Here is a 57671-nt window from a genome sequence, read left to right as displayed (position 1 = left end):
GACGATCTGGTCGGCGAGGCCGGGGGTGGCGGCGGAGATGAGGTCCTCGGCGCCGGGGAAGTACGGCAGCAGGTTGGTCAGTCCGCCGAGGTCGGTGCCGTGGTTGTCGGGCGCGATGCCGACGAGGGCGTTCACCTTGGCGGCTCCGCCGAGGAACTTCAGGTAGTAGCGGGGCATCATGCCGCCCTGCGAGTGGCCGACGAGGTCGGCCTTGGCGGCTCCGGTGGCGGCGAGCACCTTGTCGACGAAGGCGGACAGCTGCGCGGCCGACTGGTCGATGGGGCCGAGGCCGTAGAAGACCGGGACGCCGCGCAGTTGTCCGTAGTCCAGGGAGAAGACGCAGTACCCGCGGTTCTTCAGGTACGGCGCGAGGCCGAGCCAGTTGTCGACGGAGTTGCCGAGGGTGCCGTGGACGAGGACGACGGGGCGGGGGTGGGCGGCGGAGGGCTTGCAGTCGTAGTCGTTCCAGCCGCTGCTGGGCGCGCCGGCGGCGGTCGTTGCGGCGGTGGCGGTCGTGGCGGCGGCGGTCGTGGCGGCGCCGGCGGTGGCGGCGGGGACGGTGGCGACCGCGGCGGCCAGCAGCAGGGCGGCCAGTGGTCTGAGGGCGCGCTTGAAGGGCAGCATCGTGTGATCTCCTTGCGGCTCAAGGGAGGTGCGACGGCACTGCGCCCTGTGATCCGGATCACGAGGATGCGTTCACTCGCCAAGTTACGGACGAGTAGTGGAAGTGTGAAGTTACGCGTCAGTAAAAACTTCCAGTGGTAACCCGGGATTTGTGATAGTGCCCCTGACGAACCGTCACCAGGCGGGCCGGATGGGGCCATACGGCGCGATCCGCGCCAACTGCTGCCACAACTCAACGAGTTGACCCTCGCCGATGACATCGGCCCAGGCCCGCACGGCCTCCGCGGCCGCCTGCTCGGCCGCCCTCGTGCACTGCCGGCCCCGCTCGGTCAGCACGACCAGCCGGGCCCGCGCGTCCTCGGGGTGCGGCCGCCGCTCGGCGTACCCCTTGCGCACGATCTCGTCGACGAGCTGGCTCGCCGCCTGCTTGGTGACGCCCAGATGGGCGGCGAGCTCGGTGACGGTGGCGCCACCCGGGGCCAGCCGCGCGAAGGCGAAGCCGTGGGCGGGCCGCAGCCCCTCGAATCCCCGGGCGAGCACCCCCTCGTGGATGCGCTGGGTGAGCTCACCGGCGACGGCGAGCAGGGTGGCGGACAGGGCCATGGCCTCGGAGTTCTGCACGCAGGCATTGAAACACCCTTGACGAAATGGTCAAGCAGCTTGACCATAAGGGACGAGCAGAACAGTCAAGCAGCTTGACCATCGCCCTTCGAGGAGAACCATGCCCGTCGTCCACCCGTCCGATGCCGTGACCCACGAACTGCACGGCGCCCGCTTCGTCTCGTACGCCTCCCCGCGCACGGGAGCGCGGGAACTGGCCGCGTGGCGCGGCGAGATCCCCGGGGGCACCCGGGCCCCCGCGCACCGCGTCGACCGCGAGGAGATACTCCACCTGCTCGAGGGCGAGCTGCTGATCACCCTCGACGGCGGCACCGAGCGCGTCACCGCGGGCGACACGGTGATCGTCCACCGCGGCGCCACCCTCGCCGTCGAGAACCCCACGGACCGCACCGCCGTCACCTGGGTGACCACGTCCACCGGCCTTCGGGCGCGCCTGGCCGACGGCACCGTCCTCACCCCGCCGTGGGCCAACTGACCCGCCGGCAGGGGAGGTCACGCGGCCGGCGGGGACGGGGGCGTACGCGCGGCCGGCGGGGACAGGGGCGTACGCGCGGCCGGCGGGGACGGGGGCGTACGCGCGGAGCGTCAGCCCGCGCTCCCCGGGCTCTGGTGCCACAGCTTCCGTCCGCTCGCGGACCCCTCGCCCGCGGGCCGCAGATCCGCCCAGGGGTGCATCTCGTAGCCGGTGGACATGCGGATGCTGCGGCCGCGGGCGGCCTCCATCGGGTCCCGCGCCGCGGAGCCGGCCGGCGCCGGCAGGCCGTCCGACCCGGCGAGCCGGGCCCGCCGCGCGGCCTCGCCCTCACCGTCCGGCGCTCCGTCCGGCGCTCCGTCCGGCTCCCCGGGGGGCCCGCCGGGGCGGGCCAGCCGGGCCGCGACCTCCTCCAGGCCGCCCTCGGCGCGCAGTTCGGCCAGTTCGGCGAGGTTCCAGACGGCGGAGCCGACCACGCTGAAGCTGCGCGGGCCGCGCCGCTGCACCACTCCGCGCACCAGCAGCAGCCAGGAGTGGAAGACGGTGTGCGCGCAGGCGTCGTGGGAGTCGTCGAAGAAGGCGAGGTCGACCAGGCCGGTGCCGTCGTCCAGGGTGGAGAAGATGACCCGTCTGCCGGAGCGGATCGGCGGGGTCTGGGTGGCCGCCTTGGCGCCCGCGACGAGCACCGTCTCGCCGTGCCGCACCTCACGCAGCCGGCGCGCGGAGACCACGCCCAGCTCGTCGAGGAACGCCCGGTGGTCGTCCATCAGATTGCGCGAGGCGTCCATGGACAGCACCCCCAGTTCGGCGCTGAGCCGCTCAGCCTCGGACAGGTCGGGCAGCCCGGCGGCGGCCGTCCTCCTTCCGCCGGCCAGCGGCAGCTGCCCCCCGCCGCCCCGGCCGCCCCGGCTCCCCCGGTGCAGCTCGGTCAGGTGCAGTTGCAGATCGCGGCGGTTGGCGCCGAACGCGTCCAGCGCGCCCACCTGGGCCAGGCGCGCGGCGACGGGACGGCTCGGCCGCGCCCGCTCCCAGAAGTCCAGCAGCGAGGCGTAGGGCTGCCCGTCCGCGATCCGCGCCGCCTCGGCCTCGTTGATGCCGTGCACGTCACAAAGGGCCAGCCGCAGTCCCCAGGTGCCGGGCGGAACGGACTCCGCGTCACCTTCCCCTGACTCCGAATCAGACACCAGTTCGATACGATGGGTGACCCCCGACCGGTTCACGTCCAGCGGCAGGATCGGCACCCCGCGCCGCCGCGCGTCCGCCAGCAGCAGCCGCTTGGGGTACATCCCCGGGTCGTGCGTGAGCAGCCCCGCGTAGAAGGCGGCCGGGTGATGGGCCTTCAGCCACGCCGACTGGTACGTCGGCACCGCGAAGGCCACCGCGTGCGCCTTGCAGAAGCCGTACGAACCGAACGCCTCGACGATCTCCCAGGTCCGCTGAATCGTTTCCGCGTCGTACCCCCTCGCCGCCGCGTGCTGGGCGAACCACACCTTGATCCGCCCCTGCGACTCCGGGTCGGACAGCCCGCGCCGCACCCGGTCGGCCTCGTCGCGCCCGCAGCCGGTCATGATGTGCACGATGTGGATGATCTGCTCGTGGAAGACGACGACCCCGTACGTCTCCTTCAGCGGCTCCTCCAGGTCCGGGTGCGGATAGCGCACCGGCGCCCGCCCGTGCCGGGCCTCGATGAACGGCCGCACCATGTCGGCGGCCACCGGCCCGGGCCGGAACAGGGAGATGTCGACCACCAGGTCGTGGAAGGTCCCCGGCTGCAGCCGCCCCACCAGGTCCCGCTGTCCCGGCGACTCGATCTGGAAGCAGCCGAGCGTCTCGGTGGAGCGGATGAGCCCGTACGTCGCCGGGTCGCCGTCGGGCACCGCGTCCAGGTCGATCCGCTCCCCCGTCGCCCGCTCCACCTCCGCGACCGCGTGCGCCATCGCCGACTGCATCCGCACGCCCAGCACGTCCAGCTTGAGCAGCCCGAGGTCCTCCACGTCGTCCTTGTCGAACTGGGACATGGGCAGGCCCTCGCCGCTGGTGGGCACGACCGGCGTACGGGAGAGCAGGGAGGCGTCGGACAGCAGCACCCCGCACGGGTGCATGGCGACCCCGCGCGGAAGGGCGTCGAGCGCCTCGACCAGTTCCCAGAGCCTGCCGTACCGCTCCTTCCGTCCCGCCAGCGCCCTCAGCTCGGGCAGTTCCTCGAGGGCCGCGCGGGCGTCGCGGGCGCGGATGTGCGGGAAGGACTTGGCGACCCGGTCGATCTCGGCGGGGTCCATGGACAGGGCGGCGCCCACGTCGCGGATCGCGTGCCGCACCCGGTACGTCTCCGGCATGGCGACCGTGGCGACCCGCTCGGCGCCGAACCGGTCGATAATCGCGCGGTAGACCTCCAGCCGGCGCGCGGACTCCACGTCGATGTCGATGTCGGGCAGGACCATGCGCCGCTTGGACAGGAAGCGCTCCATCAGCAGCCCGTGCGCGACCGGGTCGGCGTGGGCGATGCCGAGGAGGTGGTTGACGAGGGAGCCGGCGCCCGAGCCGCGGGCCGCCACCCGGATGCCCATGTCCCGTACGTCGTCCACCACCTGGGCCACGGTGAGGAAGTAGGAGGCGAAGCCGTGGTGGGCGATGATGTCCAGCTCCTGGTGCATCCGCTCCCAGTAGTCGCGCCGGCCGGCGTAGCCGCGCAGCACCATGCCCGCCGCCGCCCGGGAGGCGAGCGTGCGCTGGGCGGTGCGGCGGCCGGCGCCCACCAGGTGCGGCTCGGGGAAGTGGACGGTGCCCATGCCGAGGTCGTCCTCGGGGTCCACCAGGCACTCGGCGGCCGTGGCCTGCGTCTGCTCCAGCAGGCGGTGGGCCGCCTCGGGCCGGAAGCCCGCGGCCCGGACGATCCGCTCGGCCGCGTGCAGCATGGCGCCCGGGTCCTTCAGCCAGGCCTCGCCGGAGTCCAGCTCCCCGCCCGCGCCGACGGGCACCAGCCGGCGGGCGGCGTCCAGGACGTCGGCGACCGGGCCCTGGCCGGGGTCGGCGTAGCGGACGGCGTTGCTGAGCACGGGCCGGATCCCCTGTTCGGCGGCGAAACCGACGGTGCGGGCGGCCAGCCGCAGGGAGCCGGGGCCGGTGCCCTCGCGGCCGTGCCAGACGGCCTCCAGGCGCAGGGCGTCGCCGTAGACCTCGCGCCAGGGGACGAGCAGCCGCGCGGCCCGGTCCGGGCGGCCCGCGGCCAGCGCCCGGCCCACGTCGGAGCCGGGGCCGAGCAGCACGGTCAGACCGTCGGCGTGGTTGTCGGCCCAGGCGAGCAGCGGGGTGCCCGGGGACGGGGGTCCCCCCTGCCCGAGCGGGGACGAGAGCCCCGAGTGCGCGGCGCTGATCAGGCGGCACAGATCGGCCCAGCCCCGGGCGCCGTCACGGGCGAGGAAGGTGACGCGCGGGGCCGACTCGTCGACGAAGGCGCCACCGCGCACCGGCGTCCGGCGACGCTCCGCCCGCGCGGAGGCGTCGTTCCGTGCGGAGGCGTCGTACGGTCCGGACAAGCCGTACGGTCCGGGCAGGCCGTGCCGCCCGGGCGGGCCGTGCCGTACGGGTTCGGGTCCGGCCACGGCCAGTTCCGTGCCGAACAGGGGGCGCACACCCGCCGCCGCACAGGCCTTGGCGAAGCGGACCGCGCCGGCGACGGTGTCGCGGTCGGTGAGCGCGAGGGCGTCCATGCCCCGCTCCGCGGCACGCTCGGCCAGCCGCTCCGGGTGGGAGGCGCCGTACCGCGGGGAGAACCCGGAAACGGTGTGCAGATGCGTGAAACCCGGCACCCGCACCTCCCGTACTCGTGAGCCCGCACCAGACTCTCGAACATCAGTTCCCTACCCCCTCCTCCCCACCATACCCCCATCCCCGAACACGTGTACGACATCCGTTCGGGCGTGTCCCACCTGCGCAAACATCCGGCGCCACGCAGCGTGAGGGCATGACGCACCCCCACGCCCGCCGTCGTCGCCCCAGTCCGTTCCGCGAGGAGGTGAGGGACGCCGTCACGCCGCGTGCCACGCTGCTCGTCCTCGGGGTGATCGCACTCCAGCTGCTGTTCGTGGCCTCCTACGTGGGCGCCCTGCACAAGCCCCGGCCCCGGGACGTGCCCTTCGGCGTGGCCGCCCCCGAGGCGGTGGCCGCGCGGACGGTGGCCCGGCTGGAGGGGCTGCCCGGCTCGCCCCTGGCCCCGCGGAGGGTGACCGATGAGGCGGCGGCCCGCGCCAGGATCCTGCGCCGCGAGCTCGACGGCGCCCTGGTCGTCGGGCCGGCCGGTACCACCGACACACTCCTGGTGGCCTCCGGCGGCGGCGCCGCCCTCGCCACCACCCTGGAGAGGCTCCTCACCACCGTGGACCGGGGCGAGGGGCGGTCGGTACGGACCGTGGACGTGGCCCCGGCCTCCGCCGGCGACCTCAACGCGCTGTCGTCCTTCTACCTGGTCGTGGGCTGGAGCATCGGCGGGTACCTGTGCGCCTCGATCCTCGCGATCAGCGCCGGCGCCCGGCCCGCCAACCCGCGCCGCGCGGCGATCCGGCTGGGCGCCATGGCACTGGTCGCACTCCTCGGCGGGCTGGGCGGCGCGCTGATCGTGGGCCCGGCCCTGGACGCGCTGCCGGGCCATGTCCTGGCCCTGTGGGGACTGGGCGCGCTGGTCACCTTCGCCGTCGGCGCGGCCACGCTCGCCCTCCAGGGCATCTTCGGCATCGGCGGCGTCGGCCTGATGATCCTGCTGGTGGTGATCGCGGGCAATCCGAGCGCGGGCGGGGCGTTGCCGTGGCCGATGCTGCCGCCGTTCTGGCGCGCGATCGGTCCCGCGCTGCCGCCGGGCGCGGGCACCTGGGCGGCTCGCTCGATCGCGTACTTCCGCGGCAGGGCCCTGACGGACGCGCTGCTGGTGCTCGGCGCGTGGGCGTTCGCCGGTGTCGTCCTGGCCCTGCTCGCGGCGGGTCTGCGCGGAAGGCGGGCGGCCGCGGGCGCCGCCCCGGCGAGCCGGGCCGGCGGGAACGGCACCGCTGCGGGCGGGTCCGGAAAGTCCGGCGTCTCCGAGTCCGGCGTCTCCGAGTCCGGCGCCTTCGAGTCCGGGGTCGCGGAGGCCGGTGCCGGCGGGGCCGGCGCCGGAAGCGGCACCTCCGACGGCACCGACGCCGGCACTACGGGCAGTGCGGGCAGCGCAGGCAGTACGGAAGGTACGGGCAACACGGCCACCACGGGCGGCGCGGGCACCCCGGGCAGTACGGGCACGGGCGCCCCCGGTTCCGGGCGCGGCGGTACGACGGCGCGCTCCGGGGCGCCGCGGAACGACACCTTCACCGAACCGCCCGGCCGGGCGGACACCCCGCCGGAGTGATCGCGGCCGCCGGGACCGCCCGCGGGCAAGGGCGAGCCCCCGTACGCCGGTTGCGTACGGGGGCTCGCCTGCCGCCGGTGCGGGCAGTGGGCGCCGGGCCGCCGCGGTCGGCCCGGCGGGCGGGGAGGACGTCAGTAGACGTGGACCCCGTAGGCGCTCAGTGCCTCGGTGACCGGCTGGAAGAACGTCGTGCCGCCGGAGGAGCAGTTGCCGCTGCCGCCGGAGGTCAGGCCGTAGGCGACACCGCTGTTGGAGTAGAGCGGGCCGCCGGAGTCGCCGGGCTCGGCGCAGACCGTGGTCTGGATCAGGCCGTAGACGACGTCGCCGCCACCGTAGTTGACCGTCGCGTTGAGCGCGGTGACCCGGCCGCTGTGGATGCCCGTGGTGGAGCCGCGGCGGTAGACGGTGGTGCCGACGGACGGCGTGGCCGCGCTCTTGATGTCCACGCTGCCCACGGCGCCCGACTTGGTGACCGAGCCGTTGGTGTAGCGCACGATGCCGTAGTCGTTGCCCGGGAAGGACGAGCCGGCGGTGGTGCCCAGCGTGGTGGAGTGCGACGAGTTCGACCACCAGGTGCCCGCGCCGTCGGTGCAGTGACCGGCGGTCAGGAAGTAGTAGTTGCCGCTGGAGTCCTGGACGTTGAAGCCGAGCGAGCAGCGCCAGCTACTCGCATAGATGGCGTCGCCGCCGGAGATCAGCTTGTTGAATTTGCCCGGCGTGCGCTTGATGGTCAGGGCACCGGAGTTGGATCCCGCCTGCTGCTTGATCCTGGCGATCTCGGCCTGGGAGACCGTGCTGTCGACGGTGACGACGACACGGTTCGTCCTGCTGTCGACAGCCCAGGCGGTACCGGGGATGTCGGCCTTGAGCACCGAGTCGCTCGCCTTGGTGAGCTGGGCGGCGCTGAAGGTGCCGGTGTCGGACGCGTTCGCGCTGGGGACCGCGAACGCGGCGGCGGCCACGAGCCCGGAGGCGATGGCGATCAGCCGGGTCCGTCTCGTGATACCGCTGCGTGGGGTGGTGCGCTTGATCCTCACTTTTCGTTCCTCCACAAAGGAAGTCGGGGGGCCCGCGTGGGGTCGGGGCCCGTGAGGCGCAGCCAGGAGCACCTGTCCGGATTCCGGACAAGCCGTGCCCCTGACAAGCGCTGTGGGGGAGTATTCGGCCGAACGGCCGGTCGGCGCAAGGGTGCCTTTAGGCCGTGCGACTCTGTGCGTTCCAAGTGGGCTGTGTGCGGTCTCGACCGGTATGCGCGCCCGGTTGACGCACCGTCAGTGGCCGGGGGCGCCTCGGAGCACGGTCCGCTCCCCCGCCGGTATCGCGGGACCGCGTTCGCGCCCGCCCGCGTCCGGCACGCGCACGGTACGGCTCGCGGCGTACCGGGTGAAGCGCCCCGGCACCGGCCGGCCCAGGGCGTGGGCCCGGGCCGCCGTGGCGGCGGTGAGCACGACCGCGTCGCCGTCCGCCCTCCCGGTCCCGGGGTTGTCCGGAATTCGACCATCCGGATGGCTCTCGGGCCAGTGCGGGCAGGCCGGTGCGAGCGGCCCGTGGGGCGCCGGCACCGCGTCGGTGCGGTCCTCGTGCCCCTGCTGCCGGCGGGCGGGTGCGTCCGTCATGCGTTCAACCCTTCCATGTGCGGCGGGGCGGCCAAACCGGGGTGCGGGCGCACAGCGGCGCCCCGGTGCCGCGCGGAACGCGCCGCCGTCCCGGAGCGGTGGCGCCGTACGGTCCATGAAGTCGTCGGGTCCGCCCGGCGCCGGGAGAAGGTGCGGGAGCACGGCGGGGGGAGAGCCGCCGGTGGCCTTCCGCCGTATGCGGGGCGGGAGTTGAGCGGCGACCGCCTCCCACGAATCCCCCGCCCGGACGACGACCGGTTGGCCCTGGAACGGCCCCGGCACCCCTGCCCCACCCCTGACCGACAGGCCGACGGGCCGAGCGGCCGACAGGCCAGGGCAGCCCCAGGTGCGCCCGCGCCCCGCTAGCAGTCGCAGCCGCAGTCGCAGCAGTCGCAACTGCAGCAGTTGTCGCCGCAGCACCCGCACATGTCCCCGCAGTCGCTGCAGTCGCAGCAGTCGCAGTTGCTGCACACGCCCTCGCGCCGCCGCCTCGACCACGGGCCCTCGAACTCGTCGGCGCAGCACACCTGGCAGGTGCAGCACACGGCGAGGGCCGCGGCGCACCCGGCCCAGAAGCCGCGCGGGCCCGGGGCGGGAGGCTGCGGGGTGTGCGGGTCCTGCGGCAGGTACGGCGTGCGCGGGGGGCCGAAGGCGCCCTCGGGCGCGCCCTCCGGTGCGTCCTGGGAGGGGTGCCCGTGCCCGCAGGACGCGGTGCCGAACGCCCGGTCGACGGAGCGGCCGAGTTCGTGTGCGAGCAGCAGATGGGCGAGCCGGCCGTCCTCGAACTCGACCTCCTTCAGGGCGAGCCGGATGCCGTGCACCGCGTCGTCGGCGAGCCGGCGGGCCTCGGTGAGCGGGGTGCCGGTGGCGGTGAGCGGGTTCCACGCGCCCGAGGCGGCGTCGGCCTCGCGGTCCTCCACGGCGTCCAGCAGATGCGCGAGCCGCCCGAACAGGCGCCCGGCCTCGGCGAGCGGCGCGGCGTTGCCGGGGCGGCCCGCGAGCACCGCGGTGTGCGCGAAGGCCGCGGCGGTCGCGGTCTCGGTCGGCTCGGTCACGGCGAGGATCGGTGTGCCGGGCCCGGCGAGCGCCTCGATGCCGGTCTGCCGGTCCACCGCGTCGACGAGCACCGCGGTGTCGAACCCGACGTAGGCCCCGGTGCGGGCGCCCGCGCGGCCCCAGCCGTCGGCGACCCGGCGGGCGGCGAGCGCCACCGGCCGGCGGGCCAGCAGCCCGTCGCCGTCGGCGACGTGGTCGCGCACCTTGGCCGAGGCGAGCACCAGGGAGACGGCCGCCGCGAGCCGGGCGCCCTCGCCCCGGGCGACGGACGCCGTGCGCATGCCGCGCAGCGGACAGGGGCCGGCCGTGCGCCGACGGCCCCTGGACTCCCCCGCGCCCTGCGACTGGGCCTCGGTCAGCACGGATATGAGAAGTCCGTCATAATTCGTCGCTATGCGTGCGAACTGTCCGTGATCGCTGCGCAGGGCCAGGCACAGTCCGCACAGATGGGCCATCCACTGGGTGGCGAGGTTCTTCCCGAGCCGGTGGCGGCAGGGTCTGACGATTCCGAACATGGCGATCCCCCGTGACGCGTACGACGTTGAGCCGCCGCATCGTATCGACCACTTCGTTCACCCGTACGCACCGACGGTCACCCAAGTGCCGGGGACAATCATATTTCACTCACAGTCAGCAGCCGTGTAGCGCACGAGCCTTGGGGCATACGGGCTCTCGACGGATTCGCTGTGCACCAGTACCGTCACAAACCCCCCGTGCGGCGTCTATTCACTTGGCGCGCCGTCCGCATCATGGATGACCATAGGGATGCGGAAAGCAGGAGAGACCGCTGTGAGAGGAGGCGTCCATGGGATCGGTACGCAAGGCGAGTGCGTGGCTCGGCCTCGTCGACGACAACGAAGACGAGCGCTACTACGACGACGACTACTCCGAGGGCACCGAGTCCGGGGACGCCTGGGTCACCGACCCCCGGGTGAAGGTGGCCACGGACACGGCCGAGGAGAAGGGCCGCCGGATCGGCACGGTGACGCCGGACAGCTTCCGGGACGCCCGCGCCATCGGCGAGCTGTTCCGGGAGGGCGTGCCCGTCATCGTGAACCTGACGGCGATGGAGTCGGCCGACGCCAAGCGCGTCGTGGACTTCGCGGCCGGGCTCGTCTTCGGCCTGCGCGGCTCCATCGACCGGGTCTCCACCCGGGTGTTCCTGCTGTCCCCCGCCGACACGGAGATCGTGAGCGGCGACCCGGCCGCGCACCGGTCGGACGGGTTCTTCAACCAGAGCTGAGGCAGGGCCGTACGCCGGCCCTGCCCCGCCCGGGGCTCACCGGAAGGCGTCGAGCCCGGTGAGCGCCTTGCCCAGCACGAGCTGGTGCATCTCGACGGTGCCCTCGTAGGTGAGCACCGACTCGAGGTTGGTGGCGTGCCGCATCACGGGGTACTCCAGCGAGATCCCGTTGGCGCCGAGGATCGTCCGCGCCGTGCGGCAGATCTCGATCGCCTCCCGCACGTTGTTGAGCTTGCCGAAGCTGACCTGCTCGGGACGCAGGCGGCCGGCGTCCATGCGCCGCCCCAGGTGGTGGGCGAGCAGCAGCCCCTTGTGCAGTTCGACCGCCATGTCGGCGAGCTTGGCCTGGGTGAGCTGGAAACCGCCGATGGGCCTGCCGAACTGCTCGCGCGTCCTGGCGTAGTCGACCGCGGCCTCGAAGCAGGAGCGGGCCGCGCCCATGGCGCCCCAGACGATGCCGTAGCGGGCGTGGGAGAGACAGCTGAGCGGTCCGCGCAGCCCGGTGACCTCCGGCAGTACGGCGTCGGCGGGCAGCCGTACGTCGTCGAGGACGAGCTCGCTGGTGACCGAGGCCCGCAGGGACCACTTGTGCTTGATCTCCGGCGCGGAGAAGCCGGGCGTGCCGGCCGGCACGGCGAACCCGCGGATGCCCTCGTCGGTCTGCGCCCAGACGACGGCGACCCCGGCCACGGATCCGTTGGTGATCCACATCTTGCGGCCGTTGAGGACCCAGTCGCCGCCGTCCTTCTTGGCGTACGTCCGCATGGCGGCGGGGTCGGAGCCGTGGTCGGGCTCGGTGAGCCCGAAGCAGCCGATCACCTCCCCCGCGGCCATCCGGGGCAGCCACCGCTGCTTCTGCTCCTCGCTGCCGAAGCGGTGGATGGCGTACATGGCGAGGGAGCCCTGTACGGAGACCAGGGAGCGGATGCCGGAGTCGGCGGCCTCCAGCTCCAGGCAGGCGAGGCCGTACTGCACGGCCGTCGCGCCGGCGCAGCCGTATCCGCTGAGGGACATCCCGAGCGCGCCGAGGGAGCCGAGCTCCCGGGCCAGTTCCCGGATGCCGGGCAGCTCGCCGCTCTCGTACCACTCGGCGACGTGCGGCAGGACGCGGTCGGCGGCCCAGCGGCGCACGGTGTCGCGGACGGCCAGGTCCTCCGGCTCCAGCAGATCGTCGAGCCCGAGGGGATCGGTGGGGTCGAACGGGGGCAACGACGACGGCATGGGCACCTCCGGCTCAACAAAACTAGCACCGCTAGTTACGCGACTCGGCCCCGACGTTACGACGTGCCGGGCCCGGCGTCCAGCACCCGTGGCCGCCGCCCGCGCCCCCGGGACGCACGCCGCGCGGGCGCTCCTCAGGCGGACACCCGGTCCCGCTCGACCTCCCGCTGGGCGGGCAGTCCGACCGCCTCGTCGTCCGCCGCCTCCTCGCACTGCATCACCCGCGGCAGCCGCAGCGCCATCACCGCGCCGAGCAGCAGCAGTCCCGCGCTCACCAGCAGGGTCACATGCAGACCGTGCACGAAGGAGTCCCGGGCGGCCCGCCGCAGGGCGCCCCCGGCCGCGCCGCCGAGCCGGCCGGCCACCTCGTAGGCCTCCCCCAGCGAGTGCGAGGCCGCCCCCGACGCCGGCGCCGGCACACCGGGCACGTCCGCGAGCCCGGGCGCGTACGCCGCGTTCATCACCGTCCCCAGCAGGGCGATGCCGATGCCCGCACCGAGCTGGTAGGACGTCTCGCCGATGGCCGCGGCCCCGCCCGCCTGAGCCGGCGGCGCCTCGTTCAGCATCGACTCGTACGCCCCGAACAGCGTGGTCTCCAGCCCGAAGCCGAGCAGCACGAAGCCGGCCAGCAGCAGCCAGGCGTCGTCCTGCGCGCCCATCGCGGTCAGCAGCACCACCGCCGCCGCGGTCGCGCAGAACCCGGCGCACACCATCCGCCGGGGCCCGAACCGGCGCAGCATCCGCGCGCCCAGCAGCCCGGCCGCCATCGCGGCGAACGTCAGCGGCAGCAGCCGCAGCCCCGTCTGCAGCGGGGACAGTCCGAGCACGAGCTGCAGATACTGGGCCGCGATCAGCTCCAGACCGACCAGCGCCAGCATCGCCAGCACGATGCAGCCCACCGAGGTGCTGAAGGCCGGCCGGGCGAACATCCCGAGGTCCACCAGCGGATGCCGGCGCCGCCGCTGCCGGCGGACGAACGTCACCAGCAGCGCCGCGCCCACCACCAGCGGGCCGAGGGTCAGCGCGCTCACCGCCGGCTCCCCGCCGCCGAGCCGCTTGACGCCCAGCACCACGCCGAACAGGCCGGCCGCCGCCATCAGCGCCCCGGCCACGTCCCACGGGCCGTCCCGGTCGCCGGTCGACTCCGGCAGCAGCAGCCGGCCCACCGGCAGGCTGACCAGCATCAGCGGGATGTTGACGAGGAAGACCGACCCCCACCAGAAGTGCTCCAGCAGAAAGCCGCCGAGCAGGGGCCCCACCGCCGCGCCCACCGCGGCGACCGCGCTCCACACCCCGATGGCCAGCGCCCGCTCGCGCCGGTCGGGGAAGACGGCCCGCAGGATCGACAGCGTGGCCGGCATGATCATGGCGCCGCCGACGCCGAGCAGCGCCCGCGCGAGGATCAGGGTCCGCGGGTCGTGCGCGAACGCGGCCACGGCGGAGGAGACCCCGAACAGGCCGTAGCCGAGCAGCAGGATCCGTCTGCGGCCGACCCGGTCGCCCAGCGTGCCGAAGAGGATCAGCAGCGAGGCGCAGACGAGGGGATAGGTGTCGACGATCCAGAGCAGTTCGATGGCGCCCGGCCGGAGGTCCTCGGTGACGGCGGGGACCGCCACGTGCAGGACGGTCGCGTCCACCGCGACCAGCAGCAGGCTGACGCAGAGCACGACCAGGACGACCCAGCGATCGGCACCGGCCCCGGCCGCCCGACGGCGCGGCCGGGCGGCGGCCGCGGTCGTCCCGGACATGTACGTACCTCCCAGATGAACCCTCGCGTCCGGCGGGCGCGGGGTGGGGAACCCCGCTGCTCGGCCGGGGAGGAGCGGAGGTCCCCGGCCCGCGCGGCGACTGCGAGTGACACGTCAGCGTACGCGCATTCGGCCCGGTGGCACGTGGCCCACCTCTCAGACCCCGCGCGAACCGGTGTGGCGTACGCCACTGCCCCGCCCGTCATCACGCACCCGCCGGTACGGACGGTTCCGGTCGGTGCGGATAATCGGGCCGGTGACCGATCTCGCGATGCCTATGACGGCGGCCCGGCCCGGGGCCCTGCGCCGGGCCGCCCCGGCGCTCCTCGGGTACGCGGCCGTGCGCGCGCTGGGCCTGCTGGTCCTGGCCGCCTGGAGTGCCGCGCGGGGCAAGAGCGCGTACACCTTGCTGACCGCCCGCTGGGACGCCCTGTGGTACGAGCGGGTGGCCGGGCCCGGGTACGGCTACGAGGTGCGCCTGCCGAACGGCGACGTGCACTCCAGCCTGGCCTTCTTTCCGCTGCTGCCCTGGCTGGAGCGGCTGGGCGCCGCGGTGACGCCGCTGTCGTACGCCGACGCCGGCTTCGTCGTCGCCCTGCTCGCCTCGCTCGCCGCCGCCTGGGGGATCTTCGCGGTCGCCGACCATGTGCACGGCCGCCGGGCCGGGGTGTGCGCGGTGCTGGTGTGGGCGGTGCTGCCGGTCGGGATCGTGCAGTCGATGGCGTACAGCGAGTCGCTGTTCACCGCGCTCGCCGCCTGGTCGCTGTACGCCGTGCTGACCGGCCGCTGGGTGAGCGCGGGGGTCCTGGCGCTGGCGGCGGGGCTGACCCGGCCGGTCGGGCTCGCCGTGGCCGCGGCGGTGTGGACGGGGGCGATCACCTCGTTCGTGCGGTCCCGTGGCACCGGTGACGGCGGGGGCGCGTGGCGGGCGGCGCGCGCCCCTGGCGCCACGGGGCGCGACGCGTGCGCTCCGGCCGTCACCGGGCGCGACGAGGGCGCCCCGGCCGGCCCGTCCCGCGCCGCGCTCTCCCGCACCGTTGCCGGCATGCTGCTCGCGCCGCTCGGCGCGGCCGGGTACGTCCTGTGGGTCGGGCACCGCACCGGCGGGGGCCCGCTGGGCTACCTCGACGTGCAGGCCGGCTGGCACAACGGCTTCGACGGCGGCTACGCCTTCGCCCGCTTCGCCGCCGGGAAGCTGACCTCCTTCCCCTCGGCCCTGGCCGGGCTCGCGCTGATCGCCGGGGTCGGCCTGGTGATCCGGCTGTACGTCACCGGTGTGCGCCAGGGCCAGCCGCTGCCGCTGCTGGTGTACTCGGGCGTGATCACCGCGCTCGCCCTGTGTGCGTCGGGCTACTTCGGCTCCAAGCCGCGGCTGCTGCTGCCCGCCTTCCCACTGCTGCTGCCGCTCGCCCTGGGCCTCGCCCGGCTGCGCCCGCCGCGGCAGGCCCAGGTGCTGGGCGCCGTCGCGGTGGCCTCGGCCCTCTACGGGGCGTTCTGGCTGAACGGCTCCGGCCCCCCGTGAGCGGACCGGCCCGGTGACGGGCCGGTCGTGACGGACCGTCCGACGATCACACGGGTAATTACATCCGAGCATCCGGTCAACGCATTCATAAGCGCCGCATAAGCAAGTACCGGAATGATCAAAGGAAATGCGGCGCGGAGACCGGACGGGATTACGGATTCCGGGGAATTAAAGGGCCGTTGAGAGCAATCCCACATCACATCGTCATCACAAACCCCGCGATTCGTCCGGGAACAGTCCTCACTCGCTGTAACGTCGATTAGGTGCGTACCGAAGGAACCCTCACCACCCGCCTGGACCGGGTGTTCGCCAGGCTGGACCGTGAGCCTCAGCGGCCGGCGCACATCGACGTGCCGAGAATGAGCCGCCACCGGGTGGTTCTCTTCTCGGCGACCCTGGCCTTCTACCTGTCCATCGTCTGGGCCGTGGTGACCACCTCCTGGCTGGTCCGGCTCGACTGGCAGGTCATGTTCTTCCGGCCGTACCAGCAGTGGCCCGAGATCCACGCGTTCCTCGACTACTACGTGGTGCTGGGCCAGCGCGGCCCGACCGCCGTGATGGTCGCGTCCTGGCTGGGCTGGCGCTCCTGGCGGCAGCACACGCTGCGCCCGCTGCTCACGCTCGCCGCGTCACTGCTGCTGCTGAACATCACGGTGGGCGCCGCCAAGCTCGGCATGGGGCGCCTCGGACCGCACTACGCGACCGTCATCGGCTCCAACGAGATGGGCATGGGCGGCGATATATTTCCCAGCGGGCACACGGCCAACGCCGTGGTGACCTGGGGGATCCTGGCCTATCTGGCCTCCACCCCGAGAGCCCGCCGCTGGCTGTCGGCGCTGTCCGCGGTCACCTCGCTCGGCGTCGGCCTCACCACCGTCTACCTGGGTACGCACTGGCTCAGCGACGTGCTGCTCGGCTGGGCCGCGGGGCTGCTGATCCTGCTCGCGCTGCCCTGGTGCGAGCCGCTGATCGCCCGGTCCGAGACCGCGGTCCTCGATCTGCGCGACCGCCTGCGCTCCCGCCGCGGCCGCCGTACGCCGGTGCCCGTGCCGGTCGTGCCCGTCGGCGCGCCCGTGGCCCTGGGACCGCGCGTGCCCGCCAGGGACGAGGCTCCGGTGGCCCGCGAGACGGTCGGCGCCGGCCGTGCCTCCCGGACGCCGGTCCACCTGGCGTCCGGTCCGCACGCCGTCCGCTCGGAGCGCACGCCGGTCACCCCGGCCGGCAGCCGCCGGCCCCCGCACCCCGACCGCGCCCACCCCGACCGCCTTCCGCGCGGCACGGCCTCGGCGCCCCGCCCCCTCGCCGGCGGCTGAAGCGGGCAGGCGGGTGCCCGCGCCGTCCGTGCGCCGGGCACCCGCCTCCGCCGTGCCGGGCCCACCGCCCGCCGGGCGGCCGGGTCAGCCGTCCAGGCGGTCGCCCCAGCCCTTCCAGTCAGCCCTTCCAGTCAGCTCTTCCAGTCAGCCCTTCCAGGCGCGCGCCACGCGGCCGTCGGCGACCTCGAAGTTCAGCCGCCCGTACCGGTACTCCATGGTGATGATCGCGCCGGGCGGCAGCGACCGGACCGTGGTCCAGCCGCGCTCGCGCGCGAGCCGTTCGGCGTGCTCGGGCTCGAGGCCCACATAGCCGTCCGGACTGTCCTCTGGCTCCGCGGGCGGAGGGGGGATCGATGCCATACGGCCACGCTAGGCCCTGGCGGGGAACCGCGGAAGAACACCCGGCCCCCGGGCCACTTCTCTCCCCGCTGTCACGCTTCTGTCACAGGACGCCGACGCGCGACCGGATGAACCGCGCCCCCGCAGGCGGGCGTTCGTGTTCCTCTCCCGCGGCCATTCGCGGGCAATTCCCGCCCCCGGTGACGGCACCCGGAAAAGGCCCGCGGAAAGCACCCGCGCGAGCCGTACGGGGGCCGCGGGGAAGGCCGCCGCATTCCGGTCCCGCGATTGATCCGCGCATGATCAGCGCACCCTCCGCCGCACAGGAAATTCACCGGCCCGGCACAAAACCCCCTCCCGGGCCGGACGGCGGGCGGCGCCGCACGCGGCCGTACGACCCCGCCCGGGGTGCCCGCGCGCAGCCGCAGGACCGCCCGCCCGGGGTGCCCGGGCCGAGCCGCGGGGCCGCCCGCCCGGGGCGGCCGCACCGGGCCGCGGGACGCGCCGGCGCGGTCCCGGACGACGGCAGGCCCCGCCCGGTCGGCGGACGGGGCGGGGCCAGGTGCCCGGCAGAGGGGGGAGCGCTCAGAGAGCGAGGCGCTGCCCGGGCACGATCAGGTCGGGATCACCGCCGATGACCGGCTTGTTGGCGGCGTAGATCCGCTGCCAGGTGGTCCCGTGCCGGGCGGCGATGCCGCTCAGCGTGTCGCCCGCGCGGACGGTGTACTCGCCGCGGGAGCCGCCGCGGCCGGTGTGGCCCGTCTCGTGGGCCGGCGCCTTCGACGGCCGCTGCGCGGGCTGCTGGGTGTTCTGGTGGCCCGTGCCGTGCGCCTCGGACCGGCCCGACTTGTGCGTGGACTTGTGGGACTCGTACGACGACCCGGTCGCGCCCCCGCCCGAGCCGGACGCGGGTGCGCCGCCGGACGCGCCGGCCCGGGCCGAGCAGACCGGCCAGGCGCCCCAGCCCTGGGCCCGCTGGACCCGGGTGGCGACGGCGATCTGCTGGGACCGGGAGGCCTGGTCGGCGCGGGGCGCGTAGGCCGTGCCGCCGTAGGCGCGCCAGGTGCTCGCGGCGAACTGGAGTCCGCCGTAGTAGCCGTTTCCGGTGTTGATGTGCCAGTTGCCGCCGCTCTCGCACCGGGCGATGCGGTCCCACACGCCGCCGTCCGCCGCGTGGGCGTTGCCGGTCGCGGCCAGCACGCCCAGCGGGGCGAGCAGGATCGCTCCGGCGAGAGCCGCCGTGGTGCGCGTCCTGCGGGTGGTCTCACGCGTGGTGTCGGCGTTCCTATCGGCACATTCGGACATGTGAATCCCTTTCGGACAACCCGGGGTCCCCCAAGGCGGTGCGCGCCCGCCGCGCTTGGACGCGGCCGGCGCGCCCGCCCCGTCCGCCTGGTGAGGTCGTGCTCGGTGGTGCGGGCTCGGTGCGGTCGGCGGACGTACCCGGGCGGTGCTCGGTGCACACGGCGGAGGAATGTAGGGAGCATGCCGAGCCGGGATCAACCAACGGCCCGTCGGGCCAGGCCAGTTGCCGGTTACCGAAGGTATCGGCGATTTCCGGACACCCACTTCATTCGCTGATTTCCGGATTTTTCGACCCTCGCCACCGGCGGTCTGTGACCCACTTCACCGCGTCAAGGCCCTTGACCCGTCCGGGAGTTGACGATGAGTGCCCGATTCCGCACCCGGTGTGACCCTGTGCGGTGGATGGTTCGATTCCGTTCGGCGGAGGGCGTGACTCCCGCCACAGATCGTCCGTTGTCTTCTTCATGAGCCGGGGGCCCTCCCGGCCCATGGGCCGGGAGCCACCCGGTCCCGCCACGCACCGCATCCCGAGGGAGCCACCCGTGCCGCGCATGCTCGACGTCAGCGACGCCGTACGCGCCGAGATCGGCGACGAAGAAGCCGACCGGCTGCTCGCCGGAGAGAACGCCCCGGGCAGTTACGACTGCACGTCCTGCCGCACCCCCGGCGACTCCGCCCAGGAGCGCACCAGCACCGTCCTGTTCGTCGGGGACGAGACCGCCGTCCTCGCCTTCGCCCACGCCACCTGCCTGCCCTCGCAGGTCGTCCAGGTCACCGAGGAGCAGCTGCGCGGCGCGGTCCGCTCCATCAACGCCGACGCGGCCGCCGGCCGGGTGCCCGGGCAGGCCGTCCCCGGCCAGGCGGGACCCGGCCAGGCGGGACCCGGCCAGGCGGGACCCGGCCAGGCGGGACCCGGGCAGGCGGGACCCGGGCAGGCGGGGTCCGAGCGCCCGGCACCCGAGCAGGCCGTGCTCGGAGTGACCAGCGGGCTCGTGCTGATCAACGGTGAGCTGCACCCGGCGCTGGTCGTCGAGCCGACCGCGCCGATCGTGCGCCCGGGCACGACGGGCGCGGGCGACGACTTCCTGCCGCTCCTCATCGAGCAGGGCTTCATGCCGCTGACCGAGATCACCGCCGTGCCGCCGGTGCTGCACGGCTGGTCGGTGCTGCTCGCCATGGGCCAGCTGCACGCCGTCCTGCAGCCCGGCGCCGACGGGGCCCGGCCGGTCGCCTGGTGGCAGGCGCACCAGCCGCTGCAGGTCACCGAGGGCTGGCGGGCGGCCGCCAACAAGCACCAGCAGGTGATCATGTTCGCGGCCCCGGTGGGCTCCATCGGCCGCCAGCCGCGCGAGGACCTGCTGCGCGACGCCCTGGACCGGGCGGCCGCGACCGGGAAGCTGGTCGCGGCGGCGCTCCCGCTGGCCGGTACCTGAGCCGCATCCCTTCAGGTCCGGGGTCGTTTGCACATACGTGCACGCATACGACGTTCCCCGCCGCCAGTCCTACCCGCCGATCCCGTCCGCGCGGCGGGCCCAGGACCCGCAGGGCGGCCCATCGGCCACGCCGATCTACGACGCGCTCTGCGCCGAGTACGTCAAGGCCTACCGAGCCCTGCCGGGTGACCGCAGCGGCGAGGAGGACCTGGGCTTCGTCGCGTTCGGAAACCTCTCCCACGGCACGGGCCAGAACGGGTACAGCGCCTACGGCGCGGGCTCCTACAGCACCCGGCACGGCACCGGTCACCAGCAGGCCCAATGGCAGCGGGTCGGCACGATCGGGCGGCAGGACCCGGGAATGCACCACGTCCCGGCGGCCCTACCACCCGCACCGCGCCGGGGTCTGTGACACGGCGGGAAGAACGCCGAAGGGGCGGCCCTCCGTCTCGGAGGGCCGCCCCTGACGCATACCTGCACGCCGCGCGCGCCTGCGCACCACGCGCTTCCTGGCGCGCGCTCCCGCGCGCCTGCGCTCGGTCAGCCGCGCGCGCCTTCGCGCCGCGCGCTTCCGCCGCCGCGCGACCAGGCGCGCGGTCCTACTTCCGCTTGGCGCCCCGCTTCTCGCGCACGCGCACCGAGATGTGGATCGGCGTCCCTTCAAACCCGAACTCCTCGCGCAGCCGGCGCTCGATGAAGCGCCGGTAGCCCGCCTCGATGAACCCGGAGGCGAAGAGCACGAACCGCGGCGGCTTGGTGCCCGCCTGGGTGCCGAACAGGATGCGCGGCTGCTTGCCGCCCCGGATGGGGTGCGGGTGGGCGGAGACCAGCTCGCCGAGGAAGGCGTTCAGGCGGCCGGTCGGCACCCGGGTCTCCCAGCCGGCCAGCGCCGTCTCGATCGCCGGGACCAGCTTCTCCATGTGCCGCCCGGTGCGCGCCGAGACGTTCACCCGCGGCGCCCAGGAGATCTGCGCGAGGTCGGTCTCGATCTCCCGCTCGAGGTAGAAGCGGCGCTCCTCGTCGAGGGTGTCCCACTTGTTGTAGGCGACGACGAGGGCGCGGCCCGCCTCCACGGCCATGGTGATGATCCGCTGGTCCTGCACCGAGACGCTCTCGGACGCGTCGATCAGCACGACGGCCACCTCCGCCTTCTCGACGGCGGCCGCGGTGCGCAGGGAGGCGTAGTAGTCGGCGCCCTGCTGGAGGTGGACGCGCTTGCGGATGCCGGCGGTGTCGACGAACTTCCAGGTCTTGCCGCCGAGTTCGATCAGCTCGTCGACCGGGTCCCGGGTGGTGCCCGCCAGTTCGTTGACGACGACGCGCTCCTCGCCGGCCACCTTGTTCAGCAGCGAGGACTTGCCGACGTTCGGGCGGCCGATGAGGGCCACCCGGCGCGGGCCGCCGGCGCCGGCCGCGCCGAACGTCTCGCGCGGCGCCTCGGGCAGCACCTCCAGCACGCGGTCCAGCATGTCGCCGGTGCCGCGGCCGTGCAGGGCCGAGACCGGGTGCGGCTCACCGAGGCCGAGCGACCACAGATAGGCGGCGTCGGCCTCGCCGCTGGGGCCGTCCACCTTGTTGGCGCACAGCACCACGGGCTTGCCGGCCTTGCGCAGCAGCCGGACCACCGCCTCGTCGGTGTCCGTCGCGCCGACCTTGGCGTCCACCACGAACACCACCGCGTCGGCGGCCTCGATGGCGTACTCGGCCTGGGCGGCCACGGAGGCGTCGATGCCGAGGACGTCCTGCTCCCAGCCGCCGGTGTCGACGACCTTGAAGCGGCGGCCCGCCCACTCGGCCTCGTAGGTGACGCGGTCGCGGGTGACGCCCGGCTTGTCCTCGACGACCGCCTCACGGCGGCCGATGATGCGGTTCACCAGAGTCGACTTGCCGACATTGGGCCGGCCGACGACGGCGAGCACGGGCAGCGGGCCGTGTCCGGCCTCCTCGATGGCGCCCTCGACGTCCTCGAGGTCGAAGCCCTCCCCCGCGGCGAGCTCCATGAACTCCGCGTACTCGGCGTCGCCGAGCGCCCCGTGCTCGTACTCGTGCGCGGCCGAGCCGTCGGGCTGGTTGTCCTCGTTCATGAAGTCCGTACCTCGTAGTTCATCGTGGTGGTCGGTGGAGCACCGCTTCGGTTCGCGGTGATCCACTACTCAAGTGTTGCTCAGCGCCCGGTGAGGCGCCTGGCGTTTTCCAGGTGGGCGGTGAGCTGCTTCTGGATGCGCTCGGTCGCCTCGTCCAGCGCCCTGCGGGTGCGCCGTCCGCCGGCGTCGCCCGCCTCGAAGGGGTCGCCGAAGACGACGTCGACGCGGGAGCGCAGCGGAGGCAGTCCCTTTATCAACCGCCCGCGCCGCTCGGAACTTCCCAGCACCGCCACCGGCACGATCGGCGCCCCGCCGCGCACCGCGAAGTAGGCGAGCCCGGCGCGCAGGGAGGCGAAGTCTCCCTCGCCGCGGGTGCCCTCGGGGAAGATGCCGAGCACACCGCCCTGCTTCAGGACACCGAGGGCGCGGCTGATCGCCGTGCGGTCGGTGCTGTCGCGGTCCACCTTCAGCTGTCCGATGCCGGTCAGGAAGGGGTCCAGCGGGCCGACGAACGCCTCCTTCTTGATCAGGAAGTGCACCGGCCTGGGCGCCACGCCCATCACCATCGGGCCGTCGATGTTGTGCGAGTGGTTGACGGCGAGGATCACCGGCCCGCTCGCGGGCACCCGCCAGGCGCCCAGCACGCGCGGGCGCCACAGCCCGTACATCAGCCCCACGCCGATCCGGCGCCCGACGTCCGCGCCGCGCTCCGACGGCGGGCCCGGCGCGCGCTCCGGCGCACGGCGGGCCGTGCGCTGAGACGGAAGGCTCACTTCGCGGCTCTCTTCTCCTCGACGAGCGTGACGACACACTCGATGACCTGCTTCAGCGTCAGGTCGGTGGTGTCCACCTCGACCGCGTCGGCGGCCTTGGCCAGCGGGGAGGTCGTACGGCTGGAGTCGGCCGCGTCCCGCTTGATCAGGGCCTCCCGGGTGGCGTGGACGTCCGCGCCCTTCAGTTCGCCGCTGCGGCGGGCGGCGCGGGCCTCCGGGGAGGCGGTGAGGAAGATCTTCAGGTCGGCGTCCGGCAGCACGGTGGTGCCGATGTCGCGGCCCTCGACGACTATGCCGGTCGCGGCGGAGGACGCCAGCGAGCGCTGCAGCTCGGTGATCCGGGCCCGCACCTCCGGTACCGCGCTGACCGCGCTGACCTTGGAGGTGACCTCCTGGGTGCGGATCGGGCCGGCCACGTCCACACCGTCGACGGTGATCGTCGGGTGGGCGGGGTCGGTGCCGGAGACGATCTCCGGCTTGCCGGCCACGGCGGCGATCGCCGTCGGGTCGTCGATGTCGATCCCGTTGGTCACCATCCACCAGGTGATCGCCCGGTACTGGGCGCCGGTGTCCAGGTAGCTCAGGCCGAGCTGCGCGGCGACGGCCTTGGACGTGCTCGACTTGCCCGTGCCGGAGGGGCCGTCGATGGCGACAATCACGGGCTTGACGGTCCGGGCGGCGCCGTTTTCCACAGCGGGGCACCTTCCTGGTGAAGGGGGGTGATCGGGTGGGCGGGACGCGAGTGCGCCCCGCACAAGGTTACTGGCATCCCGGGTGCCCTCTTACTGCCGGATGGCCCAGCCCCGCTCGCGCAGCGCCGCCGTCAGCACCGGCGCCGCCTTCGGCTCGACCATCAGCTGCACCAGGCCCGCCTGCTGCCCGGTGGCGTGCTCGATCCGTACGTCCTCGATGTTGACCCCGGCCAGGCCGGCGTCCGCGAAGATGCGGGCCAGCTGTCCGGGCTGGTCGTCGATGAGCACGGCGACGACCTCGTAGACGCGCGGCGCGGAGCCGTGCTTGCCGGGGACGCGGACCCGCCCGGCGTTGCCCCGACGCAGCACGTCCTCGATCCCGGTGCTGCCCTCGCGCCGTTTGTCCTCGTCGGAGGACTGCAGCGCGCGCAGCGCCCGGACCGCCTCGTCCAGGTCGGCGGCGACGTCGGACAGCAGGTCGGCGACCGGTCCCGGGTTCGCGGAGAGGATGTCGATCCACATCCGCGGGTCGGAGGCCGCGATCCGGGTCACGTCCCGGATGCCCTGCCCGCACAGCCGTACGGCCGTCTCCTCGGCGTGCTCCAGGCGCGCGGCGACCATGCTGGAGACCAGGTGCGGCATGTGCGAGACCAGCGCCACCGCCCGGTCGTGGGCGTCGGCGTCCATGACGACCGGCACGGCCCTGCAGTGCGAGACCAGCTCCAGGGCCAGGTTGAGGACCTCGGTGTCGGTGTCCCGGGTGGGGGTGAGCACCCAGGGCCGGCCCTCGAAGAGGTCGCCGGTGGCGGCCAGCGGGCCGGACTTCTCCCGGCCCGACATGGGGTGGCTGCCGATGTAGCGGGCCAGGTCCATGCCGAGCGACTCCAGCTCACGGCGCGGGCCGCCCTTGACGCTGGCCACGTCCAGGTAGCCGCGGGCCGCGTTCCGGCGCATGGCGTCCGCGACCACCCCCGCCACGTGCGCGGGCGGGGCGGCGACGACGGCGAGGTCGACGGGCCCGTCCGGGGCCTCGTCGGTGCCGGCGCCGAGCGCCGCCGCCGTACGGGCCTGCTCCGGGTCGCGGTCGGTCAGGTGCACGGTCACGCCGCGCTGGGCGAGGGCCAGGGCGGCGGAGGTGCCGATGAGGCCGGTGCCGATGACGAGTGCGCTTCTCACTGGGCGATGTCCTTGCGCAGGGCCGCCGCCGCGCCCAGGTAGACATGGGCGATGTCCGCGCGCGGCCGGTCGGACTCGACATGGGCGAGGATGCGCACCACGCGGGGCATCGCCCCCTCGACGTCCAGCTCCTGGGCGCAGATCAGCGGCACGTCGACGATGCCGAGCTTGCGGGCGGCCGCGGCCGGGAAGTCGCTGTGCAGATCGGGCGTGGCCGTGAACCAGACGCTGATCAGGTCGTCGGCGGTCAGGCCGTTGCGCTCCAGGACCGCGGTGAGCAGGGCCCCGACCCGCTCGTCCATGTGGCCGGCCTCGTCCCGCTCGAGTTGGACGGCCCCCCGGACCGCTCGTACCGCCACGGCGCTGCTCCTTGCTCGGTGGATGTCGGCTGCTGGACCTCCCAGCCTAGTCAGCCCGCGTGGCGCGGGTGCGCGGCGCCCGCCCGCTGAGACACGCGGCGGAACGACCGTTTCGCGGCGTTCCCTCCCGGGTTGCTTCGTGATGGGCGGTTCCGGTGCGAAGATGCTCCTGCTCCGCCCGGAGCTCCCCCCACCCAGCACCCCTCGGAGTGACGAGATGACGCAGGGCTCGACGCGGCGCACGATCCTGACCACGGGCGCGGTGGCGCTCGTGGCGGCCGGCTGCGGCAACGACGACGGCAACGGCGCCGGGAACTCGACGAAGGCCTCTCCCTCGGAGAAGACGTCGGCCTCCCCGGCGAGCTCGCTCTCCCCGCACACCCCGGCCGAGGGACAGGCACTGGCCGGCACCGGCGACATCCCGGAGGGCGGCGGCAAGGTCTTCGCGGCCCAGAAGGTGGTGGTGACCCAGCCGCAGCTCGGCGAGTTCAAGGCCTTCTCCGCGATCTGCACGCACGAGGGCTGCACGGTCAGCCGGGTCGCGGACGGCACCATCGACTGCCCCTGCCACGGCAGCCGCTTCCACATCGCGGACGGCTCGGTGGCCCACGGCCCGGCCACCCGCCCGCTGCCCGCCAAGCGGATCCAGGTGAGCGACAATTCGATTCGCCTGCTGTGACGTTCCGCGTACGCTCCCGGCATGCAGCCCGAGGACCTGGTACGCGACCACACGATCTACTCCTGTGTCATGGGCTCGCGGGCCTTCGGGCTGGCGACGCCGGACAGCGACACCGACCGTAGGGGCGTGTTCGTCGCCCCCACGCCCTTGTTCTGGCGTTTCGACAAGCCGCCGACGCACGCGGACGGGCCCGGCCCCGAGCGGTTCAGCTGGGAGCTGGAGCGCTTCTGCGAGCTGGCGCTGCGTGGCAACCCCAACGTCCTGGAGTGCCTGCACTCGCCGCTGGTGGAGTACGCCGACGCCACCGGCCGTGAACTCCTCGCGCTGCGGGAGGCGTTCCTGTCCCGCCGGGTGTACGAGACCTTCACCGGGTACGCCCTCGGGCAGCGGCGCAAGCTGGACGCCGACATCCGCACGCACGGCGCCCCGCGCTGGAAGCACGCCATGCACCTGCTGCGGCTGCTGATGAGCGCCCGCGACCTGCTGCGCACCGGACGGCTGACGGTCGACGCCGGCGAGCACCGGGAGAGCCTGCTGGCGGTCCGGCGCGGCGAGGTCGCGTGGCCGGAGTTCGAGGCCTGGACGGACCGCCTGGCGGCGCAGGCCCGGGAGGCGTCCCTGCGCACCCCGCTGCCCGAGCACCCGGACCGCCGGCGGGTGGAGGACTTCCTGCACCGCGTCCGCCACGCCTCCGCGCTGCGGGCGCCCGGTCTCCCGCGGCAGGCCGCCGCGGCGGACGAGCGCCGACCGGGGCGCCCGGACCACGCGGCCCGGGACGCCCGGCCTTAGAGGCGCCCGGGACGCCCGGCCTTGGAGGCGAGCCTCAGAGGCGCCCGGCCTTGGAGGGCCCGGGTCCCTGCGGGTCCCAGGGCCCTGAAAGTCCCAGGACCATGAGGGTCCCGGCTACCGGTCCCCGGAGGTCCCGGGTCCTAGAGGTCGACCTCCTTCATCAGCATGCCGACCTCGGTGTTGGACAGCCGGCGCAGCCAGCCGGACTTCTGGTCGCCGAGGCCGATCGGGCCGAAGGCGGTGCGCACCAGCTTGTCGACCGGGAACCCGGCCTCGGCCAGCATGCGGCGGACGATGTGCTTGCGGCCCTCGTGCAGGGTGACCTCGACGAGGTAGTTCTTGCCGGTCTGCTCCACGACCCGGAAGTGGTCGGCGCGGGCGTAGCCGTCCTCCAGCTGGATGCCGTCCTTCAGGCGCTTGCCGAGGTCGCGCGGGATCGGTCCGACGATGTGCGCGAGGTAGGTCTTGCGCACGCCGTACTTGGGGTGGGTCAGGCGGTGGGCCAGCTCGCCGTGGTTGGTGAGCAGGATGACGCCCTCGGTCTCCGTGTCCAGCCGGCCCACGTGGAACAGCCGGGTCTCCCGGTTGGTGACGTAGTCCCCGAGGCACTGCCGGCCCTCGGGGTCCTCCATGGTGGAGACGACGCCGGCGGGCTTGTTGAGCGCGAAGAACTGGTACGACTGCGTGGCCACGGTCAGCCCGTCGACCTTGACCTCGTCCTTCTCGGGGTCGACCCGGCGGCCCTGCTCCAGCACGATCTCGCCGTTGACCTCGACGCGGGCCTGGTCGATCAGCTCCTCGCAGGCGCGCCGGGAGCCGTAGCCGGCCCGGGCGAGGACCTTCTGCAGCCGCTCGCCCTCCTGTTCGGCGCCCGGGAAGGTCCTGGGCGGTTTGACGTCCTTCCCGCCCGCGTAGCGCTCGCGGTTGCGCTCCTCGACCCGTGCCTCGTACTCGCGGGAGCGGGCGGGCGCCGTGCGGCCGCGACCGCCGTCCTGCGGCCGGCCCTGCTTGGGGCCGCCCTTGGCGCCGCCGCGGGCCGCGCCGCCGCGCCCGGCCTTGGGGCCGTCCTTGGTCGCGCCGGGGCCCACGTCGTAGCGGCGCTCCTCGGGGCGGGGCTTGCGGGGGCGGCCCTGCCCCTGCTTGTCGTCCCTGTTGTTGCCGGCGCCGCGGTGGTTGCCGCGCCCGCCGTGTCCGCCGTTCCTGCCGCTGCTTCGCATCAAAGTTCCGTCTGGTCGTCTGCGTCGTCGGTACCCGGCCTCGCCGGGGTGCCCGGCGCGTCGTCGTCGGGCGCGTCCGGGTCGAACGACGGCACCCCTTCCTGGGTCTCGGCCTCGATCGCCTCCGCCTCCGGGAGGAAGGGCGCGAGCTCCGGGAGCTCGTCCAGACCGCGCAGGCCCATCCGCTCCAGGAAGTAGTTCGTCGTCCTGTACAGGATCGCACCTGTTTCGGGTTCCGTGCCCGCCTCCTCGACGAGACCGCGCTGGAGCAGGGTGCGCATCACGCCGTCGCAGTTGACCCCGCGTACGGCGGAGACGCGGCTGCGGCTGACCGGCTGGCGGTAGGCGACCACGGCGAGGGTCTCCAGGGCGGCCTGGGTGAGCCGGGCCTGCTGGCCGTCGAGCACGAAGCCCTCCACGGCGGCGGCGTACTCGGGGCGGGTGTAGAAGCGCCAGCCGCCGGCGATCAGCCGCAGCTCGAAGCCGCGGCCCTGCACGGTGTACTCGTCGGCCAGCTCGCGCAGCGCGTCCGCGATCTGCCGGCGGGGCCGCTCGAGTATCTTCGCGAGCTGCTCCTCGGTCGCGGGTTCGTCCACGACCATGAGGACCGCCTCCAGGGCGGGCTTGAGGTCCAGCCCGGCGGCGGTGCGCGGTCCGGCCGGGGCCACGGTCGTCTCCTCGTTCACGGCCTCTTCTCCTCCTTGGGCTCCTCGGGCGGCCGGTCGAACTCGTCCGTCACCACGGGTGTCTGGTCCCCGTCCCCGCCGGTCCAGCGCACGAGCAGCTCGCCGAGGGCGGTCTCCTGGTCCAGGGCGACGGCCTTCTCCCGGTACAGCTCCAGCAGGGCGAGGAAGCGGGCGACCACGGTGAGGGTGTCGTCGGTGTCCTCGACCAGCGCGCGGAAGCTGGCCTCGCCCAGTTCCCTCAGGCGTGCGACCACGATGCCCGCCTGCTCCTGCACGCTGACCAGCGGGGCGTGGATGTGGTCGACGTACACCTGCGGCTTCGGTCGGGGCTGCATGGCCTTGACGGCGAGCCGGGCGAAGCCCTCGGGGCCGATGCTGATGACGACCTCGGGCAGCAGCTCGGCGTGGTGGGGTTCGAGGCCGACGGTACGGGGGTGGCGGCGGGCCTCCTCCTCGAGCCTGCGGTTGAAGATGTCCGCGATCTGCTTGTACGCGCGGTACTGCAGCAGCCGCGCGAACAGCAGGTCGCGGGCCTCCAGCAGCGCGAGGTCGGCCTCGTCCTCGACCTCGGCGGCGGGCAGCAGCCGGGCCGCCTTGAGATCGAGCAGGGTGGCGGCGACGACCAGGAACTCGGTCGTCTCGTCCAGGTCCCAGTCGGGCCCCATGCCCCTGATGTGCGCCATGAACTCGTCGGTGACCTTCGACAGCGCGACCTCGGTGACGTCGAGCTTGTGCTTCGAGATCAGCTGGAGCAGCAGGTCGAAGGGCCCCTCGAAGTTGGCCAGCCGAACCTTGAAGACCCCGCCGCCGTCACCGTCGCCGTCCACCCCCGTGCCCGGCGACGGCGCAAGAGGTGACTCGCCCGCCGCGACCCGCTCCACGTCCGCCGCGCCGGTGCCGGGCGCCGCGGCCCGCTCGGCCGCCACGCCGGCACCGGAGGCCACGGCCGGCCGGGCCGCCACGCCGCCGTCGGAGATCGCGGGAACGGCCCCCGCGCCGGTGCCGGGCGTCGCGGCCCGCTCGGCCGCCGCGCCGCTGTCGGAGGCCCTGCGACCGGCGGCTGGGCCGATGCCGGGCGCCACCGCCGTCTCGTGGGCCGCGGCCGTGCGCGGCTGGGAAGGCGGCTCGGCCCCGGTCCGGCCGCCTGCCGCGCTCCCGGCCCCGTCCACCGGCCGTTCCCCGGACGCCGGTCCGGCTCCGGGCAACGCCCCGGCCCCGGAGACCACCCCGGCACCGGACCCCGACCGAACCTCCGACGTCACCCCGGCCTCGGAGGCCACCCCGGTCTCGGAACCCGCCCCTGCCTGGAAAGTCACGCCGGCCTCGGGTGACCGCCCGGACCGGAGCGGCGACGTGGCCTCGGGGGACGGGTCCGCGCCGGGCGGAGAGGTGGTCGTGCGGGGCGCTGCTTCCGTGCGCGGGTGCGGCTGGGGTCCGGCCGTCGCGCCGCCGGCTGCTGCCGGTGTCGCGGCATCGGGTGACGGCCCGGTCCGGGGCGGCACAACGGCTCCGGTCCGGGGGCGGGAAGCGGGGCCCGGGTCCTGGGCGGCAGCGGTGGCCGGGGTGGCCGCGCCGGGGGCCGGGGCGGTGTGCGGTGCCGCGGGGTGGGCCCGGGGCGGCTCGGGAAGCGGGGCCCCGCCGGTGCTCGCGCGGTCCTCGCTCTCCGGGGAGTCCCCGGGGCGCGCCGGACCCCGGTCCGGGGCGGCGTCCTCGGCCGGCCGGTCCGGGCGCGGGGTCGCTCCGGGTCCCCTGCCCAGCGCACGCCGGCGGCCGGCGGGGCCGCCGGAGCCGGGGGCGGGAGGGTTGTTCGAGGTCATGGCCCCCGCAGGCTACCGCTACCGCCCGCGCAGCCGCCGTACGAGGATGCTGGCGTCCCCGCGGGTCTCCAGGTCGGCGAGGACCACGGCGACCGCCTCGCGGACGATACGGCCCCGGTCGACGGCCAGGCCGTGCTCACCGCGGAGCACCAGGCGGGCGTGCTCGAGGTCCATCAGTTCCTCGGCGGAGACGTACACCGTGATCTTCTCGTCGTGCCGCTCACGGCCGCTGGGCCTGCGGGCCGCCGCCCGCCCGCGCTTGCGCGGCTGCGGCTGGGCCGCCGCGGCGGCAGAACCTTCCTGCGTCCCCGGACGCCGCCCGGGGCGCTCACCGGCTGTGCCCGCCGCGCCCCGGCTGCGGGACTCGCCGGCGTCGGCCGGTTCGGCGTCGGCCGCGACGTGCTCCGCGCCCTCGCCGTCGCCCCCCTGGGCGGGAACCGACTGCGGGGCGTCCTCCGCGGCGGCCGCCGCGTCGCTCTCCCCCGCGGGAGCGGGCACCCGGGCCTCGCCGTTGGCCTGGCGCCGGGGAGTGGACGCCTGGAGCGCCATCCCCCCTGTCGTACGGAACAGTTCGTCGGCCCCCGGCAGACTCACTCGGCGTGACACCGGGCGAGCACCTCCCTGGCGAGCTGGCGGTAGGCGGCGGCGCCGACGGAGTTGGAGGCGTAGGTGGTGATGGGCTCACCGGCGACGGTGGTCTCCGGGAAGCGGACCGTGCGCCCGATGACCGTGTGGTAGACGTGGTCGTCGAACGCCTCGACGACCCGCGCGAGCACCTCACGGCTGTGCACGGTGCGCGAGTCGTACATCGTGGCGAGGATCCCGTCGAGCTCCAGCTCCGGGTTGAGGCGCTCCTGGACCTTCTCGATGGTCTCGGTCAGCAGCGCGACCCCGCGCAGCGCGAAGAACTCGCACTCCAGCGGCACGATCACCTTGTGCGCGGCCGTCAGCGCGTTGACGGTGAGCAGGCCGAGCGAGGGCTGGCAGTCGATCACGATGTAGTCGTAGTCGTCCATCAGCGGCTTCAGCGCCCGCTGGAGGGTCGACTCGCGCGCGACCTCGGAGACCAGCTGGACCTCCGCCGCCGACAGGTCGATGTTGCTGGGCAGCAGGTCCATGTTGGGGACCGCCGTCTTGAGCAGGACCTCGTCCGCGGACATGCCCCGCTCCATGAGCAGGTTGTAGACGGTGAGGTCGAGCTCCATGGGGTTGACGCCGAGACCGACCGACAGCGCGCCCTGCGGGTCGAAGTCCACGAGCAGCACGCGCCGGCCGTACTCCGCGAGCGCGGCACCCAGGTTGATGGTCGACGTCGTCTTGCCGACGCCGCCCTTCTGGTTGCACATCGCGATGATCTTCGCGGGTCCGTGGTCGGTCAGTGGGCCCGGGATCGGGAAGTACGGCAGCGGGCGTCCGGTCGGGCCGATGCGCTCACGGCGCTGGCGGGCCGCGTCGGGCGCGAGCGTGGCCGCGTACTCGGGGTCGGGCTCGTACTCGGCGTCGGGGTCGTAGAAGTGCCCCTCGGGCAGTTCGTCGTAGTCGGCGAAGTGGTTGTGGGGCGCGCCACTTCCGTCGCCGGCCATGGCGTTCACGTGATGGCCATCCATGCTCTGGTGTGCTGGCTGGGTCGTCCCGGAGAACCGGTGACCCTGATGGGCTGCGAAGGTGCGCACAGCAACGGAGCCGACAGCCTCGAGCCCCGTGGGGCCCTGGCCCCGCGCAGGCGTTCCTGGTTGACCACCCCCGGGAGAAAATGTCGACTCATTCACAAGTCGTCTTACCTCCTTGGTGACCAGGGAACTTCTAGACAGGTCAGCGTGGCACCATGCCGACGATTGGCGACTCTATGGCGTGTCGGGCGTCCGCAGCAACACAATCCGCCGGACCCGGCCCGATGTGTCGGCAATGAAACATCCCTCTGTCAAGGGCGTACGGCCGTCGCACGGCAGGTTTCACCGGTGCGTGAATCGGTCGAACGGTTGCTTTCGAGGCGAGTTGACCGGCGGCGGCGAAGTGACCATACACACAGCCGGCCGGACCTCGTCGGGCAAGGTCCGGCCGGGTGGGCGTGGTTGGCACGCCGTGTTGACGTATCGCCTTCGCGGAAAGGCGACTTAGCCGAGCAGGGTCTCCAGCTCCACGTGCTCCAGGCCGTGCGCCTCGGCGACCTCGCGGTAAGTCACCTTGCCGTCGTGGGTGTTGAGGCCCTTGGCCAGCGCGGCGTCGCGGCGCAGCGCCTCCACCCAGCCGCGGTTGGCCAGTTCGACGATGTACGGCAGCGTGGCGTTGGTCAGTGCGTAGGTGGAGGTGTTGGGCACCGCGCCGGGCATGTTGGCGACGCAGTAGAACACCGACTGGTGGACCTGGAAGGTCGGCTCGGCGTGCGTGGTCGGGTGGGAGTCCTCGAAGCAGCCGCCCTGGTCGATCGCGATGTCGACAAGGACACTTCCGGCCTTCATCCGGGACACCAGCTCGTTGGTGACCAGCTTGGGGGCCTTGGCGCCCGGGATCAGGACGGCGCCGACCACGAGGTCGGCCTCGAGGCAGGCCTTCTCGAGCTCGAAGGCGTTGGAGACGACGGTCTGGATCTTCGTGCCGAAGATCTTGTCCGCCTCCTTGAGCTTGTTGATGTCCTTGTCCAGCAGGGTCACGTGGAAGCCCAGGCCGATGGCGATCTGCGCCGCGTTCCACCCCGACACGCCGCCCCCGATGATGACCGCCTTGCCGGCCGGCACGCCCGGGACCCCGCCCGGCAGCACCCCGCGTCCGCCGGCGGCGCGCATCAGGTGGTACGCGCCGACCTGCGGGGCGAGCCGGCCCGCGACCTCGGACATGGGGGCGAGCAGCGGCAGGGCGCGGCTGGGCAGCTCGACCGTCTCGTAGGCGATCGCGGTGGTGCCGGACTCCAGCAGGGCGTCCGTGCACTCCTTGGACGCGGCCAGGTGCAGGTAGGTGAAGAGGATCTGGTCCTTGCGCAGACGGTGGTACTCCTCGGCGACCGGCTCCTTGACCTTCAGCAGCAGGTCGGCGGAGGCCCAGACCTCGTCGGCCGTCTCCAGGATCCGGGCGCCGGCCGAGACGTACTCCTCGTCCGGGATCGAGGAGCCCACGCCGGCGTTCCGCTCGACGACCACCTGATGCCCGTTGCGCACCAGCTCGTGCACGCCGGCGGGGGTGATCGCCACCCGGAACTCGTTGTTCTTGACCTCGCGGGGGATGCCGACCTTCACGTCGATCACGGTCCTTGGCTCAGGGAAATGTGGGGCAATACAAGACGTACCCCGGCACGCACGGGCATACCAGGAGACACCGCAGGAGAACGAGCGGCAGGGCCAGTCTAATGAAGGCGTTCTCGCTGTCTAGCCTTTCATTGCATCAATCTTCAGTGGATGCACTACGGATTTCGCAGGCGTTAGCCCCGGATTCCGGTTGTGTGCCCTCCGGGTCCGGCCCGGTGACCGGCTCGATCCCGTCGCCGAGCATGCGCCGCGCGGCCCCGCGGTGCAGGGCCGCCGCCGTCGGGTCGCCCAGCCGCTCCAGGGTGTCGGCGAGCCGCAGCTGCAGCGCGGCCTGCAGCCGCGTGTCCCCGGCGCGGCGGGCCCACTCCACCGCCTCCTGGCAGGTGCGCAGGCAGTCCTCGTGCCGTCCCGCGTACTCCTGCACCCGGGCCAGCTCGCTCAACGCCCGCGCGTGCGCGGGGACATCGCCCGACCTGCGGTGCGCCGCGACCGCCGCCCGCCAGTTGCGCAGCGCCTCGCCGTACCGGCCGGCGTAGGTGTGGGCGGCGGCGATCCGCCCGTACAGCCGGGCGGCGTCCTCGTGCTCCCCGCGCGCCAGGCGCTGGGCCAGGGCCCGGCCGAACCAGTCGGCCGCCCGGTCGTGGTCCCCGAGCTCCTGGTGCGCGCTGCCTACGGATTCCATCGCGCGGCCGGTCGCGTAGGGGTCGTTCGCCTCGCGTCCGGCGTCCAGCGCGGCCCGGTAGCGGGCGAGCGCCTCGGCGGTCCGGCCGGTGCGGGCGTCCAGGTCGGCGAGGTTCAGCAGGGCGGCGGCCTTCTCCCGGGGGAGCCGCTGCCGCTCGGCCACGTCCAGCACCAGGCGGTGGACTCCGTACAGGTCGGGCGCGGCGGCCCGGGTGCCGATGTGCGCGACCATCGCCCGGACCAGCTGGGACAGCAGCCGGCGGGCCAGGGTGTCGAGCCCGCCGTCGGCGACCGCGAGGCGGGCGGCGGCGAGCAGGGCGGGCCGGCGCACGCCAAGCCACTCGGCGGCGGCGCGCGGGGTGGCGAAGCGCAGGGCCGGGGGCAGGTTCTTGAGCCGCTCGCGGCTGTCGGGGTCGTCGGTCTCGGTGATCGCGCGGCAGGACTGCAGCAGCCGTACCGTGCGCTCCAGCATCCGGGCGCGGGCCAGCTGGAGCTCGGCGGGGCGGTCCTGGCGCCCGGCGAGGGCGGCCAGCAGGGGGTGCAGGCAGCCGGGGACCTCGTAGCGCGGCAGCGGGCCGGGCACGGCGCGCAGCAGGCCGAGGGCGGCGAAGTCGTCGCACAGTCCCCGGGCGCTGTCGACCGAGCAGCCGGCCAGCGCCGAGGCGGTGTGCGGATCGACGTCGCCGGCCGGGGCCAGGGCCAGCAGGCGCAGGGTCCGGGCGGCGGAGGCGGACAGGCCGGCGTGCACCAGCCGCAGCACCCTGCTGAGCGCCGTGCCCTCCTCGGGGTCGGCGTGCAACTGCTTGGCGAGGTCGGCGACGGCCGCCTGGGGGTGGGCGGCGAGCCACCCGCCGGCCAGGGCGAGGGCGGCGGGCTGGCCCTCGCAGACCTCCACCAGGCTCTCGGCGGCACGCGGGTCGACGGTGATCCGCACCGGGTCGATGCGGTGGGCCAGCAGTTCCAGGCCGGACTTGGTGTCCAGGCCGCCCAGGGTGCAGGGGCGCACGTCGGCGATGCCGGTGAGCGGGCCCCGGGAGACCGCGACGAGCAGGCAGCCGGCGTCGTCCGGCAGCAGCGCGTCGACCTGTCCGGCGCCGGCCGCGTCGTCGAGCAGCAGCAGCGCCCGGCGGCCGGCGAGGGCGTCGCGCAGGGCGGCGGTCAGGTCGTCCTCGGCGGCGCCCGGCGGGGCCGGCAGGCCGAGGGCGGTGAGCAGGTCGCGCGCGGCGCGCTCGACCGGTACCGGAGTGCCGTCGGGCTCGGTGAGCCTGGCCCGCAGCACCCCGTCGGGGTAACGGTCCGCGACCCGCCGTACCAGCTCCTCGGCAAGCGACGTACGGCCGGAGCCTGGGCGGCCCGCGATGAGCAGCACACGCGCGCGGGGGGCCTTGCGACCGGAGAGGGTGTCGAGACCGGCCCGCTCGATGTCCTCGCGCAGCTCCTTCAACTCGCGTGTGCGGCCCAGGAACAGGCGGGTCGTGGGCGCGGTGAACAGGTCCTCGCCGGACAGGTCCACGCCCTCCGCGTCCACCGCCTGATCCGCCACGGGCCACACTCCCGTCCACCGCACGCGCAAGCCCGCCGGGACTCCGGTCCGGGCGTTTCCAGAGCCTAGTTCACGCTCTGCGACGTTCCGGGACGAGCGCGGCGGTCACATCGCCCGATCGGATCAGGCGATGGTCACACCGCAGTGCCGGGCGGTGGGGCCCCGCCGGGTTCACGCGTCGAAGGGACGCGCCGGCCAGGGCGCCCCGGCCGGGCGCAGCGCGTCCAGGCCGTCGCCCTGCCGGGCGGCCAGGAGGGACAGGACGCCCACCACGAGGCAGTTGTTGTGCAGCTCACCCGCGAGCACCCCGCGCACCAGCTCCTCGACGGGCACGCGCGCGAGTTCCATGTCCGTCTCCTCGTGCTCGGCCGCGAAGCGCTCGCCCTCCGCCTCCGACAGCTCGCGGGCCAGGAAGATCCGCACTGCCTCGTCGCAGCCGCCGGGGCTGGTGTACACGTCGGTCAGCACCCGCCAGTCCTCGGCCTTGACGTGCGCCTCCTCGTACAGCTCGCGCTGGGCGGCGTGCAGCGGGTTCTCCCCGGGGACGTCGAGCAGCCCGGCCGGGATCTCCCACAGCCGCTGCCGCACGGGGTGGCGGTACTGGCGGACGAGCAGGACCCGGTCCTCGGCGTCCAGGGCGAGCACGGCCACCGACCCGGGGTGCACCTGGTAGTCGCGGCGCGCCACCGAACCGTCGGGCATGACCACGTCGTCGGTGCGGACCGAGGTCTTGTTCCCGGTGAAGGGGGTCGCGGTCGCCCGGATCTCCCACTCCTCGGGAATGTCCTTGATCGTCATGCCCTGTCCTTCCACACGTGCTGGGGACGTACAAGAGGTGACCGGCCGCAATGCGAACCGGGGTGCCCGCCTTTGAAGGTTTGCACCCCGGCAACCGTACAACTGGTGTGTTACTTGGAGTTCTTCCGCTCGACCGCGGCCTTGACCAGGCCGGCGAACAGCGGGTGCGGACGGGTCGGCCGCGAGCGCAGCTCGGGGTGCGCCTGCGTGGCGACCAGGTACGGGTGGACGTCGCGCGGGTACTCGACGTACTCGACGAGCTTGCCGTCCGGCGAGGTGCCGGAGAAGACGATGCCCGCCTTCTTCTCCAGCTCGGCCCGGTAGGCGTTGTTCACCTCGTAGCGGTGGCGGTGCCGCTCCTCGACGTACTCCTTGCCGTCGTGGACCTCGCGCACGATCGAGCCCTCGGCCAGCTTGGCCGGGTACATGCCGAGCCGCATGGTGCCGCCCATGTCGCCCTCGCCGGCCACGATGTCGAGCTGCTCGGCCATGGTGGAGATCACCGGGTGGGCGGTGGCCGGGTCGAACTCGGTGGAGTTGGCGTCGGAGATCCCGGCCAGGTTGCGCGCGGCCTCGATCACGATGCACTGCAGGCCCAGGCACAGGCCGAGCAGCGGGATGCGGTTCTCCCGGGCGTAGCGGATGGCGCCCACCTTGCCGAGCACGCCGCGGTCGCCGAAGCCGCCCGGGATGCAGATGGCGTCCACGTCCCCGAGCTGCTGCTGGGCGCCCGCCGGGGTCTTGCAGTCGTCCGAGGTGACCCACTTGATCTTCACCCGGGCCCGGTTGGCGAAGCCGCCCGCGCGCAGCGCCTCGGTGACCGACAGATAGGCGTCGGGCAGGTCGATGTACTTGCCGACCAGCGCGAGGGTGATCTCGTGCTCGGGGTTGTGGACCCGGTCGAGCAGGTCGTCCCAGGTCGTCCAGTCCACGTCGCGGAAGGGCAGGTCCAGCTTGCGCACGACGTAGGCGTCCAGGCCCTCGGAGTGCACGACCTTGGGGATGTCGTAGATCGAGCGGGCGTCGGGGCAGGCCACCACGGCGGCCTCGTCGACGTCGCACATCAGGGAGATCTTGCGCTTGATCGCGGTGGGCACCTCGCGGTCGCAGCGCAGCACGATCGCGTCCGGCTGGATGCCGATGTTGCGCAGGGCCGCAACCGAGTGCTGGGTCGGCTTCGTCTTCAGCTCTCCCGACGGCCCGATGTAGGGAAGGAGGGAGATGTGGACGACGAACACGTTGTCCCGGCCGACCTCGTGGCGGACCTGGCGGACGGTCTCCAGGAACGGCAGGGACTCGATGTCGCCGACCGTGCCGCCGACCTCCGTGATGACCACGTCCACCTCGTCGGTGGCCATGCGGCGGATGCGGTGCTTGATCTCGTTGGTGATGTGCGGGATGACCTGCACCGTGTCGCCGAGGTACTCGCCGCGCCGCTCCTTGGCGATGACCGTGGAGTACACCTGGCCGGTGGTGACGTTGGCGGTGCCGTCCAGGTCGCGGTCGAGGAAGCGCTCGTAGTGGCCGATGTCCAGGTCGGTCTCGGCGCCGTCGTTGGTGACGAACACCTCACCGTGCTGGAAGGGGTTCATCGTGCCCGGGTCGACGTTCAGGTACGGGTCGAGCTTCTGCATCACGACACGCAAACCCCGGGCCTTGAGCAGCATGCCGAGGCTCGAGGCGGTGAGACCCTTGCCGAGCGAGGAGGCGACACCCCCGGTGACGAAGATGTGCTTGGTCGTCGTGGCTGTGCTGTTTCGGAAAGCAGCGGGCGGCATGGCCAAGAGGGGGCTCCCGTGGTCGCGGTTTGTCGTGCGGTACGGCGGTCCGGCCCGGGAGACCCGGGTTGTCCGGCGGAGGTGCCGTCGCTGCGGTTCGGGGGTTTCGAGCCCACCGGTCCACGGGCTACCAGGGTATCAGCGCCGGAGGGGGATGGCTCCCGGCCACGCTCCGCGCACGCCCCGCCACCGTCGCGTACCGCGCTCGGCGCGCGCGCCCGTGGCTCACCCGATCGGCGCATGCACGTTGCCCGGAGCGGCACGCACATCATCTACGTGCGTCGTATCCTGCTCGGACACTCGCTGCCGAGCCCGGCCGGCACCACGGCACCACCCCCGCCCGAAGCCACCGGAACAACGAGAGCTCGTCAGTTCGTTGAGCAAAGGTTGTCGTTCTGCCGCCATGACTGACCGGCGGCTTTGCCTCACCTCTCGACGACGCATTACAACCACCCCTTGACCGCACTAGCGACAGCCCCTTCGCGGGGTGTGACGTGGCCGTTCGACTGGAGTTGCACGTGGCCGGGCGCATCGAAGACTACGCACTCATCGGAGACATGCAGACCGCTGCCCTGGTCTGCCGGGACGGCACGGTCGACTGGCTGTGCCTGCCCCGCTTCGACTCGCACGCCATCTTCGCCGGTCTGCTGGGCAACGAGGAGCACGGCTTCTGGCGGCTCGGCCCGGCCCACGCCGCCGGCACCGAGCCCCCGGCCGCGGCCCGGCGCAGCTACCGCGGCGACTCGCTGATCCTGGAGTCGGAGTGGGACACCCCGCGCGGCACGGTCCGCGTGACCGACTTCATGCCCCCGCGCGACGGCGCCCCCCAGCTGATCCGCGTCGTCGAGGGCGTCTCGGGCCGGGTGCCGATGCGCTCGTCGCTGCGCATGCGCTTCTCCTACGGCCGGATCGTCCCCTGGGTGCACCGGTACGAGACGCGGACGGTCGCGGTCGCGGGCCCGGACTCCGTGTGGTTCGACACACCCGTGGAGACCTACGGCAAGGCGCTGACCACGTACGCGGACTTCACGGTCGCTCCCGGTGACCGGATCGCGTTCACCATCTCCTGGCAGCCCTCGCACAAGGAGGCCCCGCCGCTGCCCGAGCCGGAGCAGTCGCTGGAGGCGACGGAGGAGTTCTGGCGCGAGTGGGTCGGGCACTGTACGTACCACGGCCCCTACCGGGAGGCCGTGATCCGCTCCCTGATCACCCTGAAGGCCCTGACGTACGCCCCCACGGGCGGGATCGTCGCGGCCCCCACCACCTCCCTGCCCGAGGACATCGGCGGCGTCCGCAACTGGGACTACCGCTACACCTGGCTGCGGGACGCGGCGATCACCCTGTCCTCGCTGCTGCGCACCGGCTACCGCGAGGAGGCCCGTGCCTGGCGCGAGTGGCTGCTGCGCGCGGTGGCCGGCGACCCCGAGAACCTGCAGATCATGTACGGCATCGCCGGCGAGCGGGAACTCGGCGAGGCGGAGCTGGACTGGCTGCCCGGCTACGAGAACTCCGCCCCGGTCCGGGTCGGCAACGGCGCGGCCCACCAGCTCCAGCTGGACGTCTACGGCGAGGTCACCGAGGCCCTGCACCTGGCCCACATGACCGGCCTGGCCCGCAACGACTACGCCTCGCTGCTCCAGCTCAAGCTGATCCGCTACCTGGAGAAGCACTGGCAGGAGCCGGACGAGGGCATCTGGGAGGTGCGCGGCCCGCGCCGCCATTTCGTGCACTCCAAGGTCATGGCGTGGGTCGCGGTGGACCGCACGATCAAGCTGATGGAGTCCGGGGACGTGGACGGCCCGCTGGAGCGGTGGAAGGAGCTGCGCGAGGAGATCCACCGGGACGTGTGCGAGAAGGGCTACGACAAGGAGCGCAACACCTTCACCCAGTCCTACGGCTCGCGCGAGCTGGACGCCTCCTTGCTGCTCATCCCGCAGATGGGCTTCCTGCCCCCGGACGACAAGCGGGTGATCGGCACCATCGAGGCGATCCAGCGGGAGCTGTCCACCCCGGACGGCTTCATCCTGCGCTACCCCACCTCGGGCGACCACGAGGGCGTGGACGGCCTCCCCGGCGACGAGGGCGCCTTCCTGGCCTGCTCGTTCTGGATGGCCGACGACCTGGCGATGATCGGCCGCGTCGACGAGGCGAGGAAGCTGTTCGAGAAGCTGCTGTCGCTGCGCAACGACCTGGGCCTGCTCGCCGAGGAGTGGGACCCGCGCCTGAAGCGCCAGGTGGGCAACTTCCCCCAGGCCTTCAGCCACGTGCCCCTGATCGACACGGCGCTGCGCCTGACGGCGAGCGGCGCCTACGGGGGCTGACCGCCGCCCGGCTCCGCCGCCCCGGCGACCGGGGCGCGTGGGGACTGGCGGGTGCGGGGCGGCAATCGCCCCGCACCGCCGCGCGCCGGCCCGCCCGCGTGCCGCCCGGGCCGGTCCCACCCCGCGCCCGCCCCGCACCCGCCCGGCGCCCGCGCCGCGCACCCGGCCCTGTCCCGGCCGCATTCGTGCAGGTAGCGTCCTCGCATGGACCGCATGGACCGCATGGACCGCATGGACCGCATGGACCGCAGATTCGACACGGAGGGCGCCGGCATCACCGTGCAGCGCGCCCTGGAACTGCCCGGCCTGCGCAGCGGCCTGCCCGAGGTCCTCGCCGGAGCCGACCGGCTCAGCCGGACCGTGCGCTGGGTGCACGCCGGCGAGGTCCCCAACATCGCCTCCCTCCTCAAGGGCGGCGAGCTGCTGCTCACCACCGGATACGGCCTCGGCACCCGCCCCGCCGACCAGCGCGCCTTCGTCCGCACCCTCGCCGACCGCGGCATCGCGGCCCTGGTGATCGAGCTGGGGCCCCGCTTCGCCCGGCTGCCCGCGGCCGTGGTGGAAACCGCGCGCGCCACCGGTCTCCCGCTCGTCCAGCTGCACCGCGAGGTGCCCTTCGTGACGGTCACCGAGGAGATCCACACCGAGATCGTCAACGGCCACTACGCCCTGCTCCAGCGCGCCGAGGAGGTGCACCGCCGCTGCACCGAGGCCCTGCTCGGCGGCGGCGGGGTCCCGCAGGTGCTCGGCATCCTCGCCGACTTCGCCGGCAACCCGGTCTTCCTGGAGAACCCGGACGGGCAACTGCTGTTCGCGGCCGGCTCCGGCCCCGAGGGCGCCGACCCGCTCCAGGTCTGGGAGGGGCTGCGCGGCCAGCACAAGCAGACCCCGCCGCCGGCCGGCTCGGTCCTGGTGGACGTACCCGGCGGCGGCCCCGGCACCGGCTCGGTCCGCGCCCGCCTGGTGCTGCTGCCGGTCCGCTCGCCGCTCGCACCGGTGCACCGGATGGCCGCCGAGCGCACGGCGGGCATCCTGGCCGTGGTGCTGATGCAGGCACGGCAGGAGGAGGAGCTCGCGGCCCGCGGGCGCGGCGACTTCCTCACCGACCTCGCCGAGGGGCGGATCGCCCCGGAGGACGCGCCCGCGCAGGCCCGCGTCCTCGGCTTCAGGCCGGGCGCCGGTCCGCTGCTGCCGGTGGTGATGCGGCTGGGCGACGCCCTCGCGCCCGGCGGCGGCTGGGCGGTGCTGGCGCGTGCCGTGTCCGAGGAGCTGGCCGCGGTCGGCGTGCCGGTGCTGCTGGGGGTGCGGCCCGTCGAGGGGCGGGTGCCGCTGCTGGTCGGGCTGCGCTCGGAGGCGGAGCGCCCCGCGGTCGCCGACCGGGTCGCGGCGGCACTGCGCGCCGGGGTGGAGCGGGCGGGGATGGGGCACCCGGCCGCCGCCCCGGGCGCCACTGGCAGGGGGTACCCCCAGCCGCCGGTCGTGGTGGTCGGCGTGGCGGGGAGCTGGGCGGCGGCCTCCGCGGGGCTGCGGCACGCGGCGGAGGCGGCAACGGCGGCCCAGGGGCTGCCGGAGCGGCCCTGGTACGACGCCCGCCGCCTCGACATCGACCTGCTGCTGTGGCGGCTGCGCGGCCACCCGGACCTCGCGGCCTTCGTGGACCGCGCGATCGGCCCGGTGCTGGAGCACGACGCCCGCTCCAGACCGCCGCTGCTGCCGACCCTCCAGACGTATCTGGCGCACGCCGGCCGCAAGGCGGAGACCGCCCGGGAGCTGCATCTGAACCGGCAGACCCTCTACAACCGCCTGGCCCGCATCGGGGAGTTGCTGGGCACCGACCTGGACGACCCGCAGACCGTGCTGGCACTGAGCCTCGCCCTACGGGCCCGCCGCCACGTGCCCTAGGCGGCCCGGCCCCGGCCCGGGCCACCGGGGGCCGGGCCAGGCCCCGGTCGGCCCGGCTCTGTCCGGCCCGGCCCCGGTCGGCCCGGCCCCGGCCGGCCCGGCTCCCGACGTCCGGGCTCCCGTCCGGCCCCGCTCGGCCCGGCTCCCATCCGGCCAACCCCGGCCGACCCGGCCCCGGCCGGCCCGACTCCGTCTGGCCCCGGCCTCGGTCGGCCCGGCTCCGGCGAGCCCGGCTCTGTTCGGCCCGGCCCCGGTCGGGCCCAGCTCCCATCCAGCCCGGCCCCACTCGGCCCGACTCCATCCGGCCCGGCCCCGGTCGGCCCGACTCCATCCGGCCCGGCCCCGATCGAGCCGGCTCCCATCCGACCCGGCCCCGCTGGGCCCAGCTACTGTCCGGCCCAGCCCAGCCCCGGCCGACCCCGCTCCCGTCGGCTCGGCTCCCGTCCGGCCTCGCTCGGGCCCGGCCCCGCTCGGGCCCGGCCCCGCTCGGGCCCGGCCCCGCTCGGGCCGAGCTCCCGTCCGGCCCAACCCCATCCGACCCGGCCCCGGCCGGCCCGGCTCCCGTCGGCCGGGGTGCCGTCCGGGCCCGGTCGGGTCCGGCTCCTAGGGGAGCGGTCGGGGCTGGGTCAGCTCGTCGTAGACGCTGAGGACCTGGGCGACGGTCTCGTCCTCGGTGGGCCAGGTGGCCGCCTGCCGGGCGCCCTCCTCGCGCAGCGCCCGGCAGCGTCCGGGGTCGCCGAGCAGCCGTACCACGGCGGCGGCGAACGCCTCCGGGTCCCGGTGCGGGACGAGTTCAGCCGCCTCGCCCACGAGTTCGGTGACGGAGCCGGTCCGCGCGGCGACCAGCGGCACGCGCGCGTGCAGGGCCTCCTGGGCGAGGACGGAGCGGGCCTCCGGGCTCTCCGGCAGCAGCGCCAGATCGGCCGCCGCGAGCAGGTCGCCGACGTCGTCGCGGCGGCCGAGGAGCCGCACCGGCAGCTCCTCGGCCTCGATCCGCCGTCGCAGCGCCGTACGCAGCGGCCCCTCCCCCGCGATCACCAGCAGCGGCACCGGGTCCAGCAGCAGCCGCCAGGCCCGGGCGGCGTCCAGCAGGAGGTCGTGGCCCCGGTACGGGTTCAGGGAGCCCACGGCGATGAGCAACGGGCGCTCGGTGGCGCCGAGTTCGGCCCGCAGCTTGGAGGGCGGCGGGTCCGGGCGCGGGCGGCCGGGGCGGGGCCGGGGCACGGCCACCGCGGCGAGCCGGGCGTCGCGTGCTCCCCTGCGCCGGGCCCGGTCCACGAGCGCGGAGGTGGTGCCGAGCACCACGGTGGCCGCCTTCGCCACGCGCCGCTCCAGCACCCGCAGCAGGTGGGCGCGCGGACCTTCGGCGTGGGCGTGGTTGTGCCAGGTGACGACGAGCGGGGTGTGCCGTCCGCTGAGCGCCAGGGCGGCCCGGAAGGAGGCGTGCAGCCCGTGCGCGTGGACGAGGTCGGCGTCCGCGCAGGCCGTCCGCAGCGCGGCCACGGACACCGGGTCGCTGCTGCGCGGCACATGGACGTGGGCGGCGCCGGCCCGGGTGAACCCGTAGACGCGGTCGGCCTCCGCGGGGGCGCACACCGTCACCCGTACGCCCCGCGCGACCAGGCCGGCGGCCAGGGACCGCACGTGCGCGCTGCTGCCGGCGTTTCCGCCGCCCAGCACCTGCACGGTGCGCAGCGGCGACTGTCCGTGCGGTGCGGGGCTGCTGACGGGGCTCACGTGGCCGGGCTCCTGGTTCGGCGTGGAACGGTCGCCGGACGATCACTCGACGGGCGCTGGACGATCACGGGGAAACGTACCGGGGGTGGAACGGGGAGCGGGCACCGGACCGGGCGGCCCGGCCGTGCGCGCTTCCGCCGCGTGCCGGCCCCAGCCCCAAGGATGCCAGTACGTACGGGTGTTCCGGGGCCGTCCGGGGCGGTGAGGGCCGGGACGACGGGCCGCCACACCGCTCTCATTCACTCACACGAGTGAAAGTGGGGTACGGCCCCGCGCACGGAGTCGCACGATGTGAGACGGCGCGCGGGGCGCCCTCCCCGGGTCCACGGCGCACGGGCGAGCGCGCTCACCCTCTCGCCGCACGCGGCCGCCGCCAGCACCGCCGCGGTGTGGGCGAGCAGACCGCGGCGCCCCTCGCGTGCCACCGCGGCGGCGCCCAGCGCCGCGCCCAGGGCGTGCGCCCCGGTGTCGCCGAGCATCGTCCGTTCGGCGAGGTCGCCGGGCAGTACGGCCGCGGCGGCGCCCGCCACGGCGGCGGCCGCCCGCGCGTCCGGCCCGCCGCGCAGCAGCCCGGGCGCCGCGAGGGCGAGCACCAGGCCGGCGGCCCGGCCCGGACGTACGTCCACGAGGTTCACCGCGTGCGCGGTCCCGGCGATCACCACGCCCGCCAGCGCCTTGTCCCACGGCCGCCGGCCGAGGACCGCGCCGGCCACCGCCCCCGCCGCCGAGACGCCGAACAACTTGACGGCGCCGCTGGTGACTTCGCCCCGCCGGAGCGCGCCGAGGTGGGCCCGGAACCCGCGGCGCGGGTCGCCGGCCCCGGCGATGTCGTCGTAGGCCCCGCAGGCGCCGGCGGCCAGGACGGCCAGTGCGGCGGCCGGGTGCAGCCGCACGGCGCCGGCCGCGGCGGCGAGGGTGGCCGCGGGGCCGGAGTACAGCCCCACGCTCCGCCCCGCGTGGTTGCGGCGTTCCCAGCGTGCGCGGCCGCCCGGGGCCGCGGCCCGCAGGGCGGCGGTCGCGGTGCCGGTGAGGACGGCGGCCGACGCGAAGGAGGTGACGGGACGGGAGATCATCCCGCCACCCTACGCACCGCTACAGGTCGGCCCGGGCCGAGGCGAGCAGTTCCTCGGCGTGGGCCCGCGCCGTCTCGGAGTCCTCCTGCCCGGCCAGCATCCGCGACAGCTCGCGGATGCGGTCCTCGCCCTCGAGCACCTTCACGCCCGACCGGGTCACCGACCCGTCGTCGGTCTTCTCCACCAGCAGCTGCCGGTCGGCGAAGGCCGCCACCTGCGGCAGATGCGTGACCACGACGACCTGGGCGGTCCTGGCCAGCCGGGCGAGCCGGCGGCCGATCTCCACGGCCGCCTTGCCGCCGACGCCCGCGTCGACCTCGTCGAACAGATACGTCGGCACCGGGTCCGTGCCGGCGAAGACGACCTCGACGGCCAGCATCACCCGCGACAGCTCACCGCCCGAGGCGCCCTTGGCGATCGGCCGCGGCGGTGCGCCCGGATGGGGGGCGAGCAGCAGCTCGACCTCGTCCACGCCGGACGGGCCGTAGGCCACGGTACGGCCGCCGACCTCGACGCCGTCGGGGTCCTCGGTCTGGCGCAGCGCGAACGACACGCGTGCGTGGGGCATGGCGAGCGAGGCCAGCTCGGCGGTCACGGCGGCCGCGAACCGCTCCGCGGCCTGGGTCCGGGCGTCCGTCAGGGCCTGCGCCAGACCGCCGAGTTCGGCGCGCAGCGCGTCCCGCTCGGCGGTCAGCTCCCCGATCCGCGAGTCGTCGCCCTCGAGTTCGGTCAGCCGTGCGGCGCCGCGCTCCGCCCAGGCGAGCACTTCATTGACGTCCTGGCCGTACTTGCGGGTGAGCGCGGTCAGCGCGGCCCTGCGCTCCTCCACGGCCGCCAGGCGCAGCGGGTCGGCGTCCAGGTCGTCGGCGTAGCCCGCCAGCTCCCCGGCGACGTCCCCGAGCAGGATGCCGATCTCGCCGATGCGGTCGGCCAGCGCGGCGAGGGCCGGATCGTGCGAGCGCACGGCCTCCAGGGCCCGCTGGGCGCCCGCGACCAGGGTGGCCGCGTCGATGCCCTCGGGGTCCTCCGGATTGCCCGCGAGCGCGGCGTGCGCGGCGGTCGCGGCGGACGACAGTGCCTCGGCGTGCCCGAGCCGCTCCGCCTCCTCGGCCAGCTCGGCGTCCTCCCCGGCGCGCGGTTCGACCCCGGCGATCTCCTCGAGGCCGTAGCGCAGCATGTCGGCCTCCTGGGCCCGCTCCCGCGCGCGCGTGGTGATCTCCTCGAGCTCCGCGGAGACGGCCCGCAGCCGCTTGTAGGCCTCGGCGTACTTGGCCAGCGGCACGGCGACGGCGTCGCCCGCGTACCGGTCGAGCGCCTGCCGCTGCCGGGACAGCTTCAGCAGCCCCTGCTGGTCGGTCTGCCCGTGCACGGCCACCAGGTCGTCGGCGAGCTCGGCGAGCAGCCCGACGGGCACGCTCCGCCCGCCCAGGTGCGCCCTGGAGCGCCCCTCGGCGGAAACGGTACGGCTGATCAGCAGCGCACCGTCATCGAGCTCGGCGCCCGCCTCCTCGGCCCGTACGGCGGCGGAGGCGTCCGCGGGGACGGTGACCCGTCCCTCCACGACCGCCTTGCCGGCCCCGATCCGCACGAGCGCCGGGTCGGCGCGCCCGCCCAGCAGCAGCCCCAGACTGGTGACCACCATGGTCTTGCCCGCGCCCGTCTCACCGGTGACGGCGGTGAAGCCGGGTGACAGCTCGACGACCGCGTCGTCGATCACCCCGAGCGACCGTATCCGCATCTCCTCCAACACGACCCCGACCATACGAGGTTTTGCTCGCCTCGCGCGACGCGCCCCACCCGACCGACGGCGCCCGGGGCCGTGACCTGCCGGGCAGGCCGCTCTTTCACCGGTGCGACCCCGCCCGTGCGGGGGCGGGACCCCGCCCGTGCGGGGACGGTCCGGCGGTCGCCGTCACGGACGGGACCCGGACGCGGTGCTCCCCGCGGCCGCGGGGCCAGGAGCCGCGCCCGGGCCCGGTCCTCCGGCTAGTGCGGCGCGCCGCGCCAGCCGGAGACCGGCAGCGCGAACTTGGCCACCAGGCGGTCCGTGAAGGAGGCGTGGTGCAGCCGGGCCAGGCGCACGGGCACCGCCCCGCGCCGGACCTCGACCCTCGCCCCGGCGGGCAGTTCCACGGTGCGCCGGCCGTCGCACCACAGCACGCCCGGCGGGACGTGCGGCAGCACCTCGACGGCCAGCACCGAGTCCGGCGAGGTCACGAGCGGCTTGGCGAACAGCGCGTGCGCGGAGATCGGCACCATCAGCAGCGCCTCCACCTCCGGCCACACCACGGGCCCGCCCGCGGAGAAGGCGTAGGCGGTCGAGCCGGTGGGCGTCGCGCACACGATGCCGTCGCAGCCGAACCCGGTGACCGGCCGCCCGTCGATCTCCAGGACCACCTCGAGCATCCGCTCGGCGGACACCTTCTGCACGGCGGCCTCGTTCAGCGCCCAGTCGGTGTGCACGATGTCCCCGTTGCGGTGCACGACCACGTCGACGGTCATGCGCTCCTCGACCTCGTAGGCGCGGCTGACCACCCGGTCGACGACCTTGTCCAGGTCGTCCCGCTCGGCCTCGGCGAGGAAGCCGACCCGTCCCAGGTTCACCCCCAGCATCGGCACCCCGGAGGCGCGGGCGAACTCGGCGCCGCGCAGCAGCGTGCCGTCGCCGCCGAGCACGATCAGCAGTTCGCAGCCGTCCAGGCACTGCGGGGTGGCCTCCTTGACCAGCTCCACCTCGTCCGGCAGCGGCAGGTCGGCGGCCTCCGCCTCCAGGACGCGGACCCCGATCCCGGACCGCAGCAGCCCCTTGACCACCAGCTCGGCACTGCGGATGGCGGCGGTCCGCCCGGTGTGCGCGAGCAGGAAAACGGTTCGCGCTCGGTTCTGTGTCAACGCGGCCCCTCCGCCACTGCACGGTCAACGTCGGCCGGGTCCAGGGCGGGCGCCCCGGCACGCAGCCACAGAAAGTACTCGACGTTCCCGGACGGCCCGGGCAGCGGGCTGGCGGTGACACCGTTCACCCCGAGCCCCAGTTCCCACGCCTTGTCCGCGACGCCGCGCACGGCCTCCGCCCGCAGCTGCGGACTCCGTACGACACCCCCGCTGCCCAGCCGCTCCTTTCCCACCTCGAACTGCGGCTTGACCATCATCACCAGATCGGCGTCCGGTTTCACGCACCGCACCAGGGCGGGCAGCACCAGGCCGAGCGGGATGAACGACAGATCCCCCACGACAAGATCCACAGGCTCCCCATCGATCGCCTCGAGCGTCAACTCGCGTACGTTCGTACGGTCCTTGACGGTGACGCGTTCATCGTTGCGGAGAGACCAGGCGAGTTGTCCGTATCCGACGTCCACGGCGACGACGTGGGCGGCGCCCGCGCGCAGCAGCACGTCGGTGAAGCCGCCGGTGGACGCGCCGGCGTCCAGCGCCCGCCGTCCCTCGACGACGAGCCCGGCCGGCCCGAAGGCCTTGAGCGCGCCGGCGAGTTTGTGCCCGCCCCGGGAGACGTAGTCGGGGTCGCTGTCGTCGGCGGTCACCACGATGGCGGCGGCGGTCTCCACCTGGGTGGCGGGCTTGGTCGCGACGGTCTTGCCGACGGTGACCCGCCCGGCGGCGATCAGCTGGCTCGCGTGCTCGCGCGAGCGCGCGAGCCTGCGGCGGACCAGCTCCGCGTCCAGACGGCGGCGTGCGACTCCTGCCACGTTCGGTTCAGCTCCTGTGTCGGTACGGCGGTGCGGGTGCGGGGGGCGCCGGAGGTCCCGGGCGGGTGTCGAGCGCGGTCAGCGCGTCGCGCAGCCCCCGGTGTACATCCTCGTACACCTCCACGTGGCCGTCGGTGGCGAGGTGGTCCGCGTCGCCGAGCCGCTCCAGCGCCGCGTCCACATCGGCGTCGCCGGTGGGGGTGCGCACGATCCCCAGGGGGGCGGGCGCGGCGGGGTCGTGCTCCGGCGCGTCGGCCTCGCGCCCCGGCACGCCGGGCTCGTCGCGTGGCGCGGCGGGGCCCGCCGGGCCGGCGGCCGCGGGTGCCTGCGCCGGATGCTCCGCCGGGACGTCCGTCTCGGTCACAGAGTCGCTCATGCCCAGACGCTACCGCGAAGCCCTGGGGTACCGTCGGTCGCGATGGCCACGATCGAGGAGTGCCGCAGCGCACTCGAGAAGCTCTCGGACAACATGGCGAACGCGGAGGGGGACGTCCGCGAGGCGACGGCGCTCGACCGCTCGGTGAGCTGCCACGTCATGGACCTGGACGTCACTTTCGTGGGCCGGCTGACCGGTGGCCGGGTCGAGGTGCGGGAGACCGTGCCGGGCCCGCCGCCGCAGAAGGCCCAGATCCGGCTGGCCATGGCCGGCGACGACCTGGTCGCGCTGGTCGGCGGCGAGCTGAACTTCGCCACCGCCTGGGGCTCGGGCCGGGTGCGGCTGGAGGCGAGCCTGGTGGACCTGTTCCGCCTCAGGAAGCTTCTGTAGCGGCGGGCCGCCGTACGCCGCCGGGCGCGGCGCCGGACCGTGCCCGGCGCGCCGCCGGCACCACCAGCGGGGTGCCCGTCTCGGGGTCCTCGACGACCTGGCAGCGCAGTCCGAAGACCTCCTCCACCAAGGCGGCCGTCACGATGTCGCCGGGCGCCCCCTCGGCGACGACCCGGCCCTCGCGCAGCGCGATCAGGTGGGTGGCGTAGCGGGCGGCGTGGTTGAGGTCGTGCAGCACGGCCACGAGCGTGCGGCCCTGCTCCTCGTGCAGCTCGGCGCACAGGTCGAGGACGTCGATCTGGTGCTGGATGTCCAGGTACGTCGTCGGCTCGTCGAGCAGCAGCAGCGGCGTCCGCTGGGCGAGGGCCATGGCGATCCACACGCGCTGGCGCTGGCCGCCGGACAGCTCGTCGACGTACCGCTCGGCGAGCGCGCTCACTCCGGTGCGCTCCATGGACTCCCGCACCACCCGCTCGTCCTCGGCCGACCACTGCCGCAGCAGCCCCTGGTGCGGGTAGCGGCCCCGGCCCACCAGGTCGGCCACGGTGATGCCGTCGGGCGCGATCGAGGACTGCGGCAGCAGCCCGAGCGTCCGGGCGACCTTCTTGGCCGGCAGCGACTGGATGACCTGCCCGTCCAGCAGCACCCGGCCCTCGCTGGGCCGGAGCATCCGGGACAGGGCCCGCAGCAGCGTGGACTTGCCGCAGGCGTTGGGGCCGACGATCACCGTGAAGGAGCCGTCCGGGATGGCGACCGACAGCCGCTCGGCGATGACGCGCTGGTCGTAGGCGAGGGTGACGTTGTCGGCGGACAGGCGGTTCACGGTGCTCCTCGGATCGTTCACTGCGGTGGCGCGGGCGCTCATATCCGCCCCCTCCTGCGCTCGGTGACCAGCAGCCACAGCAGGTAGAGGCCGCCGAGTACGCCGGTGACCACGCCCACGGGCAGCTGGTCGGCGCCGAAGGCGCGCTGGGCGGCCCAGTCGGCGGTGACCAGCAGGGCGGCGCCCATGCACAGCGAGGGCACCAGGTTCGGGCCGGGCGAGCGGGTGAGGCGGCGGGCGAGCTGCGGGGCGGTCAGGGCGACGAAGCCGACGGGGCCGGCGGCGGCGGTCGCGGCCGCGGTCAGCAGGACGGCCGCGACCATCAGCACCAGCCGTACCCGCTCCACGCGCACCCCCAGGGCGTGGGAGACGTCGTCGCCCATCTCCAGCATCCGCAGCCCGCGCGCGTTGGCCAGCACCAACGGGACGAGCACCGCGCACAGGGCGGACAGCGGGCCGACCTGGGTCCAGTCGCGGCCGTTGAGGGAGCCGGTCATCCACACCACGGCGCGGGCGGCGTCGACGAAGTCGGCCTTGGTGACGAGGTAGCCGTTGACCGCGGTGGCGACGGCCGACACGCCGATGCCGACCAGGACCAGCCGGTAGCCGTGCACGCCCTGCTTCCAGGCCAGGAGGTGGACGGCCAGGCCGGTCAGCAGGCCGCCGCCCAGCGCTCCGAGGGTGACCGCGGTGGCGCTGCCCGAGAACAGCACGATCACCACCAGCGCGCCGGCCGTGGCGCCCTGGGTCAGGCCGAGCACGTCGGGGCTGCCGAGCGGATTGCGGGAGACGGACTGGAACAGCGCCCCGCCCAGCCCCAGGCAGGCGCCGACCAGCAGCCCGACCAGCACGCGCGGCAGCCGCAGCTCCCGGACGACGAACCGCTGGACCGGGCTGCCGCCGCCGGTGAGCGCCCTGAGCACGTCGGGCGCGGGGACGGCGAGGTCGCCGGTGCCGATGAGCACGACACTCGCGGCGAGCGCGGCGGCCACCAGCGCCACGACGACCACGCAGGCGCGGACGTCGACGCGGACGGACAGCCCGCCCGGGACGCGCAGGGCGCGGACGGTGCGCGGGGCGCGGCTGTCACCGGGACCGCTGGTGTCGCGGGAGCCGGGCGTGTCGCGGGCCTCGCGGGTGTCCGGGTGCGGGGCGGCGCGCGGGGCGGGGGTGGCACGCGGGTCCGGGGTGGCGCGCGGGGCGCGGGGGGTCCTCACAGCCGGGCCGTCCCGCGCCGCCGTACCAGCAGGATGAACACCGGGCCGCCGATGATCGCGGTGACCACCCCGACCTGCACCTCGGCGGGGCGGGCGGCGATCCGCCCGAGCACGTCCGCGCCGAGCAGCAGCACGGGCGACAGGACCGCCGTGAAGGGCAGGATCCAGCGCAGGTCGGGGCCGGTGAAGGAGCGCACCACGTGCGGGACCATCAGGCCGACGAAGACGATCGGACCGCAGGCGGCGGTCGCGGCTCCGCACAGCACGGTCGCGGCGAGCATGGACAGGGCCCGGGTGCGGTGGAGGTCCGCGCCGAGGGCGCGGGCGGTGTCGTCGCCCATCGCCATGGCGTTGAGCGGCCGTGCGAGCAGCAGGGCGAGCGCGGTGCCGGCCGCGAAGAACGGCAGCACCTGGACGACGGTGGCGTTCGTCGCCGAGGCCAGGGAGCCGACCGTCCAGAAGCGCATCCTGCCCAGGGCCGCGTCATCCATGATCATCACGGCCTGGAGGTAGCCGTAGAGCGCGGCGCTCAGCGCCGTACCGGTGAGCGCGAGCCGGACCGGTGTGGCGCTCCGGCTGCCGCCGAGGAACCACACCAGCGCCCCCACGGCGGCGGCGCCGAGGAAGGCGAACCAGATGTAGCCGCTCAGGCTGCTCACACCGAACCAGGTGATGGCGGTGACGACGGCGGCGGAGGCCCCCGCGTTGATGCCGAGGATGCCCGGGTCGGCCAGCGGGTTGCGGGTCAGGGCCTGGAGGACGGCACCGGCCAGCCCGAGTCCGGCCCCCGCGAGCAGTCCGAGGACGGTGCGCGACAGCCGCTCGCCGACCACGACGTCGCCGTACGTCCCGGAGTCCTGGAACAGGCCGTGCCAGACCTGTGCCGGGGACAGTTCCTTGGCCCCGATCGCGATGCTCGCCAGCGTGACGAGCGCCAGGACCGCGACGGACAGGAGCAGCCCGGCGGCGCGCACCGCGCCGCGGTTCGGTGGCGCGGCGGCCGGCGCCGCGCGCTCTTCGGGAGGACTGTCGACCAACACGAGGTTAGGTTAGCCTACCCTCGCTGCCCATTCGACGGGGCCTCAGACGTGCCTGCTTTCCGGGGATTCCGGGGCTCCGGGACCCCGGGACTCCGTGGCTTCCGAGACCTCAGGGACTCCATGGCTTCCGGGCCTCCGTGGCTGCCGGGCCTCCGGGACCTGCGGGGACTGCGCCCTCACAGCCCCAGCCGCGCCAGCGCCTTCGCCGCGTCCAGCTCGCACGGCTCCGCGCCGCCCGCCGTCCAGGCCGCCGCGCACAGCGCCCGCAGCCCGTCCATCGGCTCCCCGTCACCGGTCAGTTCCAGCCGCCCGGCGTCCACCCGCGCCGCGGCCGTCCACCCGCCGCACCGGAAGCCCTCGCCCTCGCGGGCGGTCTCCGGCTGCCCGGTGAGCAGCCCGCGCAGATCCGCGTCGACATACGTCGGACGGTGCCGCGGGGGCGCCGCCAGCAGTTGCGCCCCGTCGGTCACCCCGGTCAGCACCAGCAGCGAGTCCACCCCGCCGTTGAACGCGCCCTCGATGTCCGTGTCCAGCCGGTCACCGACCACCAGGGGCCGCTCCGCGCCGGTCCGCAGGATCGTCTCGCGGTGCATCGGCGGCAGCGGCTTGCCCGCCACCTGCGGCCGGGCGCCCGTGACGAGCCGGACCACCTCCACCGCCGCGCCGTTGCCGGGCGCGATGCCGCGCGCTCCCGGGATCGTCAGATCGGTGTTCGACGCGAACCACGGCACGCCCCGCGCGATGGCGTAGCACGCCTCCGCGAACCGCCCCCACCGCAGCTCGGGGCCCCCGTAGCCCTGCACCACCGCCGCCGGGTCGTCGTCGGCGGACTCCACCGGCTCAAGGCCGCGCTCGCGCAGCGCCACCCGCAGCCCCTCGCCGCCGATCACCAGGACGCGCGCCCCCGGGGGCACCTGGTCGGCGATCAGCCGGGCCACCGCCTGCGCCGAGGTGACGACGTCGGACGCCTGTGCCGGTATCCCCAGCTCGGTGAGGTGCCGGGCCACCGCGTCCGGGGTGCGCAGGGCGTTGTTGGTCACGTACGCCAGACGCATGCCGCCCGAACGGGCGGTCCCGAGCGAGTCGACCGCGTGCGCGATCGCGTGACCGCCCGCGTACACCACACCGTCCAGATCGAGCAGGGCCGTGTCGTACGCCTCGCTCAGCGCCCGCGCGCTGCCCTCGGGCCTGGTCCTGACGCCCTGGCTCATTCCGCATCGCTCCTCGTCGTACCGGTTTCCCCGATCATGCCCCATGCCCACCGGCACACGTACGATGCCGGGATGAACACAGCTGGTCCCGCACCGGCCGCCACGCGCCGGGGCCTCGAACTCACCCCGTTCCGAGGCCTTCGCTACGACCCCGACCGGGTCGGCTCCCTGGCCGCCGTGACGTCCCCGCCGTACGACGTCGTCGTGCGCCCCGACGGACTGCACCACCTCCAGTCCGCGGACCCGTACAACATCGTCCGCCTGATCCTGCCGCAGGCCGGCACGCCCAGTGCCCGCAACAAGCAGGCGGCGGAGACGCTGCAGCGCTGGCTCTCCGAGGGCGTGCTGACCGCCGACCCCGAGCCGGGCCTGTACGTCTACGAGCAGCGCGACGGCGACGGCCTGCTGCAGCGCGGGCTGATCGGGGCGCTGCGCGTGTCGGACCCGGCGGAGGGCGTGGTGCTGCCGCACGAGGACGTGATGCCGCACGTGGTCGCCGACCGCGCCGCCCTGATGCGCGCCACCTGCGCCAACCTCGAGCCGCTGCTGCTCACCTACCGGGGCGACGGCTCGACCGCCGCCACCGCCATGGCCGTGGAACGCGCCGCGGAACGGCCGCCGCTGCTGTCGACGACCACGGAGGACGGCTTCAGCCACCGTCTGTGGGCCATCACGGACCCCGCCGACCTCGCCGGCATCCGGCAGGACCTGGCGCAGCACCAGGCACTGATCGCCGACGGCCACCACCGCTGGGCCACATACCGGCGTCTGCGCGCGGAGCATCCCTCCCCCAGCCCCTGGGACTACGGGCTGGTCCTCCTGGTGGACACCGCCCGCTACCCGCTGCGGGTCCGCGCCATCCACCGCCTGCTGCACGGCCTGCCGGTCCGCGACGCCCTGGCGGCCATGGACGGCCTGTTCCGGGTACGGCGCCTGGAGGTGCCCCTGCCCGAAGCCATGGAGACCCTCGCGGATGCGGCCGGGGCGGGCAACGCCTTCCTCCTCGCCGGGGACGGCGCCTTCCACCTCGTGGACCGCCCGGACCCCGCTCTGCTGGCCCGCACGGTCCCCGCCGACCGGCCCGCCGCCTGGCGCACCCTGGACGCGACGGTCCTGCACGCCGCACTGCTGGAGCATGTGTGGCGCGTCCCGGAGGACGATCCGACGCGCATCGCCTACATCCACGACACGGCCGCCACGGTGGAGAAGGCGGAACGCGACGGCGGTACGGCCGTGCTGATGCACCCGGTGCGCGAGGAGGTCGTCCGCGACCTGGCCCGCCAGGGGGTCACCATGCCCCGCAAGTCGACCTCGTTCGGGCCGAAGCCGGCGTCGGGGCTGGTGCTGCGGGCACTGGACCGGTAGGACGCCCCGGAGGGCGTCAGGGGCCGTGTGTACGGCCGGGGCCCGCGCGGCGCGGAGGCCCCGGCCGGAGCGTGACGCGCGGGCCGCGCGCTGCGATCAGCGCTCGCCGGCGTCCTCGCCCGCGTCCTCACCGGCGTCGCCGCGCGGCTTGTCGCCCTGGCCGGCGTCGCGGTGCGGCGTGCCGCTCGTGCCGCTTTCGCTGTTCTCGTCGTTCTCGTCGCCCTCGCCGCTCCGGTCGGCCTCGCCGCTCTCGTCGAGGGCGTCGGTGAACTCCACGCCGTCCAGCTCGGCCAGGCGGTCGGAGGCGTCGGTGCTGCCGTCCCGGTCCGCCTCCACGGCCTTGGCGAACCACTCGCGCGCCTCGCCCTCACGGCCGGCGGCGAGCAGTGCGTCGGCGTAGGCGTAGCGCAGCCGGGCGGTCCACGGCTGGACGGAGTTGGAGGCCAGCTCGGGGCTCTGCAGGGTCACGATGGCGGCGTCCAGCTGGCCCATGTCCCGCCGGGCGCCGGCCGCCACGAGACGCATCTCCACCTGCCCGGCCTTGTCCAGCTTGTGCACCTCCGGGGCTCCGGCCATGTCGAGCGCCTTCTCCGGCCGGCCGAGGCCGCGCTCGCAGTCGGCCATGACGGGCCACAGGTCCACCGTGCCGGTCATCCGGCGGGCGGCCCGGAACTCGGCGAGCGCCTCCGCGTACTTCTGGCTCGCGTACGCGGCGAACCCGGCCGCCTCGCGCACGGCCGCGACACGGGAGGCCAGCCGCAGGGCCACCTTCGAGTAGCCGTAGGCGGCCTCGGGGTCCTCGTCGATGAGCCGGGCGACCATCACCAGGTTCCTGGCGACGTCGTCCGCGAGCGTCTTGGGCAGGCTCTGGAGCTCCTGCCGGACGTCCTTGTCGATCTCCTCGCCGGTGACGTCCTCGGGGATCGGCAGCCGCTTGATCGGCTCGCGGTCCCGGTCGCGCTCGCGCTCGTCGCGGAAGCGGCCGCCGCCACGCCGGTCGTCACGGCCGCGGAAGCCGCCCGGGCGCCCGACGCGGTCGTCCCGCCCGTCACGACGGGGGCCCCGGCCACCGCGGTCGTCACGGTCCCGGCCGCGGAAGCCACCCCGGTCGCCGTCCCTGCGGTCGTCGCGCCGGTCGTCCCTGCGGTCGTCGCGGCGGTAGGAGGGGCCTCGGTCGTCGCGCCGGTAGGAGGAGCCTCGGTCGTCGCGCCGGTAGGAGGAGCCTCGGTCGTCGCGGCGGCCGTAGCCACCGCGGTCGCCCTCACGGCGGTGGTCGTCACCGCGGTCGTCACGACGGAAGGAGGGCCGGTCGTCGCGGCGGTCGTAGCCGCCACGGTCGTCGCGCCGGTCGTCCCTGCGGTCGTCACGACGGAAGCCGCCGCGGTCAGGGCGCTCGGCGCGCTCGGACCGGTCGTCGCGGCGGAAGCCGCCGCGGTCGTCACGGCGGCCGAAGCCGCCACGGTCGTCGCCCCGCCGGCCGTGGCCGCGGTCGTCGTCGCGGCGGGCGTAGCCACCCCGGTCGTCCTCACGGCGGGCGTAGCCGCGCTCGTCGTCCCGCCGGAAGCCGCGGCGGTCGCCGTCACGCCGGTCGTCACGCCGGTCGTCGCGGCGGCCGTAGCCGCCGCGGTCGTCGCGCCGGTCGTCCCTGCGGTCGTCGCTCCGGTCGTCGCGCCGGTAGGAGGAGCCTCGGTCGTCGCGGCGGTAGGAGGGGCGGTCGCGGTCGTCACGGCGGCCGTAGCCACCGCGGTCGCCCTCACGGCGGTGGTCGTCACCGCGGTCGTCACGACGGTAGGAGGGCCGGTCGTCGCGGCGGTCGTCACGGCGGAAGTCACCGCGCTCGGAGCGCTCACCGCCCCGGCGGTCGTCACGACGGCCGTAGCCACCTCGATCGTCGTCGCGCCGGCCGTGACCGCCCCGGTCGTCCTCGCGACGGCCGTAGCCGCGGTCGTCCTCACGGCGGCCGTGACCGCCGCGGTCGCCGCCCCGGTCGCCGCCGCGACGCGGACCGCTGCGGTATCCGCCGCGGTCTCCCCGGTCACCACCGTCCCGGCGACGCTGCTCGCGCTCCGGACGCTCGTCGGGAGAGTTGGTGGACATCGGTGACTCCTGTCTTCGGTACCGCAAAATCATCCTCGCGCGGCCGGGTACCCGGCGCGCCACAAAAAACGAAAGGACCCCTGGTCCCAGCTGAACGCTGGTGACCAGGGGTCCTTCCAAAGATTGTTCGGCGGTGTCCTACTCTCCCACAGGGTCCCCCCTGCAGTACCATCGGCGCTGTGAGGCTTAGCTTCCGGGTTCGGAATGTAACCGGGCG

General features: G+C 74.5%; 47 protein-coding genes, 1 rRNA gene and 1 pseudogene (1 of these 49 running past the window's edge). 13 read left to right on the top strand and 36 right to left on the bottom strand.

The window, feature by feature from the left end; all coding sequences use genetic code 11:
* Together ACI2LW_RS23155 and ACI2LW_RS23150 are read right to left on the bottom strand one after the other, a co-directional pair.
* Positions 1 to 624 carry the 5' portion of an esterase/lipase family protein gene (locus tag ACI2LW_RS23155; RefSeq protein ID WP_404733111.1) on the bottom strand. 282 nt of this gene lie to the left of the window's left edge, so only the first 624 of its 906 coding nucleotides appear in the window; it begins with the start codon at positions 622 to 624; its stop codon lies off the left edge, out of view.
* A 174-nt stretch (positions 625 to 798) separates the two neighbouring features.
* The gene (locus ACI2LW_RS23150) at positions 799 to 1245 is read right to left on the bottom strand and encodes a MarR family winged helix-turn-helix transcriptional regulator (RefSeq protein ID WP_404733110.1); all 447 of its coding nucleotides are present in this window, start codon (positions 1243 to 1245) and stop codon (positions 799 to 801) included.
* Positions 1246 to 1345: 100 nt separating this feature from the next.
* Between ACI2LW_RS23150 and ACI2LW_RS23145 the strand changes: the two genes are divergently transcribed.
* A complete protein-coding gene (locus ACI2LW_RS23145) occupies positions 1346 to 1720 on the top strand; it encodes a cupin domain-containing protein (RefSeq protein ID WP_404733109.1) in 375 nt (124 codons plus the stop codon).
* Between the two features lie 110 nt (positions 1721 to 1830).
* On the opposite strand, the gene ACI2LW_RS23140 is transcribed toward ACI2LW_RS23145, so the two are convergent.
* Positions 1831 to 5526 carry a DNA polymerase III subunit alpha gene (locus tag ACI2LW_RS23140; protein WP_404733108.1) on the bottom strand — a complete coding sequence of 1232 codons (3696 nt, stop codon included), beginning with the start codon at positions 5524 to 5526 and terminating at the stop codon, positions 1831 to 1833.
* 155 nt (positions 5527 to 5681) lie between these two features.
* Here ACI2LW_RS23140 and ACI2LW_RS23135 point away from each other — a divergent pair.
* Positions 5682 to 6743 (top strand): annotated as a pseudogene (locus ACI2LW_RS23135) (DUF3533 domain-containing protein); the annotation flags it as partial.
* Between the two features lie 479 nt (positions 6744 to 7222).
* Here the strand turns inward: ACI2LW_RS23135 and ACI2LW_RS23130 are convergent.
* From ACI2LW_RS23130 to ACI2LW_RS23120, 3 genes are all read right to left on the bottom strand, one after another.
* Positions 7223 to 8128: a S1 family peptidase gene (locus ACI2LW_RS23130; RefSeq protein WP_404733107.1), complete on the bottom strand. Its 906-nt coding sequence runs from the start codon at positions 8126 to 8128 to the stop codon at positions 7223 to 7225.
* Between the two features lie 234 nt (positions 8129 to 8362).
* Positions 8363 to 8707, bottom strand: a complete 345-nt coding sequence (locus ACI2LW_RS23125; RefSeq protein ID WP_404733106.1) for a hypothetical protein — start codon at positions 8705 to 8707, stop codon at positions 8363 to 8365.
* Between the two features lie 362 nt (positions 8708 to 9069).
* On the bottom strand, positions 9070 to 10278 hold the full coding sequence (locus ACI2LW_RS23120) for a DUF5685 family protein (protein ID WP_404733105.1): 1209 nt from the start codon (positions 10276 to 10278) through the stop codon (positions 9070 to 9072).
* Between the two features lie 290 nt (positions 10279 to 10568).
* Here ACI2LW_RS23120 and ACI2LW_RS23115 point away from each other — a divergent pair, with 290 nt between their 5' ends.
* A complete protein-coding gene (locus ACI2LW_RS23115; protein WP_404733104.1) occupies positions 10569 to 11006 on the top strand; it encodes a cell division protein SepF in 438 nt (145 codons plus the stop codon).
* Between the two features lie 36 nt (positions 11007 to 11042).
* Here ACI2LW_RS23115 and ACI2LW_RS23110 read toward each other — a convergent pair whose 3' ends face one another.
* Positions 11043 to 12227: an acyl-CoA dehydrogenase family protein gene (locus ACI2LW_RS23110; protein ID WP_404733103.1), complete on the bottom strand. Its 1185-nt coding sequence runs from the start codon at positions 12225 to 12227 to the stop codon at positions 11043 to 11045.
* Between the two features lie 134 nt (positions 12228 to 12361).
* Positions 12362 to 13975 carry an MFS transporter gene (locus ACI2LW_RS23105; RefSeq protein ID WP_404733102.1) on the bottom strand — a complete coding sequence of 538 codons (1614 nt, stop codon included), beginning with the start codon at positions 13973 to 13975 and terminating at the stop codon, positions 12362 to 12364.
* 271 nt (positions 13976 to 14246) lie between these two features.
* On the opposite strand from ACI2LW_RS23105, the gene ACI2LW_RS23100 reads away from it, so the two are divergent.
* Together ACI2LW_RS23100 and ACI2LW_RS23095 are read left to right on the top strand one after the other, a co-directional pair.
* Positions 14247 to 15497, top strand: coding sequence for a hypothetical protein (locus tag ACI2LW_RS23100; protein WP_404733180.1), 1251 nt, complete (start codon positions 14247 to 14249; stop codon positions 15495 to 15497).
* A 263-nt stretch (positions 15498 to 15760) separates the two neighbouring features.
* Positions 15761 to 16810 (top strand): phosphatase PAP2 family protein, encoded by a 1050-nt coding sequence (locus tag ACI2LW_RS23095; protein WP_404733101.1) that lies wholly within the window; start codon positions 15761 to 15763, stop codon positions 16808 to 16810.
* 144 nt (positions 16811 to 16954) lie between these two features.
* Here the strand turns inward: ACI2LW_RS23095 and ACI2LW_RS23090 are convergent, their stop codons facing one another.
* Both ACI2LW_RS23090 and ACI2LW_RS23085 read right to left on the bottom strand, forming a co-directional pair.
* On the bottom strand, positions 16955 to 17170 hold the full coding sequence (locus tag ACI2LW_RS23090; protein WP_404733100.1) for an I78 family peptidase inhibitor: 216 nt from the start codon (positions 17168 to 17170) through the stop codon (positions 16955 to 16957).
* A 564-nt stretch (positions 17171 to 17734) separates the two neighbouring features.
* Positions 17735 to 18454, bottom strand: a complete 720-nt coding sequence (locus tag ACI2LW_RS23085; RefSeq protein ID WP_404733099.1) for a transglycosylase family protein — start codon at positions 18452 to 18454, stop codon at positions 17735 to 17737.
* 542 nt (positions 18455 to 18996) lie between these two features.
* On the opposite strand from ACI2LW_RS23085, the gene ACI2LW_RS23080 reads away from it, so the two are divergent.
* Positions 18997 to 19887 (top strand): hypothetical protein, encoded by an 891-nt coding sequence (locus tag ACI2LW_RS23080; RefSeq protein WP_404733098.1) that lies wholly within the window; start codon positions 18997 to 18999, stop codon positions 19885 to 19887.
* A gap of 37 nt (positions 19888 to 19924) precedes the next feature.
* The gene (locus ACI2LW_RS23075; RefSeq protein ID WP_404733097.1) at positions 19925 to 20299 is read left to right on the top strand and encodes a hypothetical protein; all 375 of its coding nucleotides are present in this window, start codon (positions 19925 to 19927) and stop codon (positions 20297 to 20299) included.
* Positions 20300 to 20486: 187 nt separating this feature from the next.
* Here ACI2LW_RS23075 and der read toward each other — a convergent pair whose 3' ends face one another.
* The 5 genes from der to aroH form a co-directional block, all read right to left on the bottom strand.
* Complete coding sequence (gene der / locus ACI2LW_RS23070; RefSeq protein ID WP_404733096.1) at positions 20487 to 21971, bottom strand: ribosome biogenesis GTPase Der; 1485 nt, start codon at positions 21969 to 21971, stop codon at positions 20487 to 20489.
* Positions 21972 to 22051: 80 nt separating this feature from the next.
* Positions 22052 to 22639: a lysophospholipid acyltransferase family protein gene (locus ACI2LW_RS23065; RefSeq protein ID WP_404733179.1), complete on the bottom strand. Its 588-nt coding sequence runs from the start codon at positions 22637 to 22639 to the stop codon at positions 22052 to 22054.
* Positions 22640 to 22740: 101 nt separating this feature from the next.
* Positions 22741 to 23436 carry a (d)CMP kinase gene (cmk, locus tag ACI2LW_RS23060; protein ID WP_404733095.1) on the bottom strand — a complete coding sequence of 232 codons (696 nt, stop codon included), beginning with the start codon at positions 23434 to 23436 and terminating at the stop codon, positions 22741 to 22743.
* 90 nt (positions 23437 to 23526) lie between these two features.
* Entirely contained in the window at positions 23527 to 24612 is a 1086-nt protein-coding gene (locus ACI2LW_RS23055) for a prephenate dehydrogenase (protein WP_404733094.1), read from the bottom strand.
* Positions 24609 to 24971 carry a chorismate mutase gene (aroH, locus tag ACI2LW_RS23050; protein ID WP_404733093.1) on the bottom strand — a complete coding sequence of 121 codons (363 nt, stop codon included), beginning with the start codon at positions 24969 to 24971 and terminating at the stop codon, positions 24609 to 24611. Before aroH ends, ACI2LW_RS23055 begins: the two co-directional genes overlap by 4 nt.
* 217 nt (positions 24972 to 25188) lie before the next feature.
* Here aroH and ACI2LW_RS23045 point away from each other — a divergent pair, with 217 nt between their 5' ends.
* Together ACI2LW_RS23045 and ACI2LW_RS23040 are read left to right on the top strand one after the other, a co-directional pair.
* Entirely contained in the window at positions 25189 to 25650 is a 462-nt protein-coding gene (locus ACI2LW_RS23045) for a Rieske (2Fe-2S) protein (RefSeq protein ID WP_404733092.1), read from the top strand.
* Between the two features lie 21 nt (positions 25651 to 25671).
* Positions 25672 to 26439 carry a DNA polymerase beta superfamily protein gene (locus ACI2LW_RS23040; protein WP_404733091.1) on the top strand — a complete coding sequence of 256 codons (768 nt, stop codon included), beginning with the start codon at positions 25672 to 25674 and terminating at the stop codon, positions 26437 to 26439.
* A gap of 140 nt (positions 26440 to 26579) precedes the next feature.
* Here ACI2LW_RS23040 and ACI2LW_RS23035 read toward each other — a convergent pair whose 3' ends face one another.
* The 9 genes from ACI2LW_RS23035 to ACI2LW_RS22995 form a co-directional block, all read right to left on the bottom strand.
* Entirely contained in the window at positions 26580 to 27656 is a 1077-nt protein-coding gene (locus ACI2LW_RS23035; RefSeq protein ID WP_404733090.1) for a pseudouridine synthase, read from the bottom strand.
* Positions 27656 to 28342, bottom strand: a complete 687-nt coding sequence (scpB, locus tag ACI2LW_RS23030; RefSeq protein ID WP_404733089.1) for an SMC-Scp complex subunit ScpB — start codon at positions 28340 to 28342, stop codon at positions 27656 to 27658. The genes ACI2LW_RS23035 and scpB overlap by 1 nt, the downstream gene beginning before the upstream one ends.
* Positions 28339 to 29286 carry a segregation and condensation protein A gene (locus ACI2LW_RS23025; protein WP_404733178.1) on the bottom strand — a complete coding sequence of 316 codons (948 nt, stop codon included), beginning with the start codon at positions 29284 to 29286 and terminating at the stop codon, positions 28339 to 28341. Before ACI2LW_RS23025 ends, scpB begins: the two co-directional genes overlap by 4 nt.
* A gap of 891 nt (positions 29287 to 30177) precedes the next feature.
* Entirely contained in the window at positions 30178 to 30765 is a 588-nt protein-coding gene (locus ACI2LW_RS23020) for a hypothetical protein (protein ID WP_404733088.1), read from the bottom strand.
* A complete protein-coding gene (locus ACI2LW_RS23015) occupies positions 30750 to 31742 on the bottom strand; it encodes a ParA family protein (protein WP_404733177.1) in 993 nt (330 codons plus the stop codon). Before ACI2LW_RS23015 ends, ACI2LW_RS23020 begins: the two co-directional genes overlap by 16 nt.
* Before the next feature lie 531 nt (positions 31743 to 32273).
* Positions 32274 to 33398 (bottom strand): alanine dehydrogenase, encoded by a 1125-nt coding sequence (gene ald / locus ACI2LW_RS23010; RefSeq protein WP_404733087.1) that lies wholly within the window; start codon positions 33396 to 33398, stop codon positions 32274 to 32276.
* Positions 33399 to 33534: 136 nt separating this feature from the next.
* Positions 33535 to 35622, bottom strand: a complete 2088-nt coding sequence (locus ACI2LW_RS23005; protein WP_404733086.1) for a tetratricopeptide repeat protein — start codon at positions 35620 to 35622, stop codon at positions 33535 to 33537.
* A gap of 171 nt (positions 35623 to 35793) precedes the next feature.
* Positions 35794 to 36420 carry an NUDIX domain-containing protein gene (locus tag ACI2LW_RS23000; RefSeq protein WP_404733085.1) on the bottom strand — a complete coding sequence of 209 codons (627 nt, stop codon included), beginning with the start codon at positions 36418 to 36420 and terminating at the stop codon, positions 35794 to 35796.
* 110 nt (positions 36421 to 36530) lie between these two features.
* A complete protein-coding gene (locus tag ACI2LW_RS22995) occupies positions 36531 to 38198 on the bottom strand; it encodes a CTP synthase (RefSeq protein WP_404733084.1) in 1668 nt (555 codons plus the stop codon).
* 518 nt (positions 38199 to 38716) lie between these two features.
* Here ACI2LW_RS22995 and ACI2LW_RS22990 point away from each other — a divergent pair.
* Complete coding sequence (locus tag ACI2LW_RS22990) at positions 38717 to 40519, top strand: glycoside hydrolase family 15 protein (protein WP_404733176.1); 1803 nt, start codon at positions 38717 to 38719, stop codon at positions 40517 to 40519.
* A gap of 240 nt (positions 40520 to 40759) precedes the next feature.
* On the top strand, positions 40760 to 42421 hold the full coding sequence (locus ACI2LW_RS22985; RefSeq protein ID WP_404733175.1) for a PucR family transcriptional regulator: 1662 nt from the start codon (positions 40760 to 40762) through the stop codon (positions 42419 to 42421).
* Between the two features lie 603 nt (positions 42422 to 43024).
* Here ACI2LW_RS22985 and ACI2LW_RS22980 read toward each other — a convergent pair.
* From ACI2LW_RS22980 to ACI2LW_RS22955, 6 genes are all read right to left on the bottom strand, one after another.
* Positions 43025 to 44158, bottom strand: coding sequence for a glycosyltransferase family 4 protein (locus ACI2LW_RS22980; protein ID WP_404733083.1), 1134 nt, complete (start codon positions 44156 to 44158; stop codon positions 43025 to 43027).
* Between the two features lie 239 nt (positions 44159 to 44397).
* The gene (locus tag ACI2LW_RS22975; RefSeq protein WP_404733082.1) at positions 44398 to 45231 is read right to left on the bottom strand and encodes a hypothetical protein; all 834 of its coding nucleotides are present in this window, start codon (positions 45229 to 45231) and stop codon (positions 44398 to 44400) included.
* 19 nt (positions 45232 to 45250) lie between these two features.
* Positions 45251 to 46993 carry a DNA repair protein RecN gene (gene recN, locus ACI2LW_RS22970; protein ID WP_404733081.1) on the bottom strand — a complete coding sequence of 581 codons (1743 nt, stop codon included), beginning with the start codon at positions 46991 to 46993 and terminating at the stop codon, positions 45251 to 45253.
* Between the two features lie 224 nt (positions 46994 to 47217).
* A complete protein-coding gene (locus ACI2LW_RS22965) occupies positions 47218 to 48123 on the bottom strand; it encodes an NAD kinase (RefSeq protein WP_404733080.1) in 906 nt (301 codons plus the stop codon).
* Positions 48120 to 48935 carry a hemolysin gene (locus ACI2LW_RS22960; RefSeq protein ID WP_404733079.1) on the bottom strand — a complete coding sequence of 272 codons (816 nt, stop codon included), beginning with the start codon at positions 48933 to 48935 and terminating at the stop codon, positions 48120 to 48122. The genes ACI2LW_RS22965 and ACI2LW_RS22960 overlap by 4 nt, the downstream gene beginning before the upstream one ends.
* A 7-nt stretch (positions 48936 to 48942) precedes the next feature.
* On the bottom strand, positions 48943 to 49311 hold the full coding sequence (locus ACI2LW_RS22955) for a hypothetical protein (RefSeq protein ID WP_404733078.1): 369 nt from the start codon (positions 49309 to 49311) through the stop codon (positions 48943 to 48945).
* A 42-nt stretch (positions 49312 to 49353) separates the two neighbouring features.
* Between ACI2LW_RS22955 and ACI2LW_RS22950 the strand changes: the two genes are divergently transcribed.
* Complete coding sequence (locus tag ACI2LW_RS22950; RefSeq protein ID WP_404733077.1) at positions 49354 to 49701, top strand: sterol-binding protein; 348 nt, start codon at positions 49354 to 49356, stop codon at positions 49699 to 49701.
* Here the strand turns inward: ACI2LW_RS22950 and ACI2LW_RS22945 are convergent.
* The 4 genes from ACI2LW_RS22945 to ACI2LW_RS22930 all read right to left on the bottom strand — a co-directional run bounded on the left by ACI2LW_RS22945 (position 49685) and on the right by ACI2LW_RS22930 (position 53992).
* Positions 49685 to 50566, bottom strand: a complete 882-nt coding sequence (locus ACI2LW_RS22945) for an ABC transporter ATP-binding protein (protein ID WP_404733076.1) — start codon at positions 50564 to 50566, stop codon at positions 49685 to 49687. The genes ACI2LW_RS22950 and ACI2LW_RS22945 overlap by 17 nt on opposite strands.
* Positions 50563 to 51582: a FecCD family ABC transporter permease gene (locus ACI2LW_RS22940; RefSeq protein ID WP_404733174.1), complete on the bottom strand. Its 1020-nt coding sequence runs from the start codon at positions 51580 to 51582 to the stop codon at positions 50563 to 50565. Before ACI2LW_RS22940 ends, ACI2LW_RS22945 begins: the two co-directional genes overlap by 4 nt.
* 155 nt (positions 51583 to 51737) lie before the next feature.
* The gene (locus tag ACI2LW_RS22935; RefSeq protein ID WP_404733075.1) at positions 51738 to 52781 is read right to left on the bottom strand and encodes a FecCD family ABC transporter permease; all 1044 of its coding nucleotides are present in this window, start codon (positions 52779 to 52781) and stop codon (positions 51738 to 51740) included.
* A gap of 176 nt (positions 52782 to 52957) precedes the next feature.
* Entirely contained in the window at positions 52958 to 53992 is a 1035-nt protein-coding gene (locus ACI2LW_RS22930) for an HAD hydrolase-like protein (protein WP_404733074.1), read from the bottom strand.
* A gap of 72 nt (positions 53993 to 54064) precedes the next feature.
* On the opposite strand from ACI2LW_RS22930, the gene ACI2LW_RS22925 reads away from it, so the two are divergent.
* Positions 54065 to 55357, top strand: coding sequence for a DUF1015 domain-containing protein (locus ACI2LW_RS22925; RefSeq protein ID WP_404733073.1), 1293 nt, complete (start codon positions 54065 to 54067; stop codon positions 55355 to 55357).
* Between the two features lie 96 nt (positions 55358 to 55453).
* On the opposite strand, the gene ACI2LW_RS22920 is transcribed toward ACI2LW_RS22925, so the two are convergent.
* Both ACI2LW_RS22920 and rrf read right to left on the bottom strand, forming a co-directional pair.
* The gene (locus ACI2LW_RS22920; RefSeq protein ID WP_404733173.1) at positions 55454 to 56287 is read right to left on the bottom strand and encodes a hypothetical protein; all 834 of its coding nucleotides are present in this window, start codon (positions 56285 to 56287) and stop codon (positions 55454 to 55456) included.
* 1292 nt (positions 56288 to 57579) lie between these two features.
* Positions 57580 to 57671 (bottom strand): 5S ribosomal RNA (rrf, locus tag ACI2LW_RS22915); the annotation flags it as partial.

This window comes from Streptomyces sp. NPDC004065 (assembly GCF_044903565.1).
In the GTDB taxonomy this organism is placed as follows: domain Bacteria; phylum Actinomycetota; class Actinomycetes; order Streptomycetales; family Streptomycetaceae; genus Streptomyces.
Note: the sequence above shows the minus strand (reverse complement) of the source record. Positions and strands in the feature narration are given on the sequence as shown.

Bases quoted from the DNA above. Each gene is read 5' to 3' on its own strand.
- ACI2LW_RS22995 (WP_404733084.1), bottom strand. From the start codon at position 38,198: ATGCCGCCCGCTGCTTTCCGAAACAGCACAGCCACGACGACCAAGCAC.
- ACI2LW_RS23105 (WP_404733102.1), bottom strand. From the start codon at position 13,975: ATGTCCGGGACGACCGCGGCCGCCGCCCGGCCGCGCCGTCGGGCGGCC.
- ACI2LW_RS23045 (WP_404733092.1), top strand. From the start codon at position 25,189: ATGACGCAGGGCTCGACGCGGCGCACGATCCTGACCACGGGCGCGGTG.
- ACI2LW_RS22950 (WP_404733077.1), top strand. From the start codon at position 49,354: ATGGCCACGATCGAGGAGTGCCGCAGCGCACTCGAGAAGCTCTCGGAC.
- ACI2LW_RS22930 (WP_404733074.1), bottom strand. From the start codon at position 53,992: ATGAGCCAGGGCGTCAGGACCAGGCCCGAGGGCAGCGCGCGGGCGCTG.
- ACI2LW_RS23065 (WP_404733179.1), bottom strand. From the start codon at position 22,639: ATGTACGGGCTGTGGCGCCCGCGCGTGCTGGGCGCCTGGCGGGTGCCC.
- ACI2LW_RS23090 (WP_404733100.1), bottom strand. From the start codon at position 17,170: ATGGCATCGATCCCCCCTCCGCCCGCGGAGCCAGAGGACAGTCCGGAC.
- ACI2LW_RS23125 (WP_404733106.1), bottom strand. From the start codon at position 8,707: ATGACGGACGCACCCGCCCGCCGGCAGCAGGGGCACGAGGACCGCACC.
- ACI2LW_RS23145 (WP_404733109.1), top strand. From the start codon at position 1,346: ATGCCCGTCGTCCACCCGTCCGATGCCGTGACCCACGAACTGCACGGC.
- ACI2LW_RS23000 (WP_404733085.1), bottom strand. From the start codon at position 36,420: ATGACGATCAAGGACATTCCCGAGGAGTGGGAGATCCGGGCGACCGCG.
- ACI2LW_RS23100 (WP_404733180.1), top strand. From the start codon at position 14,247: ATGCCTATGACGGCGGCCCGGCCCGGGGCCCTGCGCCGGGCCGCCCCG.
- ACI2LW_RS23035 (WP_404733090.1), bottom strand. From the start codon at position 27,656: ATGCGAAGCAGCGGCAGGAACGGCGGACACGGCGGGCGCGGCAACCAC.
- ACI2LW_RS23110 (WP_404733103.1), bottom strand. From the start codon at position 12,227: ATGCCGTCGTCGTTGCCCCCGTTCGACCCCACCGATCCCCTCGGGCTC.
- ACI2LW_RS23015 (WP_404733177.1), bottom strand. From the start codon at position 31,742: ATGGCCGGCGACGGAAGTGGCGCGCCCCACAACCACTTCGCCGACTAC.
- ACI2LW_RS22945 (WP_404733076.1), bottom strand. From the start codon at position 50,566: ATGAGCGCCCGCGCCACCGCAGTGAACGATCCGAGGAGCACCGTGAAC.
- ACI2LW_RS22975 (WP_404733082.1), bottom strand. From the start codon at position 45,231: ATGATCTCCCGTCCCGTCACCTCCTTCGCGTCGGCCGCCGTCCTCACC.
- ACI2LW_RS23040 (WP_404733091.1), top strand. From the start codon at position 25,672: ATGCAGCCCGAGGACCTGGTACGCGACCACACGATCTACTCCTGTGTC.
- ACI2LW_RS22955 (WP_404733078.1), bottom strand. From the start codon at position 49,311: ATGAGCGACTCTGTGACCGAGACGGACGTCCCGGCGGAGCATCCGGCG.
- ACI2LW_RS22925 (WP_404733073.1), top strand. From the start codon at position 54,065: ATGAACACAGCTGGTCCCGCACCGGCCGCCACGCGCCGGGGCCTCGAA.
- recN (WP_404733081.1), bottom strand. From the start codon at position 46,993: ATGGTCGGGGTCGTGTTGGAGGAGATGCGGATACGGTCGCTCGGGGTG.
- ACI2LW_RS22985 (WP_404733175.1), top strand. From the start codon at position 40,760: ATGGACCGCAGATTCGACACGGAGGGCGCCGGCATCACCGTGCAGCGC.
- der (WP_404733096.1), bottom strand. From the start codon at position 21,971: ATGAACGAGGACAACCAGCCCGACGGCTCGGCCGCGCACGAGTACGAG.
- ACI2LW_RS23115 (WP_404733104.1), top strand. From the start codon at position 10,569: ATGGGATCGGTACGCAAGGCGAGTGCGTGGCTCGGCCTCGTCGACGAC.
- ACI2LW_RS23120 (WP_404733105.1), bottom strand. From the start codon at position 10,278: ATGTTCGGAATCGTCAGACCCTGCCGCCACCGGCTCGGGAAGAACCTC.
- ACI2LW_RS23085 (WP_404733099.1), bottom strand. From the start codon at position 18,454: ATGTCCGAATGTGCCGATAGGAACGCCGACACCACGCGTGAGACCACC.